The organism is Peiella sedimenti, assembly GCF_030504955.1.
GTDB lineage: Bacteria > Pseudomonadota > Alphaproteobacteria > Caulobacterales > Caulobacteraceae > Brevundimonas > Brevundimonas sedimenti.
On record NZ_JAUKTR010000001.1, the window covers coordinates 328,068 to 382,733 of the forward strand.

Annotated in this window: 55 protein-coding genes (2 of these 55 running past the window's edge); 37 read left to right on the plus strand and 18 right to left on the minus strand. The window is 69.6% G+C overall.

Translation table 11 applies throughout. The features are described 5' to 3' along the window. The 11 genes from ccmE to Q0812_RS01695 all read left to right on the plus strand — a co-directional run. On the plus strand, positions 1-251 hold the 3' portion of the coding sequence (gene ccmE / locus Q0812_RS01645) for a cytochrome c maturation protein CcmE (RefSeq protein WP_302108553.1). Its footprint begins 211 nt before the window's first position; 251 of the gene's 462 nt are visible here — the last part of the coding sequence; its start codon lies beyond the left edge, outside the window; it ends in the stop codon at positions 249-251. Next, positions 248-2,191, plus strand: coding sequence for a heme lyase CcmF/NrfE family subunit (locus tag Q0812_RS01650; protein ID WP_302108554.1), 1,944 nt, complete (start codon positions 248-250; stop codon positions 2,189-2,191). Before ccmE ends, Q0812_RS01650 begins: the two co-directional genes overlap by 4 nt. Continuing rightward, positions 2,188-2,649, plus strand: a complete 462-nt coding sequence (locus tag Q0812_RS01655) for a cytochrome c-type biogenesis protein (protein WP_302108555.1) — start codon at positions 2,188-2,190, stop codon at positions 2,647-2,649. Before Q0812_RS01650 ends, Q0812_RS01655 begins: the two co-directional genes overlap by 4 nt. Before the next feature lie 107 nt (positions 2,650-2,756). Continuing rightward, positions 2,757-4,295 (plus strand): Do family serine endopeptidase, encoded by a 1,539-nt coding sequence (locus Q0812_RS01660; RefSeq protein WP_302108556.1) that lies wholly within the window; start codon positions 2,757-2,759, stop codon positions 4,293-4,295. Between the two features lie 23 nt (positions 4,296-4,318). Beyond that, complete coding sequence (locus tag Q0812_RS01665) at positions 4,319-4,990, plus strand: response regulator transcription factor (protein WP_302108557.1); 672 nt, start codon at positions 4,319-4,321, stop codon at positions 4,988-4,990. Positions 4,991-5,031: 41 nt separating this feature from the next. Then, positions 5,032-6,432, plus strand: coding sequence for a sensor histidine kinase (locus Q0812_RS01670; RefSeq protein ID WP_302108558.1), 1,401 nt, complete (start codon positions 5,032-5,034; stop codon positions 6,430-6,432). Further along, positions 6,429-9,314, plus strand: a complete 2,886-nt coding sequence (locus tag Q0812_RS01675; RefSeq protein ID WP_302108559.1) for a bifunctional [glutamine synthetase] adenylyltransferase/[glutamine synthetase]-adenylyl-L-tyrosine phosphorylase — start codon at positions 6,429-6,431, stop codon at positions 9,312-9,314. The genes Q0812_RS01670 and Q0812_RS01675 overlap by 4 nt, the downstream gene beginning before the upstream one ends. Positions 9,315-9,395: 81 nt before the next feature. Further along, a complete protein-coding gene (locus Q0812_RS01680) occupies positions 9,396-9,941 on the plus strand; it encodes an EF-hand domain-containing protein (RefSeq protein ID WP_302108560.1) in 546 nt (181 codons plus the stop codon). A 73-nt stretch (positions 9,942-10,014) separates the two neighbouring features. Next, positions 10,015-10,575 carry an RNA polymerase sigma factor gene (locus tag Q0812_RS01685; RefSeq protein WP_302108561.1) on the plus strand — a complete coding sequence of 187 codons (561 nt, stop codon included), beginning with the start codon at positions 10,015-10,017 and terminating at the stop codon, positions 10,573-10,575. Further along, on the plus strand, positions 10,572-10,988 hold the full coding sequence (locus Q0812_RS01690) for a hypothetical protein (protein WP_302108562.1): 417 nt from the start codon (positions 10,572-10,574) through the stop codon (positions 10,986-10,988). Before Q0812_RS01685 ends, Q0812_RS01690 begins: the two co-directional genes overlap by 4 nt. After that, on the plus strand, positions 10,985-11,491 hold the full coding sequence (locus Q0812_RS01695) for a periplasmic heavy metal sensor (RefSeq protein ID WP_302108563.1): 507 nt from the start codon (positions 10,985-10,987) through the stop codon (positions 11,489-11,491). Before Q0812_RS01690 ends, Q0812_RS01695 begins: the two co-directional genes overlap by 4 nt. On the opposite strand, the gene Q0812_RS01700 is transcribed toward Q0812_RS01695, so the two are convergent. From Q0812_RS01700 to Q0812_RS01715, 4 genes are all read right to left on the minus strand, one after another. Next, entirely contained in the window at positions 11,473-13,845 is a 2,373-nt protein-coding gene (locus Q0812_RS01700) for a PAS domain-containing sensor histidine kinase (RefSeq protein ID WP_302108564.1), read from the minus strand. The genes Q0812_RS01695 and Q0812_RS01700 overlap by 19 nt on opposite strands. Before the next feature lie 144 nt (positions 13,846-13,989). Next, on the minus strand, positions 13,990-16,629 hold the full coding sequence (gene pepN, locus Q0812_RS01705) for an aminopeptidase N (protein ID WP_302108565.1): 2,640 nt from the start codon (positions 16,627-16,629) through the stop codon (positions 13,990-13,992). Between the two features lie 61 nt (positions 16,630-16,690). Next, positions 16,691-17,263, minus strand: a complete 573-nt coding sequence (locus Q0812_RS01710) for a hypothetical protein (protein ID WP_302108566.1) — start codon at positions 17,261-17,263, stop codon at positions 16,691-16,693. A gap of 87 nt (positions 17,264-17,350) precedes the next feature. Continuing rightward, the gene (locus Q0812_RS01715; protein ID WP_302108567.1) at positions 17,351-17,773 is read right to left on the minus strand and encodes a CBS domain-containing protein; all 423 of its coding nucleotides are present in this window, start codon (positions 17,771-17,773) and stop codon (positions 17,351-17,353) included. 151 nt (positions 17,774-17,924) lie between these two features. Here Q0812_RS01715 and Q0812_RS01720 point away from each other — a divergent pair, with 151 nt between their 5' ends. Next, positions 17,925-18,719 carry a response regulator gene (locus Q0812_RS01720; protein WP_302108568.1) on the plus strand — a complete coding sequence of 265 codons (795 nt, stop codon included), beginning with the start codon at positions 17,925-17,927 and terminating at the stop codon, positions 18,717-18,719. Positions 18,720-18,792: 73 nt separating this feature from the next. Next, positions 18,793-20,295, plus strand: a complete 1,503-nt coding sequence (amaB, locus tag Q0812_RS01725; protein WP_302108569.1) for an L-piperidine-6-carboxylate dehydrogenase — start codon at positions 18,793-18,795, stop codon at positions 20,293-20,295. Here the strand turns inward: amaB and Q0812_RS01730 are convergent. Both Q0812_RS01730 and Q0812_RS01735 read right to left on the minus strand, forming a co-directional pair. Next, positions 20,292-20,645: a hypothetical protein gene (locus Q0812_RS01730; protein ID WP_302108570.1), complete on the minus strand. Its 354-nt coding sequence runs from the start codon at positions 20,643-20,645 to the stop codon at positions 20,292-20,294. The genes amaB and Q0812_RS01730 overlap by 4 nt on opposite strands. Positions 20,646-20,691: 46 nt before the next feature. Next, positions 20,692-21,066 carry a hypothetical protein gene (locus Q0812_RS01735; protein WP_302108571.1) on the minus strand — a complete coding sequence of 125 codons (375 nt, stop codon included), beginning with the start codon at positions 21,064-21,066 and terminating at the stop codon, positions 20,692-20,694. A 116-nt stretch (positions 21,067-21,182) separates the two neighbouring features. Here Q0812_RS01735 and dusA point away from each other — a divergent pair, with 116 nt between their 5' ends. Beyond that, positions 21,183-22,196 carry a tRNA dihydrouridine(20/20a) synthase DusA gene (gene dusA, locus Q0812_RS01740; RefSeq protein WP_302108572.1) on the plus strand — a complete coding sequence of 338 codons (1,014 nt, stop codon included), beginning with the start codon at positions 21,183-21,185 and terminating at the stop codon, positions 22,194-22,196. On the opposite strand, the gene Q0812_RS01745 is transcribed toward dusA, so the two are convergent. Beyond that, on the minus strand, positions 22,193-22,642 hold the full coding sequence (locus tag Q0812_RS01745) for a retropepsin-like aspartic protease family protein (protein ID WP_302108573.1): 450 nt from the start codon (positions 22,640-22,642) through the stop codon (positions 22,193-22,195). The genes dusA and Q0812_RS01745 overlap by 4 nt on opposite strands. Before the next feature lie 286 nt (positions 22,643-22,928). Here Q0812_RS01745 and Q0812_RS01750 point away from each other — a divergent pair, with 286 nt between their 5' ends. The 4 genes from Q0812_RS01750 (at position 22,929) to Q0812_RS01765 (ending at position 26,443) form a co-directional block, all read left to right on the plus strand. Beyond that, positions 22,929-23,246, plus strand: coding sequence for a hypothetical protein (locus Q0812_RS01750; protein WP_302108574.1), 318 nt, complete (start codon positions 22,929-22,931; stop codon positions 23,244-23,246). A gap of 155 nt (positions 23,247-23,401) precedes the next feature. Beyond that, positions 23,402-25,237 carry a vWA domain-containing protein gene (locus Q0812_RS01755; protein WP_302108575.1) on the plus strand — a complete coding sequence of 612 codons (1,836 nt, stop codon included), beginning with the start codon at positions 23,402-23,404 and terminating at the stop codon, positions 25,235-25,237. Between the two features lie 176 nt (positions 25,238-25,413). Continuing rightward, on the plus strand, positions 25,414-25,563 hold the full coding sequence (locus Q0812_RS01760; RefSeq protein WP_302108576.1) for a hypothetical protein: 150 nt from the start codon (positions 25,414-25,416) through the stop codon (positions 25,561-25,563). Between the two features lie 82 nt (positions 25,564-25,645). Beyond that, on the plus strand, positions 25,646-26,443 hold the full coding sequence (locus tag Q0812_RS01765; RefSeq protein WP_302108577.1) for a crotonase/enoyl-CoA hydratase family protein: 798 nt from the start codon (positions 25,646-25,648) through the stop codon (positions 26,441-26,443). Here Q0812_RS01765 and Q0812_RS01770 read toward each other — a convergent pair. From Q0812_RS01770 to Q0812_RS01780, 3 genes are read right to left on the minus strand one after another with little or no spacing between them, the layout of a single operon-like run. Further along, positions 26,440-27,450 carry an HlyD family secretion protein gene (locus Q0812_RS01770; RefSeq protein WP_302108578.1) on the minus strand — a complete coding sequence of 337 codons (1,011 nt, stop codon included), beginning with the start codon at positions 27,448-27,450 and terminating at the stop codon, positions 26,440-26,442. The two genes, Q0812_RS01765 and Q0812_RS01770, sit on opposite strands and share 4 nt — an antisense overlap. A gap of 12 nt (positions 27,451-27,462) precedes the next feature. After that, the gene (locus Q0812_RS01775) at positions 27,463-28,215 is read right to left on the minus strand and encodes an ABC transporter ATP-binding protein (RefSeq protein WP_302108579.1); all 753 of its coding nucleotides are present in this window, start codon (positions 28,213-28,215) and stop codon (positions 27,463-27,465) included. Then, on the minus strand, positions 28,212-29,423 hold the full coding sequence (locus Q0812_RS01780) for an ABC transporter permease (RefSeq protein ID WP_302108580.1): 1,212 nt from the start codon (positions 29,421-29,423) through the stop codon (positions 28,212-28,214). Before Q0812_RS01780 ends, Q0812_RS01775 begins: the two co-directional genes overlap by 4 nt. A 151-nt stretch (positions 29,424-29,574) precedes the next feature. Here Q0812_RS01780 and Q0812_RS01785 point away from each other — a divergent pair, with 151 nt between their 5' ends. Beyond that, on the plus strand, positions 29,575-31,659 hold the full coding sequence (locus tag Q0812_RS01785; protein ID WP_302108581.1) for a S46 family peptidase: 2,085 nt from the start codon (positions 29,575-29,577) through the stop codon (positions 31,657-31,659). A 26-nt stretch (positions 31,660-31,685) separates the two neighbouring features. Here the strand turns inward: Q0812_RS01785 and pgsA are convergent, their stop codons facing one another. The 5 genes from pgsA to Q0812_RS01810 form a co-directional block, all read right to left on the minus strand. Beyond that, positions 31,686-32,312, minus strand: a complete 627-nt coding sequence (pgsA, locus tag Q0812_RS01790; RefSeq protein WP_302108582.1) for a CDP-diacylglycerol--glycerol-3-phosphate 3-phosphatidyltransferase — start codon at positions 32,310-32,312, stop codon at positions 31,686-31,688. 92 nt (positions 32,313-32,404) lie between these two features. Beyond that, on the minus strand, positions 32,405-33,520 hold the full coding sequence (locus Q0812_RS01795; RefSeq protein ID WP_302108583.1) for a serine hydrolase domain-containing protein: 1,116 nt from the start codon (positions 33,518-33,520) through the stop codon (positions 32,405-32,407). Positions 33,521-33,571: 51 nt separating this feature from the next. Beyond that, positions 33,572-34,642 carry a helix-turn-helix domain-containing protein gene (locus Q0812_RS01800; protein WP_302108584.1) on the minus strand — a complete coding sequence of 357 codons (1,071 nt, stop codon included), beginning with the start codon at positions 34,640-34,642 and terminating at the stop codon, positions 33,572-33,574. A gap of 43 nt (positions 34,643-34,685) precedes the next feature. Then, positions 34,686-36,569: an excinuclease ABC subunit UvrC gene (uvrC, locus tag Q0812_RS01805; RefSeq protein WP_302108585.1), complete on the minus strand. Its 1,884-nt coding sequence runs from the start codon at positions 36,567-36,569 to the stop codon at positions 34,686-34,688. A gap of 26 nt (positions 36,570-36,595) precedes the next feature. Further along, positions 36,596-37,051, minus strand: coding sequence for a DMT family transporter (locus tag Q0812_RS01810; RefSeq protein WP_302108586.1), 456 nt, complete (start codon positions 37,049-37,051; stop codon positions 36,596-36,598). An 86-nt stretch (positions 37,052-37,137) separates the two neighbouring features. On the opposite strand from Q0812_RS01810, the gene Q0812_RS01815 reads away from it, so the two are divergent. Beyond that, positions 37,138-37,566: a hypothetical protein gene (locus Q0812_RS01815; protein WP_302108587.1), complete on the plus strand. Its 429-nt coding sequence runs from the start codon at positions 37,138-37,140 to the stop codon at positions 37,564-37,566. A gap of 6 nt (positions 37,567-37,572) precedes the next feature. On the opposite strand, the gene Q0812_RS01820 is transcribed toward Q0812_RS01815, so the two are convergent. Both Q0812_RS01820 and Q0812_RS01825 read right to left on the minus strand, forming a co-directional pair. Further along, positions 37,573-38,436, minus strand: a complete 864-nt coding sequence (locus Q0812_RS01820) for an alpha/beta hydrolase (protein WP_302108588.1) — start codon at positions 38,434-38,436, stop codon at positions 37,573-37,575. Between the two features lie 56 nt (positions 38,437-38,492). Further along, positions 38,493-38,963: an NUDIX domain-containing protein gene (locus Q0812_RS01825; protein ID WP_302108589.1), complete on the minus strand. Its 471-nt coding sequence runs from the start codon at positions 38,961-38,963 to the stop codon at positions 38,493-38,495. Positions 38,964-39,143: 180 nt separating this feature from the next. Between Q0812_RS01825 and Q0812_RS01830 the strand changes: the two genes are divergently transcribed. The 4 genes from Q0812_RS01830 to Q0812_RS01845 are packed head-to-tail and all read left to right on the plus strand — an operon-like array spanning position 39,144 to position 41,446. Then, positions 39,144-39,893 (plus strand): SDR family oxidoreductase, encoded by a 750-nt coding sequence (locus tag Q0812_RS01830; RefSeq protein WP_302108590.1) that lies wholly within the window; start codon positions 39,144-39,146, stop codon positions 39,891-39,893. Then, the gene (gene folB / locus Q0812_RS01835) at positions 39,890-40,255 is read left to right on the plus strand and encodes a dihydroneopterin aldolase (RefSeq protein ID WP_302108591.1); all 366 of its coding nucleotides are present in this window, start codon (positions 39,890-39,892) and stop codon (positions 40,253-40,255) included. Before Q0812_RS01830 ends, folB begins: the two co-directional genes overlap by 4 nt. 12 nt (positions 40,256-40,267) lie before the next feature. Further along, positions 40,268-41,041: a hypothetical protein gene (locus Q0812_RS01840; RefSeq protein ID WP_302108592.1), complete on the plus strand. Its 774-nt coding sequence runs from the start codon at positions 40,268-40,270 to the stop codon at positions 41,039-41,041. Between the two features lie 18 nt (positions 41,042-41,059). Continuing rightward, positions 41,060-41,446: a hypothetical protein gene (locus tag Q0812_RS01845; RefSeq protein WP_302108593.1), complete on the plus strand. Its 387-nt coding sequence runs from the start codon at positions 41,060-41,062 to the stop codon at positions 41,444-41,446. A 12-nt stretch (positions 41,447-41,458) separates the two neighbouring features. Here the strand turns inward: Q0812_RS01845 and Q0812_RS01850 are convergent, their stop codons facing one another. Further along, positions 41,459-41,893 carry a PaaI family thioesterase gene (locus Q0812_RS01850; RefSeq protein ID WP_302108594.1) on the minus strand — a complete coding sequence of 145 codons (435 nt, stop codon included), beginning with the start codon at positions 41,891-41,893 and terminating at the stop codon, positions 41,459-41,461. Between the two features lie 43 nt (positions 41,894-41,936). Between Q0812_RS01850 and Q0812_RS01855 the strand changes: the two genes are divergently transcribed. The 13 genes from Q0812_RS01855 to Q0812_RS01915 form a co-directional block, all read left to right on the plus strand. Next, positions 41,937-42,176, plus strand: coding sequence for a DUF3253 domain-containing protein (locus Q0812_RS01855; protein ID WP_302108595.1), 240 nt, complete (start codon positions 41,937-41,939; stop codon positions 42,174-42,176). Next, positions 42,173-43,153, plus strand: coding sequence for an alpha/beta fold hydrolase (locus Q0812_RS01860; RefSeq protein WP_302108596.1), 981 nt, complete (start codon positions 42,173-42,175; stop codon positions 43,151-43,153). The genes Q0812_RS01855 and Q0812_RS01860 overlap by 4 nt, the downstream gene beginning before the upstream one ends. A gap of 78 nt (positions 43,154-43,231) precedes the next feature. Beyond that, a complete protein-coding gene (locus Q0812_RS01865) occupies positions 43,232-44,326 on the plus strand; it encodes a Glu/Leu/Phe/Val family dehydrogenase (protein ID WP_302108597.1) in 1,095 nt (364 codons plus the stop codon). Positions 44,327-44,406: 80 nt separating this feature from the next. Next, positions 44,407-44,796 carry a VOC family protein gene (locus Q0812_RS01870; RefSeq protein WP_302108598.1) on the plus strand — a complete coding sequence of 130 codons (390 nt, stop codon included), beginning with the start codon at positions 44,407-44,409 and terminating at the stop codon, positions 44,794-44,796. 124 nt (positions 44,797-44,920) lie between these two features. After that, positions 44,921-46,567, plus strand: a complete 1,647-nt coding sequence (gene fliF / locus Q0812_RS01875) for a flagellar basal-body MS-ring/collar protein FliF (protein ID WP_302108599.1) — start codon at positions 44,921-44,923, stop codon at positions 46,565-46,567. Continuing rightward, entirely contained in the window at positions 46,567-47,601 is a 1,035-nt protein-coding gene (gene fliG / locus Q0812_RS01880) for a flagellar motor switch protein FliG (RefSeq protein WP_302108600.1), read from the plus strand. The genes fliF and fliG overlap by 1 nt, the downstream gene beginning before the upstream one ends. After that, positions 47,585-48,217: a FliH/SctL family protein gene (locus tag Q0812_RS01885; protein ID WP_302108601.1), complete on the plus strand. Its 633-nt coding sequence runs from the start codon at positions 47,585-47,587 to the stop codon at positions 48,215-48,217. Before fliG ends, Q0812_RS01885 begins: the two co-directional genes overlap by 17 nt. Further along, positions 48,217-48,561, plus strand: a complete 345-nt coding sequence (gene fliN, locus Q0812_RS01890; protein WP_302108602.1) for a flagellar motor switch protein FliN — start codon at positions 48,217-48,219, stop codon at positions 48,559-48,561. The genes Q0812_RS01885 and fliN overlap by 1 nt, the downstream gene beginning before the upstream one ends. A 32-nt stretch (positions 48,562-48,593) precedes the next feature. Next, a complete protein-coding gene (flbD, locus tag Q0812_RS01895) occupies positions 48,594-49,961 on the plus strand; it encodes a sigma-54-dependent transcriptional regulator FlbD (protein WP_302108603.1) in 1,368 nt (455 codons plus the stop codon). 6 nt (positions 49,962-49,967) lie between these two features. Beyond that, positions 49,968-50,852, plus strand: coding sequence for a class A beta-lactamase (gene bla / locus Q0812_RS01900; protein ID WP_302108604.1), 885 nt, complete (start codon positions 49,968-49,970; stop codon positions 50,850-50,852). Next, entirely contained in the window at positions 50,845-52,938 is a 2,094-nt protein-coding gene (flhA, locus tag Q0812_RS01905; protein WP_302108605.1) for a flagellar biosynthesis protein FlhA, read from the plus strand. The genes bla and flhA overlap by 8 nt, the downstream gene beginning before the upstream one ends. A gap of 62 nt (positions 52,939-53,000) precedes the next feature. Next, on the plus strand, positions 53,001-54,521 hold the full coding sequence (locus tag Q0812_RS01910; protein WP_302108606.1) for a sensor histidine kinase: 1,521 nt from the start codon (positions 53,001-53,003) through the stop codon (positions 54,519-54,521). Beyond that, positions 54,518-54,666, plus strand: partial view of a response regulator gene (locus Q0812_RS01915; protein WP_302108607.1) — the 5' end (the start) only. Its footprint extends 274 nt past the window's final position; the window shows 149 of its 423 coding nt (coding positions 1-149); its start codon is at positions 54,518-54,520; the stop codon falls past the right edge of the window. Before Q0812_RS01910 ends, Q0812_RS01915 begins: the two co-directional genes overlap by 4 nt.

The following is a 54,666-nucleotide window of genomic DNA, read 5'->3' on the forward strand; positions in this document are numbered from 1 at the left end:
CGCGCGATGCGGCCGGCCACATCCTGTTCGGGGTGACGGACGGCGCCGCCGAGGTGCAGGTGGTCTATGACGGCGCGCTGCCGGACCTGTTCCGCGAGGGTCAGGGCGTGGTCGTCGAGGGCCGCCTGGAGACCTCCGGCCGCTTTCGCGCCGATCAGGTGCTGGCCAAGCACGACGAGACCTACATGCCCCGCGAGGTGGCGGACGCTCTGAAGAAACAGGGCGTCTGGCGCGAAGGCGAGGCGTCGTGATCGCGGAGTTCGGCGCCTTCCTGCTGGCGCTGGCGTTCGCGGCCACCCTCTTGCAGGTGGGGCTGTCGACGGCGGCGCGGTGGCGCGGCTCGGACGCCCTGGGCGGGGCGGCGCAGGGCGCGGCGACGGCGGCCGCCGTCCTGCTGGCGCTGGCTTTCGCCATGCTGATCCAGGCGTTCGTCGCCTCAGACTTCTCCGTCGAGAACGTCGCGGCCAACTCGCACACCGACAAACCCCTGTTTTACAAGGTGACAGCCGCCTGGGGCAGCCATGAGGGCTCCATGCTGCTGTGGTGCCTGACGGGAGCCCTGTTCAGCGCCGCCATGGCCTGGACACGGGGCCCGGAAAAGACGTTCAGGGCCTCGGCCCTGGCGGTGCACGGCGGGCTGAACGCCCTGTTCCTGGCGTTCCTGGCGTTCACATCCTCGCCCTTTGCGCGCCTGGCTGAGCCGCCGGTGGAAGGCGCCTCGCTGAATCCCCTGCTGCAGGACCCGGCGCTCGCGATCCATCCGCCCATGCTCTACCTGGGATATGTGGGCTTTTCGGCCGTGTTCGCCCTGGCCGTCGCGGCGCTGATCGAAGGACGCCGGGCGGGCGAGTGGGCCCGATGGATGCGGCCCTGGGTGCTGGCGTCCTGGGCGCTGCTGACCCTCGGCATCACGCTGGGCTCGTTCTGGGCCTATTACGAACTGGGCTGGGGCGGCTGGTGGTTCTGGGATCCGGTCGAGAATGCGTCGTTCCTGCCCTGGCTGGCGGGCGCGGCGCTGCTGCACTCGGTGATCGTGACCCAGCGACGCGGCGCTCTGGCGGCCTGGACCGTCTTTCTGGCCATACTGTCCTTCTCGCTCTCGATGCTCGGCGCCTTCCTGGTGCGCTCAGGCGTGCTGACGTCGGTGCACGCCTTTGCGGTGGACCCCAGCCGGGGCGTGCTGCTGCTGGCGATCCTGGGCGTCTCGGCGGGCGTGGCCTTCAGCCTTTTCGCTTTCCGGGCCAAGCTGCTGGTCAGGGAGGACGCCAACTTCGCCCCCGTCAGCCGCGAAGGCGCGCTGGTGCTGAACAACCTGTTCCTGACGGTCAGCGTGGGCGTGGTCCTGATCGGCACGCTCTATCCACTGATGCTTGAGGCCGTCACCGGCGAAGCGGTTTCGGTGGGGCCGCCTTATTACAACCTGACCTTCGCGCCTCTGCTGGGGCTGGGTCTGACCGCCCTGCCGGTCGGCGCCATGCTGGCCTGGCGGCGGGGCCGGATCGCACCGGCCCTGAAGGAGCTGAAATGGGCGGGCCTCGCGGCGCTGGGCGCCCTGGTCTGGGCGGCGGCGGTTCTGGGCCTGGGCGAAATCGGCGCCTGGCTGGGCGCCACCCTGGCCGTCTGGCTGATGGCGGGGGCCCTTTGGGAGCCGTGGTCTCGAGCCGCGCGAGGCGCGGACAGGGCGGGCCGCTGGCGCCGGCTGAAGGCCACGCCCGTGGCGGTATGGGCGATGACCCTGGCGCACCTGGGTCTTGGCGTCTTCCTGCTGGGCGCGGTGGTGGAGACGACGGCCAAGGCCCAGACCTCGGACATCCTGATGCCGGGCGGGCGCACGCAGGTGGCGGGCGTAGAACTGACGCTGGACAGCGTCGGCGTCAGGGAAGGGCCCAACTATCTGGCGGAGCAGGCGGTGATCACCGCGCGACGGGACGGCCGCATCGTGTGCCGCGTGGAGCCGGAACGGCGGCTGTTTCCGCACAACGGCCAGATGACGACCGAGGTGGGCCTGTGCTTCCAGGGTCTGGATGACCTGTATGTGGTGCTGGGCGAGCGGCGCGACGACGGCGCCGGGCGCGGCTGGACGGTGCGGGCGCACTGGAATCCTCTGGCGAGGCTGATCTTCCTGGGTCCGCTGCTGATGGCGCTGGGTGGTATTCTGGCCATTGCCGCCTGGTTTCGGAGGCGGGGATGAGAGGCGCCGCGCTGATCCTGGCCGCGGCGCTGCTGGCCGGGCCGGTTGCGGCCCAGGAGCCGCCGCCGCCGCCCGAGCGGTCGCTGTCCGATCCGGCGCAGGAAGCGCGGGCGCAGGCCCTGTTCCGCGACATCCGCTGCGTCGTTTGCCAGAACGAGTCCATCGCCGATTCCCAGGCGGGCATCGCCGGCGATCTGCGCCGCCGCATCCGGGAGGAGGTCGCTGCGGGCCGCAGCGACCAGACCATCAAGGCGGATCTCCAGCGCCTGTACGGCGACTTCGTGCTGCTGAAGCCGCCGGTCGGCCCCCGAACCTGGCTGCTGTGGGGCGCGCCCTTTCTCCTGATCGTGATCGGCGGGGCCGCCATCCTGATGCGCCTGCGGCGTTCGCCCGCAGGGCCGGAACCGACGGGCGACGGCCTCATTTCGGCCCAGGACGAGGGGCCGGATGCGGCTTAATTCCGGCGTCAGGTGACGGAAGGGTAAGTTGAGATCGCGGCGCGAATGCCCCATCTATTCACTTCCATGACCCCGTTCCCCGGACACATCAGGATTTCTGCCCCATCATGCTGAAGCGCAAAGAGTTCATCGTCGGCGCAGCCGCCGGCCTGTTGATCGCGGCCGGAGCCACCGCCGGCGGCGCCCTCACCTGGCCGGGGGCGGACGCACAGTCCCGCGCCGATGTGGTGGATCCGCGGGGCGTGGTGCGGGCGTCGAACAACGTGGTGTTCTCGCCGCCGCCTGGCGCGCCCCTGTCGTTCGCCGACATCGTCGATACGGTCTCGCCGGCCGTGGTCTCCATCGATGTGGCGGGCCGCGCTCCGTCCCGGCAGCTGAACATCCCCGGCTTTGGCGTGGTCCCCGTGCCGCCCGGCGCCGGCGGCGAAGAAGGCGCTGACCCGAACGCCGAGCCGCAGCAGTACGGTTCGGGTTCGGGCTTCTTCATTTCGGCCGACGGCTATGTGGTCACCAACAACCACGTCATCGCAGGCGCCGAGGAGATCACCGTCCGGCTGAACGATGAACGCAGCTTCCCCGCGCGGGTGGTCGGACGCGACGAGGGCACCGACCTGGCGGTGCTGAAGGTCGACGGCCAGAACCTGCCGTTCGTCACCTTCGAGACGGACGCCCGTCCGCGCGTCGGCGACTGGGTCATCGCGGTGGGCAATCCGCTGGGCCTGGGCGGCACGGTGACGGCCGGGATCGTCTCGGCCTATGGCCGTCAGCTGCAGGAAAACTACGTCGACTACATCCAGATCGACGCCCCGATTAACCGGGGCAATTCGGGCGGGCCGACCTTCGACATCTACGGCCGCGTCATTGGCGTGAACTCGGCCATCTACAGCCCCAGCGGCTATTCGGTGGGCATCGGCTTCGCCATTCCGGCCGACGTCGCCAACCGGGTTACGCGCCAACTGATCGAGAACGGCCGCGTCGAGCGGGGCTATCTGGGCGTCACCGTGGGCGTGGTCACCGAGGACACGCAGCGGGCTCTGGGGCTGCCGAACACCGAAGGCGCGCTGGTGGTCGAGGTTACGCCGGGCGGCCCGGCCGACCGGGCGGGCGTTCAGGCCAGCGACGTGGTCGTTTCGCTGAACGGCGAGGCCATCGAGGACAGCGTCGAGCTGACGCGCCGCGTGGGCGACGCCCGGCCGGGCGACAATCTGCGACTGGAAGTGCTGCGCGGCGGTCGCCGCATGACCCTGAACGCGCGCTCTGCGTCTCGTCCGGAAGAATCGGTTCTGAACGGCGGTGATCAGGCGCAGCCGGGCCAAGGCCCGCGCGATGAGGCGCCGGCGACCCCGCAAGGCGCCTCCATCCTCGGCCTGCAGGTGGCGCCGCTGACGCCGCAGCTGCGCGAACAGTACGGCATCGACGCCGGCGCGCGCGGTCTCGTCGTGCTGGCGGTCGAAGCCAACTCTGACGCCGGCCGCAAGGGTTTCCGCCCCGGCATGGTCATCACCCGCGCCGACACGGTCGCGCTGGACAGCGTGGCGGCGTTCCGCGACGTGGTCGCCCGCGTGCGCCAGGCCGGCCGCCCAGGCGTGTTCCTGCTGGTCAACGTGGGTGGACGCCAGCGCCCGGTTGTGGTCGATCTGGACTGATCGCCGCGCAAAGGGGGCCAGGCATGCGGATTTTGATCGTCGAGGATGACGTGGAGGCGGCCGAAGCCATGTGCCGCGGGCTGGTGGCTTCGGGCCACCAGTGCGTGGTGGCGGCTGACGGCGCCTATGGCTTGAAGGAGGCGGGCGACAGCGACTTCGACGTCTATGTCGTGGACCGCATGATGCCGCGGCTGGACGGTCTGGCCATGGTGGAGACCCTGCGCCGCACGGGGGACCAGACCCCGGTGCTGTTCCTGTCGGCCCTGGGCGAGGTGGACGACCGCGTGGCGGGCCTGAAGGCCGGCGGCGACGACTATCTCGTCAAGCCGTACGCGCTGTCCGAGCTGGTGGCGCGGGTCGAGGCCCTGGCGCGGCGGCGCGAGACGGGTTCGGTTCAGACCGTGCTGAAGGTCGGCGACCTGGAGATGGACCTGATCGCCCGATCGGTCCACCGGGCCGGGCAGGAGATCGACCTGCAGCCACGCGAGTTCCAGCTGCTTGAGTTTCTGATGCGTCACGCGGGCCAGTCGGTGACGCGGACCATGCTGCTGGAGAAGGTGTGGGAGTACCACTTCGACCCCCAGACCAACGTCATCGACGTGCACATCAGCCGCCTGCGCTCCAAGATCGACAAGGGCTTCGACCGGGCCATGCTGCAGACCGTGCGCGGGGCCGGCTACCGGCTCGAAGCCTGACGGCGGCCGTGCCGGCCATGGCGGGGGCGAGGAGCTAGGGCATGCGCATCGCCTCGCTGTTCCGTCGCACGCCCTTCCGCCTGACCGTGCTGTTCCTGGCGCTGTTCACAACGGCGGCGGCGTCCGTCCTGACCTATGTCTATCTGGCCTCGGCGCATGAGGCCCGCGTGCAGGCGGAACAGGCCGTGGACGCCAAGCTTCAGGCGCTGAGGGCCATCTACGCCTCGCGCGGCGTGGCGGGGCTGAACCAGGCGCTGATCGAGCGGGCGACCGGCGGCGACGACGGGCTGTTCCTGCTGAGGTCGGCCAGCGGCGAGCGGGTCACCGGCAACCTGGAGGCCAGCCCCATCGAGGGGCTGCCGGACGGGGAGGCCTCGACCAGCTTTACCCTGACCGAGGCCAACGACGCCGGGCGCCTGGTCAAGATCACGGCCTGGGGCCGGGAGGTGCGACTGTCAGGGGGCGAGCGCCTGTTCGTCGGCGAGGACATGGCGTCCGGCCAGGCTTTCCTCGCCCGGTTGTCCGAGGGCCTGTGGGGCGCGGCGGCGCTGGTGTTCCTGCTGGGACTTTCCGGCGGCCTGATCCTGAGCCGCCAGGTCGAGCGCGGCATGGCCGCCCTGAACACCGCCGTCGAGGCGGTGCGGGCCGGCGATCTGAACGCGCGCATCCCGCTTCGGAAGTCGGGCGACGAGCTGGACGAGCTGGCGCAGGGCCTGAACCTGATGCTGGATCGCCTGCAGCAGAGCATGGCCAATCTGCGCCATGTGGGCGACGCCATCGCCCACGACCTGCGCACCCCGCTGACCCGCCTGCGAGCCCGGCTGGAATCCGCCCTCATCGAGGTCGAGGCTGGGCGCGGCGATCCGGTCCAGGCGCTGAGCACGGCCCTTTCCGAGACCGACAGCCTGCTCAAGACGTTCAACACAGTGCTTGCCATCGCCCGCCTGCAGGCCGCGCGCGAGACGCCGGACAAGACCGTGTTCGACGCCGCGGAACTGGCCGCCGACATGGCCGAACTGTACGAGCCCGCCGCCGAGGACAAGGGCCTGGAGTTCGCCGCCGAGGTGGAGAAGGGCCTGATGATCCAGGGCGACCGCGCCTTCCTGGCCCAGGCCCTGGCCAATATCCTGGACAACGCCATCAAATATACGCCGGCGGGCGGCGCCGTGATGCTGCGGGCGCGCCGCCGCTCGACCGGCGAGGTGGAATTCTCGGCCACAGACACCGGACCCGGCGTGCCGCGTGACGAGCGGGCGCGCGTTCTGCAGCGTTTCGTTCGCCTGGAGAACAGCCGTTCGGAGCCAGGGTCCGGGCTGGGGCTTTCCCTGGTGCAGGCGGTGGCCGAGGCGCACGGCGGCACGATCCGACTGGATGAGGGACCAGGCGCCTTCGGCGGCTATGGACCCGGTCTGCGGGTGGCGATCCTGCTGCCGCCGGCATGAGGGCGCTGGCCGAACGGCTGAGCCCCTGCGGGCCCGTCGTCGATGCCGGACGGGCGGCGCGCACGCTTGAGCTCCTTCAAGGGGTTGCGGACGCGAGCGGCTGGGTCGAGGCGCTGGAGGCGGGCTGGCCAGCCTTGTCGCCGATCTTCGCCGCGTCACCCTATCTGCGCCGAATGGTGGAGCGGCGGCCCGAACTGCTGGGTGAGACGCTGATCGCTGAGCCTCAGGCGAGGCTGGACGCCCTGCTGGCTGCGGCGGCGAACGCGTCGCTGGACCAGGAAGGCGCCGAAGGCCTGTTGCGGCGGGGCAAGGCGGGTCTGCATCTGCTGACGGCCCTTTGCGATCTGGGTGGAGTCTGGAGCCTCGATCAGGTGACCGGCGCTCTGACGGCCTACGCCGATGCGGCCTGTCAGACGGCGATGGCGGTGATCGCGGCCGAAGCGATCGCCAGGGGCAAGCTGAAGCCGCCGGACGATCCAACCGTTCCGATCCCGGGGCTGTTCGGTCTGGCCATGGGCAAGATGGGCGCCGGCGAGCTCAACTACTCCAGCGACATCGACGTCTCGATCTTCTTTGACCCCGAGACACTGGGCGCGGCGCTGAACGACCCGCTGGACGCCCAGCCCTTCGCCAATCGCGTGGCGCACCGGCTGGCCGGGCTGCTGACCGAACGCACCGAGGCGGGCTATGTCTTCCGCGTCGATCTGCGTCTGCGCCCGGACCCGGCTTCGACGCCGCCGGCCGTGGCCGTGCCCGCGGCGCTGACCTATTACGAATCCGTGGGCCAGAACTGGGAGCGCGCCGCCTTCATCAAGGCGCGGCCCGCGTGCGGCGACCTGGCGGCGGGCGCGGCGTTCCTGGAGGAACTGTCCGGGTTCATCTGGCGGCGCAGTCTGGACTTCGAGGCCATCGCAGACATCCATTCCATCAAACGTCAGATCCATGTGCACAAGGCCTTGGCGGACGCGCCGGTGGCGGGCGCGAACCTCAAGCTGGGCCACGGCGGCATCCGCGAGATCGAGTTCTACGTCCAGACGCTGCAGCTGATCCTGGGGGGACGGGACCCGGGACTGCGCAGCCCACGCACGATCGACGCGCTGAAGGCCCTGACCGATGCGGGGCACGTGAAGGCCGATGACGCGGCGTTGCTGAGCGAGGCCTATGGGCGCCTGCGCGGCTGGGAGCACCGGGTCCAGATGCTGGAGGACGAGCAAACCCATCGGCTGCCCGAGGAGGCCGGGACGCGCCGGGCCGTGGCGGCCCTCTCAGGCGAGGCGGAGCTCGACCGGTTCGACGCCGAGGTCCAGAAGACCATGGCGGCCGTCAACGCCGCCTATGGCCGCCTGTTCGCCGAGGATGAACCGCTGTCCGCCGAGGCGGGAAGCCTGGTCTTCACCGGCGTCGAAGACGACCCCGAGACGCTGTTGACCCTCGCCCGCATGGGCTTCGCCCGCCCGGAACTGGCGTCGCAGACCGTGCGCGGCTGGCACCACGGCCGCATTCCCGCGACCCGGACGGCCAGGGGGCGCGCCCTGTTCACGCGCCTTGGGCCGCGTCTGCTGCAGGCCTGCGCCGCGACCGAAGCGGCTGACGCGGCCTTCACGCGATTTTCCGCCTTCTTCTCCGGCCTGACCGCCGGGGTGCAGGTGCAGTCCTTGCTGTTGGCGCAGCCACGCCTTCTGGAGCTGATCGTCCAGGCCTGCGCCTTCGCGCCAAATCTGGCGACGACCCTGGCGAGGCGGCCTGCCGCGCTGCACGCGCTTCTGGACGCCGCCTTCTTCGCCCCCATCAGGGATGACAGCGGGGTGGTGGCCGAGATTCAGCGCGAAGCCCGTGAGGCCCCGGACTTTGAGGTCGCCATGGATGCGGTGCGGCGCATCCACCGCGAGCAGATGTTTCGCATCGGCGTGCATCTGGTGACCGGGGCCGCGACGCCGCGCGATGCAGCCGAGGCCTATTCGGATCTGGCCGACGCCGTTCTTCGCGCCATGGCGCCGGCCGCCCTGGCCGAGGCCGAGCGGCTGGGCGGCGCGTTCGAGGGCGAAGCGGCGGTGATTGCGCTGGGCAAGTGCGGCTCGCGCGAGATGACGGCCGCCTCGGATCTCGACCTCATCGTGGTCTACGAGGCCTCTCCGGAGACGGTCTCGGCCACGCGCGGCTGGGACGCGGGGGTCTTCTATGTGCGCTTCACCCAGAGGCTGATCGCCGGCCTGTCGGCCCACACGGCCGAGGGCGCGCTCTACCCGGTGGACATGCGGCTGCGTCCTTCGGGACAGAAGGGGCCGGTGGCGGTCAGCCTGAACGCCTGGGTCGACTATTACGCCGCCGAGGCGGATGTCTGGGAGTTCCTGGCCCTGTCCAGGGGGCGGGTGGCCTGGGCCACCTCGCGCGGCTTTGAAGCCCGCGCCGCTTCGGCTCTGGCCCAGGCGCTGTCCCACGCGAGACGGCACAAGTCCCTGGCCCAGGACGTGCGGACCATGCGTGAGCTCATGGAGGCCCAGGACAGGCCCCGGGGTTTCTGGGACCTGAAGCGCGCGCCCGGAGGCCTGGTGGATGCGGAGTTCGCCGCCCAGTTCCTTCGCCTGACGAGCGGCGCGGCATCAGGGGCGCCAGGGGTGGGCGACATGCTGCGGGCGGCCGGCGCGGTTGACGGCGGCGACGAGCCGGTCAGCCGCCTCTTGTCGGCCTGGCGGCTGCAGCGCGATCTGGACCAGCTGATCAAGGCCTCGCTGGGTGAGGCGGGCGATCCTGTGGCGGAGCCGCCCGGCTTTCGTCAGCTGCTGGCGCGACAGACAGCGCACCCTGACTTCGACAGCCTCGAGGCGGAGCTGAGACGGCTGCGGCCGCTCGCCCGGGACGCCCTGTGGGAAATTCTCGGCTGACCGCGACGGAGTCGCGGCGCATCTCCGTTGAAGCCATGTCGGGCGGCGCGACGCGCGCGGCCCTCTTGTGGAGATCACAGCATGAAAGCCACCTTCCTTCTTCTTGCCGCCGCGCTCTCCGCCTTGGCCGGCGCAGCCGCCGCTCAGCATCATCAGGGCCACGGCGGCGGTCAGGCCCGCTGGGCCGAAGCCGATGCGAACAGCGACGGCCGCATCAGCCGCGACGAGTTCGTCGAGGCCCGCCTGACGCGAATGACGGCCATGGACACCGACCGGAACGGCGTCGTCACGCGCGAGGAGATGCAGGCGGCGATGGCCCAGCGCCGGGCCCAGACTGCGGAACGGCGCTTTGATCGCCTCGACGCGAACGACGACGGGGCCGTTTCTCGTGACGAGTTCCAGGCCCAGCGGGCCCACGGCGCGCCCCGCCCCCGAGCCGGCCACCGGCGCCGCGGTGGTGGTCATCACCCCGAGCAGGTCACGCTGGACCAGGTCCGCGCCAACGCCGGCGCCATGTTCGCGCGCATGGACGTGGACAACGACGGCTTCCTGACCGAGGCTGATCGCGCCGCCATCCGGGCGGTCCACGGCGAGGGTGGTGAGGCGGCCGGCACGGCTGAGCACTAAGCGTGAACCCATGGCCGCGGTTCTGATCCAATCATGCGGGGCCGCGGCCCCCGCCCGGCGTGAAGGATGGGGCTTGAGTCCAGGCCGCGATCCCGATGAGGACCTGGTCCGCCGCGCGGGCCGGGGCGACCCCGCCGCCGTCCAAGCGCTGGTGGCGCGCAAGCTGCCGCGCGTCCTGAACCTGGCCGGTCGCATGCTGGGCGATCCGGCTGAGGCCGAGGATGTGGCCCAGGAGGCTCTGCTGCGCGCCTGGAAACAGGCGCCCGGCTGGAAGAGCGGCAAGGCCCGCTTCGACACCTGGCTGCACCGGGTGACCTTGAACCTGTGCTATGATCGCTTGAGGCGGCGCGAGATCACGGGCGTCCAGCTGCCGGACCGCGCCGACCCCGCGCCCGGCGCCCATGAGGAGATGCAGGCGCGCCAGCTCGGCGTCCGGGTCCAGGCGGCGCTGGCGGCGTTGCCGGAACGGCAGCGCTCCGCCCTGGCCCTGTGCCATTTCCAGGAGATCGGAGCGATGGAGGCGGCGGATATTATGGGCGTCAGCATTGAGGCGCTGGAAAGTCTGCTGGCGCGCGGCCGGCGCCGCCTGCGAGAACTGCTGCTGGAGACCGCGCGCGAGGAGGGTCTGGCATGAGTAAGCCCATGACGTTGGAGAGGTTCGCCGCCCTGGCCGAGGCCTTCGGTGGGAGGGTTTCTCAGTGGCCCCATGCTGAGCGCGCAGACGCTGAATGCCTTATGGCGGCTGATCCCAAGGTCGCCGAACGCCTGCTGTTCGAGGCCCGGCAACTGGACGCGGCCCTCATGGAAGCCCCGACCTTCCCCGTGCCGAATGCGCTGCGTGAGGCGGTGATCGCCGCCGCGCCCAAGGCCGGCGCCCGCGCCGGAGGGGCGGCGTGGTGGGTGTTCGGCGCGGGATGGGCGACGGCCGCTGTCGCCGGCGTCGCCCTGGGCCTGGCCGGCGCCGCGCAGCTGACCAATGACATGAAGGTGGCGGCGGCGTGGAGCGAGTACGGCCCCGCCTACGAGATCCCGGAGCTGACCGGATGAGTTCACGGACCCTGAAGATCGTGATCGCCGTGTCGGTGGGCCTGAACCTGTTTCTGCTGGGGGTCCTGGCGGCGGGGGCCGTGATGGGCCTGCGTCTGGCGCGGGAGCCGGCAGGGCCCCCGCGGCGTCCGGCGGCGGTCATGGAAATTCTGAGCACGCTTCCCGAGGCGGATCAGGAGCGAGTGCGCGAGGCCTTTCATGGAGCGCTGCTTCGCGCCCGGCCCCAGTTCGTGGAGGCGCGCCGCGCCCACCGCCGCGCCGTCGAGGCCGCCCAGGCCGAGCCTTACGACAGGGCCGCCGTCCTGACGGAGCTGGCCACGGCGCACAGGCACGAGATGGCCGCGCGGGAGGGCATTGAGCAGGACATGACCCAGGTGCTGGGCGAGCTCTCGCCGGAGGGCCGGCGGGTTATTGCGCCGGTTCTGCTGCGCGATCCGCGCCGGAACCATCGCCCTCATATGATGCGGCGCCACGGGTCGGACGATCAGGCGGCCTCGTCCTGATCCTCAGCCTGCACCCGGCGCAGGGGGATCGAGACCGTGACGGTGGTGCCGTGGCCCGGCTCGCTTTCCAGAACCAGCGTTCCGCCGTGCATCTGCACCAGCGACTTGCTGAGTGCGAGGCCGAGGCCTGAGCCCTGCGTTGTCTTGGAGTGCTGGCCCTCGACCTGCTCGAAGGGCTGGGCCAGGCGTTCCAGGTCTTCGGCGGCGATGCCGATGCCCGTGTCGCTGACCGCCAGCCGCAGCCAGTCGCGCGAAGCGGTGGCCTTGATCCGGACTTCGCCGCCCTTCGGGGTGAACTTCACGGCGTTGGACAACAGGTTCAGCAGCACCTGTTTCACGGCGCGGTAATCGGCCTCGACCTCCAGCCCCGACTCCACGTCCGACGTCAGGATCAGGCCCGCACGTTCGGCCCGGTCGCGCAGCAGGCGCAGGGCGTCCTCGCAGGCCTCGGCCACATCCAGCGTCTCGTAGTGCAGGGTCATCTTGCCCGCCTCGATCTTGGCCATGTCGAGGATGTCGTTGATGAGCGCCAGCAGGTGCTGGCCCGAGTTGAGGATGTCGCCCGCGTATTCGACATAGCGGGGGTGCCCCAGCGGTCCGAACATCTGGTTGGCCATGATCTCGGAGAAGCCGTTGATGGCGTTCAGCGGCGTGCGCAGCTCGTGGCTCATATTGGCCAGGAACTCGCTCTTGGCGCGGTTGGCGGCCTCGGCGCGGGTCTTGGCCACCTCGTACTTGCGGGCCAGGCTGGACAGGTCGTCCTGGCTGATCTCCAGGCGGCGGACCATGCGCTGCAGCTCTTCCTCGTTGCGGCGGCGCGCCGCCTCCTGCAGCTTGATGGCGGTGATGTCGGCGGCCGTGACGACCGAGCCGCCCTCGGCCGTGCGCCGCTCTGAGACCAGCAGCCAGCGCCCCTCGTGCAGCTCGGCTTCACGCACCCCGGCCCGGCCGTCGGTGGCCGGAGCCTCGGACTTCACGGCTAGGCGCGAGATTTTCTGCACGGTCTCGCGCGGCAGACCGGGGCGCAGCACGCCGGTCTCGAAACCGAAGGCGTCCTGGAAGGCCATGTTCCACATCAGCAACCGGCCGTGCCGGTCGAACAGGACGAAGCCTTCCGAGACGCTCTCGATGGCGTCGCGCAGGCGGCCTTCGGCCCGCTGCGCCTTGGCCTGGGCGAAGCGCTCGCTAGTCACGTCCAGCGTGACGCCGATCAGATAGGTGAAGACGCCGTCCCTGCGCTCGCCCAAGGCCCGCCCGCGCGCCTGGATAAAGCGCAGCTGTCCGCCCGGCCCAGCGACGCGAAAGACGGTGTCGAACTCGCCATAGGCCGCCGCGTGCCTCAGGGCGTGGGTGAGCGCCTCACGCTCGCGGTCGGCCAGCCGTCCCAGCAGGTCGTCGCCCTTGACCTGTCCAGCCTTGGACCAGCCCAGCGTCGTGGCCAGCAATTCGGAGATCTGCACCTGGTCGCTTTCGAGATCCCACTCAAGCACGCCGCAGCCCGCCGCCTCGACGGCAAGCCGGAACCTCTGCTCGGTCGCCGCCCAGGCCCTGGACGTGCGCGCCGTCCGGCGTCCTAGCAGGATCAGCAGGCCGGTCATCATCGCACCCAGCAGCACGGGCGAGGCGGCCAGCCACAGATCGATGTCGCGGATGAGCGTGGCGAAGGGCGTCGAGACGGCTGAACTGCCGGCGCTCAGAATCAGACCGTCGGGGCCTGCCCGGGCCACGAGCCTTGCGGGAGCGCCATCGGGCCCGGCGATCCGCTGGACCTCTGGAGCCGGCTCGGGCGGCGAGGCCAGCCGCCGGCCGACCTGCGCCGAGTCGGACGCCGCCAGCACGACGCCCTGGTTAGTGAGGAGGCTCCAGCTATCCAGTCCCGCCAGCGGGCCGGCGACGTCCACCACCAGCGCCAATCGCGCCTGACCATCCAGCGGGCCCACCACCATGACGGCGCCGCCGGGCGTGGCCTTGTAGCCCCTCTCGGCGTCCGGAACGGTTGCCGCGATCCGCCAAGCCTCAGGGTTCTGGCCGCCTCGCCGCGCCAGCACGCGCCCGTCCGCGGCGATGACCGCCAAGGCGGCGGGCGCTTCGGGAAGGGCGTCGGCGGCGCCTTCCAGGGTGTCGAGCGGGCGCGCGGCGTTGACCTCGGCGGTCCCAGCGACGGCCCAGGCGGCGCCCAGACGCGACTGCAGCTGCGCCGCGGCGAGGGCTGTGCGGCTCTCGGCCATGCGTGCGGCGTCGGTCTGAGCCTGGTGTGGGGCCTGGCTGAGGGTGCGGACCGCGAGACCCGTAACGATGGCCAGCAGCAGCGCCGCGGTAAGCACGCCAATGCGCAGCAGCGGAGGCAGTCCCACACCGGCTTTCGCCGATGCATCGCCGTCCGTCGCCCGCCTGCCCGGATTACGGCTCCGCCGCTCCTGGCCCCGCACCGCCGCTCCTTTCGAATCTATGGCGCAAGGGTAGGCTGCGTCGCAGATTCGTGTCGAGCGAAGCGGTGATCAGGCGGCAGGATCACCCAGGGCCTTGGCGGCCAACTCCTGGACGTTCTTGGACAGGTTGGGCGTCGCCAACACCTGTTCCAGCGCGCGCCGCATGGGTTCGGCCAGCCGCGGCGTCATGCGCCGCCATTGGCCCAGCGGCTCCACCAGCCGCGCCGCGACCATGGGATTAAGCGGATCAAGCGCCGCGATCTGCCGGGCCAGGAAGGCGTAGCCTTCGCCGCTGGGGTGGTGGAAGGCGGGCGAGCCGCTCTGGCTGAAGGTTCCCACCAACGCCCGGACGCGGTTCGGATTGCGCAGGTCGAATGCCGGACTGGCCGCCAGCGCCTCGATGCGCGCCAGGTTTTCGGGCCGCAGATCCAGCGCCTGCATGGTGAACCACTTGTCCAGCACCAGCGGCTCGTCCTTCCAGCGATCATGGAAGTCGGCCAGGGCCGCCTCCGCCGCCTGGCCGCCGATGACGATCAGGGCCGCAAGACCGCCCAGCGCCGTGGTCATGTCCTCGGCCGCCGCGAAGTGGGCCTGGGCGCGGGCCACATCGGCCTCGCCGCCTCGCCACGCCAGCAGATCAAGCGCCGCGTTGCGAAGCGCCCGGCGGCCGGCCTGGGCCGCGTCGGGGGAAAAGCGGAGCGTCGGCGCCAGACTGTCATGCAGCGCCTCAAGCCGCTCGCCGAGCACGTCGGTCATGGCCCGGATCAGGGCTGCGCGGGCGTCGGCCAGGGCCGACGGGTCGGCGGGCGTTTGGGCCTGGATCAGCGTCGGCAGGCCGGGCGGCGCCAGCAGCAGAGCCTTGAAGGCGTCTTCGGCGTTCGCGTCCTCCAGCGCCCGCCCGACGGCCTCGGCGTAGCGGCGCTCGCCCACCTCGTCCGGCTTGCCCTCGGCGCGGCCGACGATCAGCCGCTTGGCCAGGCTCTGCGCCGCATCCCAGCGGTTGTAGAGGTCCGGATCTCCGGCGAGGCGCGCATAGGCGTTGTCCGCCGGCTCTTCGATCATCAGGTCCACCGGCGCCGACAGCCCACGAAGGGCTGAGATCACCGGCGTCTCGGCCACCGCCTCCAGAGTGACCGAGGTCCGCTCTTCAGCCAGGACGACGAGGGCTTCATCCGTGCCTTCGCCCTGGAAGCGGAACGTCTGCGGCTGACCGCTCTGGCTCAGAAGACCAAGCCGAACCGGGATCGGCGGTTGGCGCCAGTCGGACCCGGCGACGGCAGGCGGCTCGACCGCGAAGTCGAGCGTCAGCGTCCGCGCCGCGGCGTCATAGCTGGAGCTCAGGCGCACAGCGGGCCTGCCGGCCTGCTCATACCAGCGCAACTCAGCGGCCATGTCGCGCCCGGCCGCCTCGGCGAAGCAGGCGACGAACTGCTCCACCGTCACCGCCTCGCCGTCATGGCGGTCAAAGTAGAGGTCCATGGCGCGGCGGAAGCTCTGGCCGCCCACCAGCGTCTTGAGCACGCCCACGATCTCGGCGCCCTTCTCGTAGACGGTCGCTGTGTAGAAGTTGTCGATCTTCACATAGCTGGACGGCCGAGGCGGATGCGCCAGCGGGCCCGAATCCTCCGGAAACTGGCGGGCCTTCAGCGCCTTGACGGCCTTGATGCGCTCGACCCCGGCGCCGCGCATGTCAGCCGAGAAGCCTCGGTCGCGGAAGACGGTCAGCCCCTCCTTCACGCAGAGCTGGAACCAGTCGCGGCAGGTGATCCGGTTGCCCGTCCAGTTGTGGAAGTACTCGTGGGCGACCACGGCCTCGATCCGCTCGTAGTCCAGGTCCGTGGCGGTGCGCGGATCGGCCAGCAGGAGCGAGCTGTTGAAGATGTTCAGCCCCTTGTTCTCCATGGCGCCGAAGTTGAAGTCGCGCACGGCCACGATCATGAACAGGTCGAGGTCGTACTCGCGGCCATAGGCCTCCTCGTCCCAGCGCATGGAGCGCTTCAGCGCGTCCATCGCGTAGGTCGCCCGGTCCGCCTGGCCGGGATCGACGTAGATGCACAGGGCGACCTCGCGCCCGCTCATGGTGGTGAAGCTGTCGGCCAGCTCATCCAGCTCGCCGGCAACCAGGGCGAACAGATAACTGGGCTTGGGGAAGGGGTCCGACCAGACGGCGAAGTGGCGCCCGCCCGGCAGATCGCCAGCATCCTCCAGATTGCCGTTCGAAAGCAGGCGCGGATAGCGCGCCTTGTCCGCCGTCATGCGCACACGATAGCGGGCCAGCACGTCCGGGCGGTCCGGGAACCAGGTGATCCGGCGGAAGCCCTCGGCCTCGCACTGGGTGCAGAAGCGTCCGCCCGACATGTACAGCCCCGCCAGGGCCGTGTTGCCCTCCGGGTCGATCTCCACCTCGGTCTGGAGCGTGAAGGCGTCCGGTACCTGGGGGATCGTCAGACTCTCGGACGTGAGGGTGTATTCGTCCGGCGCCAGCGCCCGCCCGTCGACGGAGACGCTGATGGGCGTCAGTCGATCGCCGTCCAGCACCAGGGGCTCGGCGTGATCGCCGTTGCGGCGCACGGCCAGCCGGGCCTTCACCCGCGTCGTGCGCGGCTCGAGCGCGAAATCCAGTTCGACCGTGTCGATCAGGAAGGCCGGCGGGCGATAATCCTCCAGGCGGATCGGCTCGGGCGAAGGGGGAGGCGTTTCGGTGCGCATGGGTCGGAACTAGGCCCTCGCGCCCCTCGGGAAAAGAGGCAGAAGCGGCTCAATCCGACGGTCAGGCGACTTCCGCCTGCGCGTCCTCAGCCTCCGCCGGCGGGGCCAGCACGTTGTCCACCTGCTCCAGCACGGTGCGGGCCGCCTTGGCCAGGCGGCGCATTTCCGGTGGGGCGTCGTCCGGCGCCTCGTCCACGGCCTGGATCATCTCCAACGCCAGGGCGCGCAGCCTGGGCGCGGCGGTGATCAGTCGGGCCTGATACTCGACCCGGTCGGGATCGCGGTCGTACTCGGCCCCGGGGGTGCGCCAGCCGCCCCAGTCCTTGGCGTCCGTCACCACCACGGGATAGGTGCCCGGGAAGGGGTGATGGGGGCAGTCCTCGGCCGCCTGCCACTTGTTGCGGGCTCGCAAAAGGCGCCATTCGTCCCCCAGGGCGTCCTTGGCGACCTCGTCAGCCTCGGGCGTCATCAACTCCGCCGCCAGGAACTCGCGTCCCAGGCCCACGTCATAGGTGACGCGCACCGGCTCGCTGAAGCCCTTGGCCCAGACGGGATTGACGGCTTCGATGTGAGCCCAGGCGCCCACGCACTCGACCCAGACCTTCTGGCCTTTCTGGAACTGCGCGCGCGCCATGAGCCCTCCGGAATCCCGCGATCTGACCCGCAGCATCGCCGTTGCGGGTTAGCGTCAGGTCAAGCCGCAGGGTTTCCGCATCGTTAGTCAGTTGGTGGCGGGCTGGCGCGAGATGTCCTCCAGCGCCTCGCCGGCGAAACGCTCCTTCACCTTCTTCGACAGGTCCCCGATGGAAACGACGCCGACCAGATTGCGCTCGTCATCCACGATAGGCAGGCGGCGGATGGCCTGGGAGCCCATGACGTCCAGCAGGTCGCGGGCGTCGTCGTCGGCCGTGCGCCATTCGATATCGCGCGTCATGACCTCGGCGACGGGGGTCTGGGGCGGCAGGCCCTTGGCCAGGGCGCGCACGGCCAGATCGCGGTCGGTGACGGCGCCTTGCAGTTTGCGGCCGTCGCAGACGGGCATGAAGCCGAAGTCGCCAGACGACATGCGTTCGGCGACGGACTGAATGGTTTCGTCGGGGCGTGCGACCTCGACGTCGGTGGTCATGATGTCCCGGACCTTCATGGGCGGGTCTCCTCCTGATTGTGGGTAGGCGCTCGCGGACAGAACGACCGCCCGCCGCCGCCGTTCCCGAAAGGGCCGGTTAACCGCGCCTACTAACCGCATTTCAAACGGCCACGCTTAGAGTCCTGCTCGTCATTTGGGGGAGCGGCGCATGCTGGGCAGGCGCTTAGGCGATCCGGAGTTCGGCCGTGGCGGCACGCCCGGCTCGGTCCGGGTTCTGCTGGTGGAGGACAACGACAACGCCCGGCGCTTGATCGCCGAGGTGTTGCGGGCGGCGGGATACGAGGGGCTCTACATCGCCCCTTCGGCGGAAGAGGCCCTGGCGGTGCTGCCGGTGGTGGAGCCGGACCTGATCGTCTGCGACTGGCACCTGCCGGGCATGAGCGGGGTCGAGCTGGTGCGGCAGGTGCGCACGGCTGAAGTACGGCTCGACACGTCCATCCCCAATGTCGAGGTGGCCGTGGTGATGCTGACCGGTCGCCGCACCAAAAGCGCGGTCGACGCAGCACGCGACGCGGGCGTGGATGAGTTCGTCATCAAGCCGTTCTCGACTGCTTCGCTGATCGAACGGGTGGAGGCCGCCTTCCGGCGCCGCAGGCCCTTCGTGCGCAGCCAGCAGTATCTGGGCCCGGACAGGCGCCGCCGAGGGAGCCGCGCCTATTCCGGCCTGCTCAAGCGGGCCTGCGACGTGATCGCCGCGGCGCCTGAGCCGCTGCTCATCGCCGAACAGCGAGCCCAGTTGATCCGAGAGGCGTCTGCGTCGCTGTCCAGCTACCTCGCGGCGGCCGGCTCGGAGCCGGATACGGAGGTGGTCTGCGCCCATTCCGACGCCATCGCGAGCCTGATGCGGCTTGCGCCTGAGGACCTGGCGACGGGCGAGGCGGTCATCGCCCATCTCGGCGCGCTGGTGCGCAAGCGCGCGCCCATGTGGCTGGAGGCGAGCTAGACGTCGCAAGCCGAGCCGCTCGACGCCACCGCCTTCACGGCGTAATCGGGGCCCCGCTGAAGCGGAGGGCGGAATGAGCAAAATCGCAAACCTGCTAGAGCGGCTGGAGATCGGCCGGGCCGCTTCGACCGGCCAAGGGCTGGAGTCGCGCTCGCCCATCGATGGCCAGGTGCTCGGCCACGCGCCCCTGCACGACGCCGCCGAGGCTTCCGCCGCCGCGGCGCGGGCCCAATCAGCGTTCCAGGCCTGGCGCCGCGTGCCGGCCCCCAGGCGGGGCGAGCTGGTGCGTCTGCTCGGCGAGGAGCTGCGCCGCATCAAGGATGACCTGGGCCTGCTGGTGACCCTGGAAGCCGGCAAGATCCGATCCGAGGGCCTGGGCGAGGTCCAGGAGGTGATCGACATCTGCGACTTCGCCGTCGGCCTGTCGCGCCAGCTGTACGGCCTGACGCTGGCTTCCGAACGGCCCGAGCATCACATGCGCGAGACCTGGCAGCCTCTGGGGCCGGTGCTGGTCATTTCGGCCTTCAACTTCCCCGTGGCGGTGTGGTCGTGGAACGCGGCCCTGGCGCTGGTCTGCGGCGACCCCGCGGTCTGGAAGCCGTCGGAAAAGACCCCGCTGACGGCCCTGGCGACCCAGGCGGCGTTCGAGCGCGCGGCGGCACGGTTCGGCGCTGAGGCTCCGGCCCATCTGTCGCAAGTGATCTTCGGTCGCGCCGATGTGGGTGAAGCCTTGGCGGCTGACGCCCGCATTCCGCTGGTGTCGGCCACGGGCTCCACCCGCATGGGACGCGCGGTGGCCCAGACAGTGGCGGCTCGGCTGGGCCGCTCGCTGCTGGAGTTGGGCGGCAACAACGCCATGATCGTCACGCCCAGCGCCGATCTCGAGCTGACCGTGCGCGGCGTCGCCTTCTCGGCGGTCGGCACCTGCGGCCAGAGGTGCACGTCCCTTCGCCGCCTGATCGTCCATGAGAGCCTCGCCGACAATCTGCTGGACCGGCTGATCAAGGCCTATGAAAGCCTGCCGGTCGGCGACCCGCGTCAGGACGGCGTACTCGTCGGGCCGCTGATCGATGAGGGCGCGGCGCAGGCGTTCGATGACGCGCTGGCGCAGGCCAGGTCCGAGGGCGGCCAGGTGCTGACCGGCGGGGACCGCGCCGAAGGCGTGCCCGGCGGCGCCTATGTCCGCCCGGCGATCGTGCGCATGCCGGGCCAGTCCGATGTGGTCATGCGCGAGACCTTCGCGCCGATCCTCTATGTGCTGACGTACCGCGATCTGGATGAAGCCATCGCGCTCAACAACGCCGCGCCGCAGGGCCTGTCGTCCTGCATCTTCACCGACAGCGCGCGCGAGGCGGAGACCTTCCTGTCAGGGTGGGGATCGGACTGCGGCATCGCCAACGTGAACCTGGGCCCGTCGGGCGCCGAGATCGGCGGCGCCTTCGGGGGCGAAAAGGAGACCGGCGGCGGGCGCGAAAGCGGATCAGACGCCTGGAAAGCCTATATGCGCCGTCAGACTCAGACGGTGAACTTCGGCCGCGGCCTGCCTCTGGCCCAGGGCGTCAGGTTCGACGTCTAGCCGTCCCGGCGCCGGCTCTGACGGACGGGCTCTTCGATCTGGACGCGAGAATCGCTCCTCAACCGCGCCAGCTGCTCGCGGGTGATGCACCGGGTCGTCGTCTCGGTTCTGGCCGTTTCCAGGAGGGCGGACGGCGCGACGAAGGAGACGCGTCCGAACTCCCTGTTCCAGGCGCCCCGGTTGAAGGGGCCCTCGTCGCACACGTGCAGCTGCACGGCGTAGCGCCCGTCCGCCGTCTGGCGGACAGCTGCGTCGTCCGGGCCGTCCGCCGCTCTGGGGCCGGCGGCGGCGGCGAAGCCGAACAGGCTCGCAGCCGCGAGAGTCGGGAGAAGAGTGGTCAGGTTACGCATCGATACCTCCGCTATCTGGTGGAAACTGGGGGCACTGTTTCGATGGTCAACGGCGCGGCGTCTGCCCTTGTGAGCTGCTGCTGTTGTTGCTGGATCCAGGCTGGGTGACCTGGACCCGGGAATCGCGGGTCAGCCGCTCCAATTGCCGCCGCGTGATGCAGCGGAGGCGAGGCTGGACACGTCCGCCGCTGGGAAAGAGCGCGTCGGGCGCGACGAAGTCCACTCGCGCATAGTCGCGCATGTTGAACTGCCCCGGCGGACACAGAGGCAGGGTTACGGCATAGCGGCCGTCGGGCAGCCGCCGGACCGGAGGGCCCTGCTCGTTAGGTTCATCGGCTGCGGCCGGCAGGCCCAGGCCAAGCGCGATCGCCGCGGCGATGGCGGGCAGTAGGAACTTGGCTGAGGCGACGAGACTAGGCATGATCTTGGCAGTAAGAATGGGCGCTGCGTCCGGACGGCGCAACGGGTCGATTCCGCGCACATCGGCGGCGGATGGTCTATTACTCGCACCCAGTTTCCGTCATTTGAAGCCGCCCCGTGCCCTCTTCACCGCCATATCGACTCTCTGTCGCGCCCATGATGGACTGGACCGACCGGCATTGCCGGGCGTTCCACCGCAGTCTCACGCGCCGCGCGCTGCTCTATACCGAGATGGTGACGGCGCCCGCGGTGATCCACGGCGACCGCGAACGCCTGCTCGGCTTCAGCGGAATAGAGCATCCGGTGGCGCTTCAGATCGGCGGGTCTGACCCGGGCCAGCTGGCCGAGGCCGCGCGGATCGGCGAAGCCATGGGCTATGACGAGATCAACCTCAATGTCGGGTGCCCCTCTGATCGGGTGCAGTCGGGGCGCTTCGGTGCCTGCCTGATGCGCGAGCCGCAACTGGTCGCCGAGTGCATGGCCGCCATTTCCGAGGCCGTGAACGTGCCCGCCACGGTCAAATGCCGCATCGGCGTCGACGATCAGGACCCCGATGAGAGTCTCTTCAGCCTTGTGGAGGCCTGCGCGGCCCAAGGCGTGTCGACCTTCATCGTCCATGCCCGCAAGGCCTGGCTGAAGGGGCTCAGCCCCAAGGAGAACCGGGACATCCCGCCGCTCGACTACGGCATCGTGCGCCGCTTGAAGGCCGCCCGACCCGACCTGACGGTCGTCATCAACGGCGGCGTCGCCGATCTGGATCAGGCGTTGGGCTTTCTTGAGCCCCCGGACCAGGGGCCGGCCCTGGACGGCGTCATGCTTGGCCGCGCGGCCTATCATGAGCCGGCGCTTCTGGGGGGCGCGGACCGGCGCCTCTTCGGGGAGGCTGTGGATGATGTGACGCCTTTCGGGGCCGTGGCGCGGCACCGGCCCTATCTTCTTCGAAGCCTTGAGCGGGGTGTGCCTCTCGCCCCTCTGGTCCGGCCCATGCTGGGCTTGATGCATGGCCGGCCCGGCGCCCGCGCCTGGCGCCGCATTCTTACGGTGGAGGGGGTCCGGCCCGGCGCGGGCATGGCGGTGGTCGATCAGGCGCTGGCCGCCGTCGCCGAGGCCGAAGCGCGCCGCGCGGCCTAGGGCTCAAGCAGGAGCCGTTGAGGCGAAGCCTCCATCCGCGACAGTCGGCCCAGATAGCTCATGCCCAGGAGCGGGGCGGGCAGGGGGCCGTCGACCACCAGCGCCTCCACATCGGTAAGAGCCGCGCCCGCGACATTCAGGGAGTCCAGTTGGATGCGGGCGGCGGGGCGCACGCCTCCGGCGGTCACGAGCTCCTCGGAGAAGCTGGACGCAGAAACCTGGATCCCCAGTCGGGCCGCGTCCTCGCGGCTGAGCGCCACGGCTGTGGCGCCTGTATCCACCAGCATGCGCAGGGGGCGCCCATTGATGCGGCCGATGGCCCAGAAGTGCCCGTCCTCCGCACGGCTGATGACCGCTTCATCGCGGCTTGACGGCGCCTGCAGCGCTGCGCCGACCAGGACGGCTGCGACCACGGAGACGGCCATGACGATGACGTTGCGACGCATGACTTTTCAGGAACTCCACCCCGGTCGCTTCTCGACGGCCCGACGAGCTTACGCGGCCTGGGTTGTCATTCGATGAATCGCAATACCGGCCCCGCCCCATGACACCGTGGCGTCATCAACATTAAAGATCGGCAATGCTTCATCCGTTTGTGTCCGGTCCGTAATCTTGATGGCCAAAGTAGAGCGCATGTTTTCGTCGAGTTAACTTGAGGCGGCGCGGCTCTCGGGACAATTTGGCGGGGCACCGGCGCCGTTCCCGAGCGTCGGAACCTCCAGGAGCCTCCCAATGCGCAAGTTCGCCCTTATCGCCGCCGTTTCCGCCGCCGCCCTGACCGCCGCCGCCGCGGGCGCCGCCGAACGCATCACCGACGTCGAGTATCTGCAGGCCGCCCGCTGCGCCGGCCTGGCCCAGGCCGCCGGCGGCGACGCCAGCTTCTTCGAAACCAAGATGCGCCAGAACCGCCAGGGCCGCAGCGACTATGTCCGCGCCCAGGCCCGCACCGGACGCGATCAGGCCCGGTCCGACTTCCGCGCCGCGTCGGGCGAAGCCCGCGCCCAGCTGGAAGCGGAAATTCGCGCCTGCGAGCAGATGCGCAACGCCTGATCCAGTAAGCTCTTCCTCGGCCTGCAAGCCCCCTTCGCCTCGCGCGGAGGGGGCGTTTTTTATGCTCTGTCCGCGACTTACGCCTCGCGCCCTGCCCCAAAATGGCCCAGCTTGGCTGGCGCACTCGCCGTACAGAGCCGCCGAGAGGAGCCGCCATGAGCCGTCCGTCCTTCCGAATTCGCCGCGGCCTGTCCGCCGTCGGCCTGGCCGCCCTGCTTGCGCTGCCGCCGGTCGTCCCGGCCACGGCGCGGGTTCAGGACTCGCAAGTCCGCGATGGTCAAGCGACGCCTGCCGCCTGCGCGCCGTTGGGCTTTGTTCTCGATGTTCGGAGGCCGCCCGTGGCCCGCACGAGCCCTCCGCCGCCGCCCAGGCCCATCAGCCCCACGCAGAAAATGGACCGCGTCGAGTCCGCAGGGCCGCCCGTCTCCACGCCGCCACCGCCGCCTCCCCCGCCGCCTCCGCCCGCTCCCCCGCCGCCGCCCGCGTCGCCTCCGCCCGTGGCCATGGCTTCGGCGGAAGCGATCACCGTGACGGGCTCTCGCATCCAGCGCAGTGAGTTCAGCGCCCCGGCGCGGCCCGATACCGAACGCTACCCGGACGCCACGCCGAACCCGGTCCGCGTGACCGCCGAAGAGCCGGTCTCAACCCTGTCCACCGACGTCGATACGGCCAGCTACTCAAATGTGCGCCGCTTCTTGGACGAGGGCCGCCTGCCGCCCCCGGACGCGGTGCGCATCGAGGAGATGATCAACTATTTCGATTTCGGCTATCGCCGCCCGTCCGATCCGCGCACGCCCTTCGCCATCGACACCCAACTCGTGGCCTCGCCCTGGAGCGAGGGTCGTCAGATTCTTCGGGTCGGCCTTCAGGGGTACGAGCTGCCGGAGGCCCAGCGCCGTCCGCTGAACCTGACCTTCCTGGTCGACGTGTCCGGCTCGATGGGAGGTCAGGGCAAGCTGGACCTCGCCCAACAGTCGATGAACCTGATCATCGATCGCCTGCGTCCTGAGGATACCGTCGCCGTCACCTACTACGCCCATGGCGCCGGCACGCTTCTGCCGCCCACGCCCGGGACCGACAAGCTGCGCCTGCGCTGCGCCGTCGCCTCGCTGCGCGCCTATGGCTCCACTGCGGGGGCCCAGGGCATGACCAACGCCTACGCCCAGGCCGAGGCGGCCTTCGACCGGAACAGGGTCAATCGCATCCTCATGTTCACGGACGGCGACTTCAACGTCGGCGTCACCGAGAACCAGCGTCTGGAGGACTACGTGGCCGCCAAGCGCGAGACCGGCGTCTATCTGTCGGTCTACGGCTTTGGCCGCGGCAACTATCAGGATGCGCGGATGCAGGCGATTTCGCAGGCCGGCAACGGCGTGGCCGCCTATGTGGACTCCTTGCGTGAAGCCCGTCGTCTGTTCGGGCCCATGTTCGACCGCGGCGCCTTCCCCATCGCGGACGATGTGAAGATCCAGGTGGAGTTCAATCCGGCCGTGGTCGCCGAGTGGCGCCTGATCGGCTACGAGACGCGCCTGCTGAACCGCGAGGACTTCAACAACGACGCCGTCGACGCGGGCGAAGTGGGCTCGGGCGCGTCGGTCACGGCCCTCTACGAACTGACGCCGGTCGGGGGGCCGACCCAGGTCGATCCGTTGCGCTACGCCCCGCGCCCCGCCGTGGCGGGGACCGCGGACGAGGCCGCCTTCGTTCGGGTGCGTTTCAAGGACCCGGGCGGCGAGGAGTCGCGCCTGATCGAACAGCCGGTCCAGCGCGGCGCCGCTCAGGCGGACGAGGCCACGCGGTGGGCCATGGCCGTGGCGGCCTTTGGCCAGCGCCTGCGCCGCGATCCCTGGATGGCTGACGGCTTTGGCTGGGATGACATCGTCGCCCTGGCCCAGGGGGCTCGCGGCGCGGATCCTTACGGAGAGCGCGCGGAGTTCGTTCAACTGGCCCGGGCCGCCGCAGCCCTTCCCGAGCAGCCGGCCCAACCGTAGGGCGCGTCAATGCTCCTCTCCCGCCTCAAGGGGGAGGAGCCAGGGGCGCCGCCGGGCCAGCCTTGCCTTACTGTGAAGTTTGTGTGACAGTTAGGTGACGCGCTGACGACTGGGAGGGTGAGAACCCCTGAGAGCCGAAGTCGCGTCTCTTTTCGCTCGTTGGAAAGGAGACGCCCATGACCGAGCAGGAAAAGAGCCTGGGACACGCCTTGATGTCCTTCGCCCTGATGGGGCCGCTACTGGCGGCGCCGCGCGGCGGCCGGCCGCCGCGAACACGGTCACGGCCCTCCAGCTACGAGCCTCTGCCCGAGCTGAAACGACGCTGAGCCTTACGGCTTGGCGAGGCGCGTCTCCTCTGCGAGGGAGAGGGCGGCCGGGCCTCTCCGGCTGACCGTCTGAGGGCGCCTCATGCCGCTGCTTCGCCAGGAACGCCGTGGGCGCATCGCCGTCCTGACCCTGTCGCGGCCCGAGCGGCTGAACGCCCTGCCGGACCTGACAGACGGCGAGGAGTTCCGCGCCGCCTGCGAGGCCATCAACGCCGACCCGGGCGTCTCTTGCGCCATCCTGACGGGCGAGGGGCGCGCCTTCTCGGCCGGCGGCGACATCAAGGCCATGGCTGAGAATCGCGACCTGTTCGAGGGCTCGGGCGCGGCCATCCGCGAACGCTACCGCCGTGTCGTGCATCGCATCGTGCGCGCCGTCTATGAGTTGGAGGTTCCCCTGATCGCCGCCGTGAACGGCCCGGCCGTGGGCCTGGGGTGCGATCTGGCCGGCCTGGCGGACATCCGCATCGCTTCGGACGAGGCCAGGTTCGGCGTGCCCTTCCTGCGCCTCGGCCTGATCCCCGGCGACGGCGGGGCCTGGCTGCTTCCGCGCCACATTGGCCACGCCCGCGCGGCCGAGCTGCTGTTCACAGGCGAGTTGATCAACGCTGAGACCGCCGAGCGTTGGGGGCTGGTCAACCGGGTCGTGCCGCACGAACGGCTGATGGACGAAGCCTGGATCATGGCGGAGCGCATCGCCGCCCAGCCGCCGCGCGCCCTGCGCATGGCCAAGAGCCTGCTGCGACAGGGCCGCGAGGCCTCGTTCGAGCAGATCCTCGAAGCCTCAGCCGCCATGCAGGGACTGGCTCACCTGACGGCGGATCACGCCGAGGGCGTCGCCGCCGTGCTGGAGAAACGCGAGCCGGACTTCCGCGGCGATTAGCGGTTGGCGGGCTGCATCGACTGATCCGGGCCCACGCCGCGGCTGACCGGACGGGCGGCGCCGGCGCGCTGCCCGGGCTTCATGAACTTGACCAGGACGCGCTGGCCGATCAGCAGCGGCGCGTCGTCGGCGCTGACCACCACCTCAACCACGCGTTCGTCGCTGCGCTGGGACGGATCATCCGACTGCAGGCGACGGGCGCCGAAGACGTTGGCGCGGCGCAGCACCTGACCGACATAGGTCTTGGTCGGGTCGCCCTCCGGCTGGATTTCCACCGCCTGGCCGAGCGTCACATTGGGGATGTCGGCCTCGACGATCTCGGCGCGTACGATGCGCTGGGCGTCCGGCTCCAGGTCGAACATGGTCGAGACGTTCAGGGTCGAGGCGCCGGCTCCGGGCTGGGCGTAGCGTCGAGCGATCACGCCGTCGACCGGCGCCCGGATCACCGTCAGCTCCAGATTGTACTGGGCCTCGGCCAGGCGCGCCTGGGCCGTGGCCACGGCGGCCTCCTGCGAGGCCAGCCGGGCGCGGGCCTGGGCCACCGCATCGCGGGCCTGATCCAGCCGCTGGGCGGCGATGTAGTTGGTGTCGGCCAGCCGCTGCAGTCGCGCCAGCTCCCTCTCGGCGGCGGCGATGTCCACGCGGGTCAGGGCGGTCTGGGATTGGGCCTGGCGCACCTCGGCGCCGGCGCGTTGCACGGCCAGCTGGAACTCGTCGCTCTCCTGGCGCGCCAGGACCTGACCGGCGGTGACGCGCTGACCTTCCTGGACCAGCACCTCGTCCACCACGCCGCCGCGGCGCGCCGCCACCTGGATGACGCCGCCCTCCACGTCCGCCTTGCCGTTGGCGATGGCGGCGTAGGGACTTTCAGGGGCCTGGGCGGCGGCGCGGGCGGTCTCCTCGCGCTTGGCGCGGGCCTGGCCGCTCATGACGACGAAGCCGATGCCGAGAATGGCGATCAGGCCGATCAGGATCCAGAACCAGGGGCGCTTCACGAAGCGGGGCATGACGTCAGTCTCTCAGTGCGAAAGGGTCGCGTTGGGGTCGGGAGTGCGGCGCTGATCCTCCAGGATGCGGCCGTCCTCGATGCGGATGATGCGGTCGGCCCAGGCTTCGAGCCTGGGGTCGTGGGTGACGCAGACGACGGCGGCGCCATGCTCGGTGGCGGCCCGGCGGAGCAGACGCACCACCACCTGGCCGTTCTCGCCGTCCAGAGCCGAGGTGGGCTCGTCGGCGAACAGAAGCTGCGGATTCTTGGCCAGACAGCGGGCGATGGCGACGCGCTGCTTTTCGCCGCCCGACAGCTCGGAGGGGCGCTGGTTCATGCGTGGTCCGAGGCCCACCTCTTCCAGAGCGGCCTTGGCGCGCTGGCGGGCCTCCCCCTTTTCCGCGCCTTGATAACCCAGCACCGTCGTCACCTGCTGAAGCGCGGTCAGCGCCGGGAACAGGTTGAACCCCTGGAAGATGAAGCCGCAATGCTCCAGGCGGAAACGGTCGATCTTGCCGTCCGAAAGCTTCCACAGATTGGGTTGATCAAGCGCAGCGACCTTGCCTTCGTCCGGCCGCAGCAGGCCGGACAGGGCCGCGATCAGGGTCGACTTGCCCGAGCCCGAGGGGCCCATGACCATGGTCAGGTCGCCGTGGCGCGCGTCGAAATCGACGCCCTTCAGAACCTCGATGGTGGTGCGGCCCGTCTTGAAGCGCTTGATCAGGCCCTCGGCCGCGACCGCGACCTCGCCGTGACGCCCGCTGATGGTGCTTTTCGGGGTCATCGCAGCAGATCCGCCGGCTGGCTGTTCTTGAGTACGCCCAGCGACAGGAAGCCCGAGGCGATGGCGATGATCAGCAGAAGCACGGAGACCATGCCGATCCAGAAGGCCGAAAAGGCCATCGGCACGCCGTTGGCGCCCGCCAGCAGACCCACGCCCCAGGTCAGGGCGCCCGCCGCCAGAATGCCGGCGACGCCGACCCAGAAGCTGAGCTCCATGATCACCCGCCGCAGCGAGGGCATGGAGACGCCCAGGGCCCGCAGCGAGGCGAACTCCTTGATGTTGGCCATGATGGCCCCGCGCAGGGTCTGCCAGGTGATGGCGATGCCGATCAGCAGGCCCAGGAACACCGAGAAGCCGAGCATCACGCCGATGATCTGCTCCTGAAACATCAGGTTGGCGTTGGCGCGGGCAAGCTCGGTGCGCGTCCAGGCGCGGTATTGGCCGCCCGCCTGGGCGTTCAGCTGGGCCGCCACGGCGTCGGCCCGGCTGGCGTCGCGCAACTTGACCATCAGGGGCCCGACGCGCGGGCCGGTATCCGCCTCGCCCAACATGCGCAGCGTGTCGCGCGACATGATCAGGGTGGCCTGCATCATGTTCGGGTAGCCGCGCGTGACGGCCGCGATCTCGATGGTCTTGCCGTTGTAGAGAGCCTTGTCCCCGAGCTGGACGCCCAGTCGCCTCAGCGCCGTCTCGTCTACCGCCACGGCGTAGGGGCGGCGCAGAGCCTCCAGCAACTCGTCGGAATAGTCCGTCGGCACTGTCACGTAGCCGGGGATGGGATCGACCACGGTGACGTTGACGAACTCCATGCGCCTGCGCTCGCCGCCCTGTTGTCCGCCGCCCTGACCCTCGGCGCCGGTGCGCTGGTTCGGGTTTTGGGCCTCAGCCGCCTCGTCGGCGGGCACGATGTTCTGGAAGCGGCCGCCGGATCCGTCCAGCGGCGCCACCTGAACCACGTCGGGGTGACGATAGATGGTCGGCAGAATGCGGCGCGGCACGCCCGAAGGGCCGTTGCCCAGGCCCGTCGCGCCGGGCGCCAGAATCATCACGTCGGCGCGCGCACGGTCGATCTGGGCGGTGAACGCCCGGCCGATGCCCATGAACATGCCGACCTGAGCCAGGATCAGCAGGCCCGAGAAGGCGAGCGCGACCACGGCGGCCATGTAGCGCCGCCATTCATAGATGAGCGTCGAAAGAGCGAGTGACATGATGATCCCGACAGACACCCCATCTGTCCTATGTCAGCAACATCGGTCCAAGTTAAATCGGCGTTATGGGGCCGCCGCCTTTTCGCCGCGCATTGCGAGCCGCCGTCGCCGCGCGATAGGGTCCGCCCCGTTTCAGTCCTGGAGGGAATCCATGCGCGCACGCCTTTTCGCCCTGACCGGCGCTGCTTCGGCCCTGGCGCTGGCGGTTGCGGCCCAGCCGGCTGCGGCGGAGGAGGGGATGTGGACCTTCGACCAGGCGCCTTTGGCCCGGATCAATCGCGAGCTGGGCGTTGATCTGGATCAGGCCTGGCTGGACCGCGTGCGCATGGGATCGGTGAAGATTCAGGGCTGCTCGGGCTCGCTGCTGTCCGACGCCGGGCTGATCATGACCAACCAGCACTGTGTGCGCTCGTGCGTGCAGGCCAACGCCCAGCCGGGCCAGGATCTGCTGGCTCAGGGCGTGCTGGCCCAGGCTCGCGAGGAAGAGCTGCGCTGCCCCGGCCAAACCGCCGAGGTGCTGCTTGAGATCACCGACGTCACAGACCGCATCCGGGCGGCGGGCGAGGGCCTGGAGGGCGGCGCCTACACCGCCGCGCGCAGCGCCGCCCAGACCGCCATCGAGCAGGAGGCCTGCCAGGATCGCGCCGGCGAGCGCTGCCAGGTGGTCAGCCTCTATCGCGGCGGCCAGTACAAGCTGTACCGATATCGCCGGTATGACGACGTGCGGCTCGTCTATGTGCCGGAGCATCAGGCGGTGGTGTTCGGCGGCTATCCGGACAACTTCAACTTTCCCCGGTTCGGCATCGATTCGGCCTTTCTGCGCGCCTATGAGAACGGCCGCCCCGCGCACACGCCGGACCACCTGCGCTGGAATCCGCGCACGCCCGTGGCGGGCGAGCCTACCTTCGTCTCGGGCAATCCCGGCTCGACCTCGCGTCTGAAGACGACGGCCCAGCTCGAGACCGAGCGTGACTGGCAGCTGACGCCTCAGATCGACCGGCTGGCCGACCTGCGCGGGCGGGTGGTGCGCTTCTCCGAGGAGAGCGACGAGAACCGCCGCGTCACGCGCGACATCCAGCGCGGCATCGAGAACAATCAGAAGCGGGCCAACGGTATGCATCGCGCCCTGTCGGCGCCCGGCTTCCTCGACGCGCGTGAACAGGCCGAGGCTGAGTTCCTGGTCCGAGCCCGGGCCGCAGGGGCCATCCCCGCGGATCAGAATCCCTTCGCAGCCCTGGAAGGGGTTCAGGCGGCCCAGGTCGCGCTGACCGATCGTCATGACTGGCTGGAAAGCCAGGCCGGCGGCGGCTCCGTCCTGTTCGGCTGGGCCCGCAATCTGGTCCGCGCCGCGGCCGAACGCGAAAAGCCGTCGAACCAGCGTCTCAGCGAGTATTCCGACAGCCGCCTGCCCCTGCTGGAGCGGTCGCTGCTGGACCCGCGCAACCTCAGCGCCGACCTCGAGACGCTGTACCTGTCCTTCTGGCTGTCAAAGTCGCGGGAGATTCTCGGCGCCGACCATCCCGCCGTCGAACGGCTGCTGGGCCAGGATTCGCCCGAGGCCCTGGCCGCCCGGCTGGTGCGCGAGACCACTCTTTTCGACCCCGCCGCCCGTCGCGCTCTGTGGGAAGGGGGCCTCGCCGCCGTGCAGGCCAGCGAGGATCCGCTGATCCAGCTGGTTCTGGCTACGGATCAGGACGCCCGCGAAATTCGCCGCGAGTGGGCCGCTCAGGTCAGCGGACCGGCGGATCGTTATGGCCAGATGCTGGCCGAGGCGCGCTTCGCCGTGCTTGGCGACAGCGTCTATCCGGACGCCACCGGCACGCCGCGCCTGTCCTATGGCCGCATCCAGGGCTGGAGCGAGAACGGCCGCGATGTCCCGGCCATGGTCACGGTCGCCGACTTCTGGAACCGCGCCACGGGCGCCTTCCCGTACCAGGCGGCGCCGCGGCTTCAGTCCGCGCGGGATCGGCTTGATCCCTCGACAGTGTTCACCGTCTCGACCACCCACGACATCGTCGGCGGCAACTCGGGCTCGCCCCTGATCGCGGCGGACGGATCGGTCATCGGCCTGGTCTTCGACGGCAACCTGCCGTCGCTGGGCGGGGCCTATCGCTATGAAGGCGAGATCGACCGCGCCGTGGCGGTCAGCGCCCAGATGGTCGAGGCGGCCCTGGTCAACGTCTATGGCGGCGAGGCCCTGGCGCGCGAGCTGCGCACCGGCCGCGGGCAGCGTTAGTCGGACCCGGGTAGGGCGGGCCGGCGCTAGGCGGCCCGCATCGCCCGACGGGCGGTGGTGAAGTACTGCCAGCCGGTCCACAGCGTCACCACCGCCGCCAGCCAGACGAGGAAGTCGGCAAAGGCGTTGAAGATGGGAATCCACTGGTCTTCCGCGCCCAGGAACACCAGTGTCAGCAGCTGGGCGCCCAGCGCCACCAGTTGTAGCGTCGTCTTCCACTTGGCCAGCAGGGTGACGGGCAGCTCGACCCGTCCCGCGATCGTTTCGCGCAGGGCCGAGACGGCGAACTCGCGGAACAGGATGACGCCCAGTGGGATCACCACCTCGGCGCCCGTGCCCGAGGTCAGCAGCCCCACCGCGGCGCCGCAGACCAGGATCTTGTCGGCGATGGGGTCAAGGATGGCGCCCCAGCGGCTCTCGGCATTCCAGCGCCGCGCCAGCCAGCCGTCGAAGAAGTCGGTGATGGCCACGATGACGAACAGCCAGAAGCCCGTGCGATAAAGGCTGAACTGCTGGTCAGGCGACAGATAGGCCGACAGCACCGGCACCCCGCCCATGGCCCCCGCCAGGACCAGGAACATCACCACCCCGCCGAACAGACGGATGCCGGTCAGGATGTTGGGGATGGCGTTGCGATAGGGGGCGTGGGTCAAGGCGGTTCTCTGGGTGAGACGGGTTCCACCGATCCTTATGGCGATGCTGGCCGCCTTCCGGAAGCCGGAACGATGGAATCCGTACCTTCACCTTACCGATGGCCGAACACGGCCGGCAGCTCTGTGCGCGCGGCTTCAAAGAAGTAGGGCCGATAGCTCATGGCGTTGGCGTTGGTGATCACCGCCACGGTCAGCTTCTCGTCAGGATAGTAGCGCAGCGAGGCATAGGCGCCGTTGGTCTCGCCGCCGTGGCCGTACCACTCGATGGAGCCGTCTGCGCGGCGCCCGATCTGCCAGCCGAAGCTGTAGCCCACGCCTTCACCTGCGATCGTGGTCGCTTCGGTCAGCACGTCGCGCATGGAGGCTTCGGATAACCAGCTTCCGCTGAAAACGGCGTCGCCGAAACGGGCCAGGTCCTCGGCCGTCGATAACAACCCGCCCGACGGGTAGAAGTCGCTGGAATCGCGCCAGATAGTGTTGCGCACGACTCCGTCGGGAAAGCGGGTATAGAACCGGGTCCGGCCAGAGATGATCGCCAAGGGGTGGTCGATCATGGTGTTCTCAAGGCCCAGCGGGGCGGCCACTTCCCGCCCGATCAACTCACCGAACTCAGCGGCCGCCGCGCGCTCCGCCAGTATGCCCAGGATGTTGTAGCCGAGGCTGGAATAGTGATGCGCCGCCCCTGGCGCCGACACCAGGGGGTCGCCCACCGTCCTCGCCAGCGCCGCTGTCAGGTTGGGGTAGTAGAGAAAGTTGTTGGCGTCCTGGATGTCGCGGAAGTCGTACTGGCGGACGCCTGCTGTGTGGGCCGCCAGCCGGCGGGCGGTGATGATGCCGTCCGTGGGCTCCGGCAATTCGGTGACGAGCGCTCGCACATCGGCGTCCAGATCTAGCCGCCCCTGATCCCGCAGGCGCAGAGCCAGGACGGCCGTCAACGGCTTGGACACGCTGCCGATGCGCATGCGCGTCGTGGGCGTCAGGGGCGCGCGGTTCTCAATATCCGCCAGACCGGTCGCGCCAGACCAGATCAACTCGCCGTTGCGATAGACGGCGGCCATGACGCCAGGCGTCCCGTCGCGCTCCAAGATCCGGGCAAGAATGGCCTGCGCTTCGTCCGCCCGGGAGGGTTCGGCGGGCACGGCCGACGCGGCGGGCGCCGTGAGTGAGAGCGCCGCCACTGCGACGGCCAGAGTTCTTAGCCAGATCATCGAAGGAGCTCCTTGCTACCCGGGCAAGGAGGGACCGCGACGCATGCGGGCTCAACCAGATTGCTGTCCTGCTTTGCGAGACGGGACGCTTTTGCCGGTAATGGGACGCGCCTGCCTCTCGCGCCATGCCACCGGGCTCTGGCCGGTCTCCTGCTGGAACGCGGCATAGAATCTCGACCGCGAGCGAAAGCCCGACAGACCGCCTATGGCGTCCATGGAGGTTCGCGCCTCCGCCGGGCTGGTCAGCAACCGCTGCGCCTCGCGCACCCGCAACTGATTGACCACCTGTCGGAAGGGCAGTCCGGCCCCGTTGAGCAGCCGCGACAGCTGATACGCCTTCAGCCCCAACAGGCTGGCCGCCTTTGGCAGCGACAGGTCGGGATCGAGAAAGGCGCGGCTGTCCCAAAGGCGTTGAATGACTTCCTGGGCCTGCGGCGCGGCCTCGGCCGCCGGTCCGGCTCGGACCATCGCTCTGAGGGTCTGCGACCCACACACCGCATAGCCGGCGATGGTGAGCAATCCTCCGGCTCCGATCAAGGGCACCATCTCATAGAGAAGGCTGCTCTCCGGCGCCGCCAGACGGGCCAACTGGGCGACGTGCAGGCTCGTCACCCCCGCCAGCATCACAGGTAGATGCAGGTTCTCCGACCGGGCGGCCAGCGCCGGCGGGGCGGCGCGGCTCTTCAGCAGCCAGAGGGCGATGGCGGCGGCGGTCATGCCCGCCTGCGTCACGATGATGTGGCCGATCTCCTCCGGTTCGCCGAACCGCCCGCCGTTGATCAGCGCCGCCGCCGAATAAGCCGTGACCGGTGCGTAGGCCCACGTCCGTCCCCGGCTGATCCCCACAGACGTCGCCACATAATCGATCAGCAGCCCGCTGATCAGCAGGGCGCCGGCGTCCATGACCATGCCAAGCGCGTCCGTGTATCGCGCCGCGCCGGTGTCGAGAACCACGAACAACCCCAGCAACGCGGAGGTCAGCATAAGCAGAGCCGCCAGGGTCAGCCGCGACCGGGCCGGTCCAAAGCGTTCTTGAAACAGCAACGCCAATGCGACGAGGGCGCCGTTCATCACGGCGGCCAGATAGACGGCGACTAGGATCATGGCCCCCGGGTCGGTCATGCGCGAGCGTAGTTCTGCCAAGCTGGGGGCATTGTAACCCGCACTAGCCCCGCGCGCCCGGTCGGAAGTGGTCGTGGATGCGCTGGGCCAGGGCCTGGTTCACCCCCTCAACCTTGACCAGGTCGGCGACCGCGGCTCGCGCCACGCCTCGCGCCGAGCCGAAGGCGTGCAACAGGGCCGCCTTGCGCTTGCCGCCCACACCCTCGATCTCGTCCAGCGGATTGCGCTTCATGTCGATGGCGCGCCGGGTCCGGTGCGCGCCGATGGCGAAGCGGTGGGCCTCGTCCCTGAGGCGCTGCAGCCAGTACAGCGCCGGTGAGTTCTTGGGCAGCATGAAGGGCGGCTTGCCGGGCAGGAAGAACCGCTCCAGCCCCGCATCGCGGTCGGGGCCCTTGGCCACGCCGACCACGGCGATGTCGTCGACGCCCAGTTCGGCCATGACCTTCAGCGCCTCGGCGAGCTGACCCGCGCCGCCGTCGATCAGCACCAGATCGGGCCGGTTGTCGCTCTCGCCTTCTTCCTCCTCCTTGACCAGGCGCGAGAAGCGTCGGGTCAGCACCTCGCGCATCATGCCGTAGTCGTCGCCGGGCGTGAGGCTGTCGGAGCGGATGTTGAACTTGCGGTACTGGTTCTTCTGGAAGCCCTCGGGCCCCGCCACGATCATCGCCCCGACGGCGTTCGTGCCCATAATGTGGCTGTTGTCGTAGACCTCCACGCGCTCGGGCGGCTGGTCCAGGCCGAAGGCCTCGCAGACCTCGTCCAGGATCTTGGTCTGGGCCGAGCTTTCGGCGAGCTTTCGGCCCAGGGCCTCGCGCGCGTTGGTCAGGGCGTGCTGAACCAGCTCGCGCTTCTCGCCGCGTTGAGGCTGGGCGATCTCGACGCGGCGACCCGCCTTCATCGAGAAGGCCTCTTCCAGCAGCTCGGCCTCGAAGGGGACATGGCTGGTCAGAATCTGCCGCGGGACCGGCTTGTCCTCGTAGAACTGACCCAGGAACGAGCCCAGGATCACGCCCTCTCCGTCAGTCTTGTCCACCCGAGGGAAGTAGGCGCGGTTGCCCCAGTTCTGGCCGGCGCGGAAGAAGAACACCTGCACACAGGCCTGGCCGCCCTGGGCGTGAACGGCGATGACGTCGGCCTCGTCCACCGTCTCTGGATTGACCGTCTGTTCCATGGAGATGGCGGACAGGGCCCGGATGCGGTCGCGCAGGCGGGCGGCGCGTTCGAAGTCCAGATCGTCCGACGCCGCCTGCATTTCGTTGGACAGGCGCTTCATCACCGCCCGCGACTTGCCGCGCAGGAAGGCCTCGGCCTCGTTGACCAGCTCCATGTAGGCCTCGGGGCTGACCAGATCGACGCATGGGGCGGAACAGCGCTTGATCTGATGCAGCATGCAGGGGCGCGTGCGGCTTTCGAACACGCTGTCCGAGCACGAGCGCAGCAGGAACGCCTTCTGCAGGGTGTTGAGCGTCCGGTTCACGGCCCAGGTGCTGGCGAAGGGTCCGAAATAGTCGCCCTTTACGGTGTGGGCGCCGCGGTGCTTGCGCACCTGGGGCGCGCGGTGGTCGCGGCGGATCATCAGCTCGGCGAAGGACTTGTCGTCCCTCAGCACCACGTTGAAGCGCGGCTTCAGCTGTTTGATCAGGTTGGATTCCAGCAGCAGGGCTTCGGTCTCGGTCGCCGTGGTCACCAGCTCCATGGCCCGGGTCAGGCTGACCATCAGGGCGATGCGCTGGGTGTGGAAGCGCCCCTGCGCGTACTGGACGATGCGCTTCTTCAACGAGCGCGCCTTGCCCACGTAGAGGCATTCGCCGCCCTCGCCATACATGCGATAGACGCCGGGCTTGTCGGGCGCGCGCCGGGCCTCGGCCCGGATGAGGTCCGGCCCGGCCAGGGCTGCGGTTTCAGGGTTCGGCGACTCGTCGGCCATCTCGGCCAATATAGGCGTGTGCGGCCTCAGCCGCGACGCACCAGCCAGGCCCCGGCGAAGACCAGCGCTACGCCGGCGATCTTGGTGAGGGTTGCCGGGCGGGCCTCCAGCCGCAGCAGCCCGTAGTGATCCAGCACCAGGGCGAGCAGCATCTGCCCGGCGATCACCAGGGTGGCGGCCGAGGCCACGCCGATGCGCGGCGCCGCATAGGCCATTCCGGCCACGAGCACCGCCCCGTAGAGCCCGCCCAACCAGGCCCACCAGGGCAGGCCGCGCACCGCCGCCATGTCGGGCCGCTGGCCCAGCAGCGCCGAGGCGATCAGAAGGGCGACGGCTCCTACGATGAACGAGGCCAGGGCGGCGTTCACCGGCGAACCCACGGCGCGCGCGAGCACGGCGTTGGTGGGCGGCTGCAAGGCCAAGGTCGCCCCTGAAATCAGCATCAGGACGACGGCGAGCAGGGTGGCGGAAGCGGCGGGCATGGCCCTGTCTAGCACGTCCGCCCGCGAGCGGGTGTTGACGCGAACAGGCGAAGCGCGGTCAATAGCTTAGCTTGTGGAGGGATGCGATGCTTCGAGGGATTCTGCTAGGCGCGGCGCTGGCCGTGGGCGTGGCGGCGCCGGCCGCGGCCGGAGATCTGGCGGGCTACGTGCGCCATGCGCTGGAGCAGATGGAATACCAGTGGAACAACCGCACCTACAGCCGCCAGTACTTCCTGGAGCAGGGCAACCTGCAGCAGGGCGGCTCGTGGACCTATTCCTTCAACACCGCGGCCGATGAGGTGATCTTCATTGCGGGCTGCGATCAGGACTGCTCAGGCCTGTCGATGACCGCTTTCGACCGCGCCAGCGGCCGGCTCATCGATCAGCGACGCGGCTCGGGTAAGTCCATGGAGATGCGGGTCAGGCCCGGCACGGGAAGGCACGTGATCGTCAGCCTGACCATGGAACGCTGCTCGACCCAGGTCTGCTATTACGCCATCTCGGCGGTGCACTGACGCGATCTATCGCGGGCCTCTGGCGAGCATCCACGCCGCCGCCCGTTCGCCCTCGGGGTCGCCGACGAGGCCGAAATCGCGCCTGATGGTCATGTGTGTGTCGGCGGGTGCGGGGACCACCTCGGCCTCTCCGCCCGCAGCCCGCAGAGCCTCCGCCAGGCGTCGGCTTTGCTGGGCGGACTCCTCACGGCGCGCGACGTGGAAGATCAGGAACGGCGGGTAGGCGCGGCCCGGCTGCACAAGCAGCGTGGGCGAAAGCTCGGCGCGGTTTTCGCCGAAGGCCTGCGCGTACATGCGCTCAACCATTCCGCTGTAAAGACCCGCGCTGCGGGGCTGGGTGGCGTCATATCCCGCTCCATCCAGAAGTATGACGCCCGCCAGGTCCGCCGGGGCCAACCCATGCGCTCCCAGATAGCGGGGGGCCACGGCCACGAGCGCGGCCAGGTGCGCGCCGGCCGAGTGTCCGATCAGCCAGACCTGGCGTCCGGGCGCGGCGGCCCTGAGGGCGGCGATCGCCGAGGCGATATCGGCCGCCATATCCGCCGGCGTAGCCTCCGGCGCGAGGCGATAGCCGGTGGAGGCTAACACCAGCCCATGGCGCGAAGCGAACTCCGGAAGGTTGCCGACGTGGGTTCTCGAGCCTTGGCTCCAGCCGCCGCCGTGTACGAACAGCAGGACCGGCCCCGAACCTTCGCCGTGCAACTGGAGCGACTGAAGGGGGTGCGGGCCGAAGGCGATGACACGGTCTGGCGGCGGTCCTGCCAGGCCCCGGCGGTCTTGCCCGCCGCGTTGACGCGCCACGGCGGGGCCGGCGGCGGCCACGAGGCTCAGACCTGTGACAAGGGATCGACGGGTGAGGCAGGCGGGCATGGGCTCGGTCTCCTGACGTCTTCCGCTTGAACGGCCGAGCCTGATATTTCCGTCGCTCACCAGGCGGCCGAGATCGGTCGGCCCATCAGCGCCTCCTCGATGCGCTCGCGGCTGCCGCGGTTGACCGTTTCCGGCAGGGCGTCGGGCTGAAACCAGCCGATGCGGGCGATCTCGCCGGAGGGCCTGAACGGCTCGGCCTCGAAAGCGTCGATGCGAAAGACCAGCACGTGGTCGCCGGGAAAGAAGGCCTCGTTGGCGTGGACGGACAAAAGGCGGGGCGGGGCCGTCACGATCACCCCGGCCTCTTCGCGTAGTTCGCGGATCACGGCGTCCTGGGCCGTCTCGCCCCGATCGATGCCCCCGCCTGGAAGCCACCAGCCGTGCAGATAGGTGTGCTCCACCAGCAGCACGCGGCCTTCGGCGTCCACCGCAAGACCACGCACGCCCAGAGTCTTGCCCCGGCTCAGGCGAGACCAGGCGAAGAACAGAGGGCGACTGTAAGGTTCGACGGCGCGGCGCCAGGTCATGACCGCATCCTTGCGCCTTGCGCGCGCGTTGGCAAAGCGGCGGACTTGAACCCCTCCGCCCCAGGCCCTAATCCGGGCCGTCCGTTTCAGGGAAAGCGCCATGCTCGCCATCGCCACCATCGCCGTCTTCATCGCCGTCATGTTCGGCCTGAATTTCTTCGAGTTCGGCCGCCTCGACTAATGGCCCCTGCCGCCCTGGTCACTGGCGGGGCGCGCCGCATCGGCCGCGCCATATGCGAGGCCCTGGCCGCTGACGGCTGGGACGTGGCCGTCCACTATCGCGGCTCGTCCACCGAGGCCGAGGCCCTCGTGCGTCAGCTGAGCAGCCAGGGCGTGCGCGCCCGCGCGGTTCAGGCGGATCTGGCTGGCGACGACGCGCCCGAGGCCCTGGTCGCCGCCGCAACAGAGGCCCTTGGGCCGCTTGGCCTCCTGGTCAACAACGTGTCGGTATTCGAGGACGACCGCTTCGGCGCCCTCGATCCTGCCGCCTGGGACCGGCATTTCGCCGTCAATCTGAAGGTGCCTGTGTTTCTTGCCCAGGCTTTCGCCGCTCAGGCCCTACCGGGCGCCAGCATCGTCAACGTGCTGGACCAGAGGGTTCTGCGGCCCAACCCCCAGTTCTTCTCCTACAGCCTGACCAAGGCCGCCCTCTGGCAGGCGACCCGCACCATGGCCCAGGCCCTGGCCCCCAGGGGTGTGCGGGTGAACGGCGTCGGGCCGGGACCGACCCTGCAATCCATCCACCAGGACGCCGCCGATTTCGCCCGTGAGGCCCAGGGCACGCTGTTGGGCCGCGCCGTAGAGCCGCGCCAGATCGCCGAGGCGGTCCTCTATCTCGCCGCCGCCGACGCCGTGACCGGGCAGATGATCGCCATCGATTCGGGCCAGCATCTGGGCTGGAAGACGCCCGACATCATCGAGGACGCATGAACACGCCTGACCGCATGACCGTCTTCGTGCGCGGCCTGACCCTGGCCGTCGGCATCGGCGTCTATGATCACGAGCGCGGCCGCGCCCAGCCGGTGGTCGTGGACGTGGAGCTGACGGTCGAGCCCCGCCTCGTCGACCGCCTGGCCGATACGCTGAACTATGAAACGGTCGTCCAGGCGGCGCGCCGCATCGCCGACGCGGGGCATGTGGATCTGGTCGAACAGTTCGCCCAGCGCCTCGGCGAGGCCTGTCTGGCCGATGGGCGGGTGATCTCGGCGCGCATCCGGGTCGAGAAGCCCGAGGCCCTGGCCGGCGCCGCCGCCTGTGGCTGCGAGATGGTCTTCAACCGCGGCGCGGTGTGATAGACCTTGGCCATGCGACCCGACCTCGATCCTGATCCGGCGGTGGATGACCAGCTGGAGCCTGACGCGGCTCTGGCCGAGGCCGTTGGCGATGATCAGGGGCCCGATCCGGATCCGGATCCGGAGCCCGTGCCCGAACCCGAGCAGATCCCCCAGCCGGCCGACCCGCTGCCCGAGCCTGAGCCGGCGCCCGATCTGGAGCCGGAGCCTATTGCTGACCCCGCGCCGGTCGAAGTGCCCACGCCCATGATCGAGGAGGGGGGCGACCCCTTCGACGATCATCTGATAGGGTTTTGCACGCCCGACAGCCTGGCCGGGCGGGCGATCAGCGCGCCGTTGCGGGAAGCGGAGCCCGCACCGGGCCCTGAGCCAGAGCCGACCCCGGAGGCCGTCCCGGTCCCGGCGATGATCGAAAGGCTGGAGGAGCGCGACATGGCCGCCATTCGCCTTGAGGACCACGAGCGCATCTGGCCGGCCCTGACCGTCTATGCCTGCATCATCGGCGCGCCCATGACCGTGGGCGCGAGCGCCCTGATCGGCCTCTATCTGGCCCACGTGAACCGGGGCGACGCGCCCGACTGGCTGGCCAGCCATATGCTGTTTCAGGTGCGCACCATCTGGATCGCGGTCGCCGTGGCCGTGATCGGCGGCGTCACGATCCTGATCGGCCTGGGCGTCTTCGTGCTGGCGGCCCTCGTGGTGTGGATGCTGCTGCGCGGCGTGACCGGAATCTGGCGCCTGCTGAGGGGCCAAAGCATCGTCAATCCGAACACCTTGCTCGTCTGACCCAAGGAGGCGTCCGCCATGACCCATGAGCCCTCTCGCAACGACCTTTTGGACGGCGCCGAGGAGCGGCCGCTGGCGACGGTGGTGTGGCTGCTCTATCTGCTGGCCATCCCCAGCGTGAACGTCCTGGCAGTGGTGGGCGTGATCCTGGCCTACACCCAGCGCAACCGGGCCACGGGCTGGGTGCGCACGCACCTTGACGCCCAGGTCGCCCTGTTCTGGAAGTGCCTGATCTGGATGATCGCCCTGACCATCCTGATCGCGCTCTCAGCCATCTTCTCGGTGATCCTGATCGGCATCCCGTTCCTGATCGTGTTCGCCATCGCCTGGGTGATCCTGCACGTCTATTTCACGGTGGTCAGCCTGCTGGGGCTGCTTCGCATCGTGCAGGGGCGTGCGGCCTGAGGCGGAGGCTGATCAGCCCTTGGGCCGGAACTTCTTGATGATGCCCGAGAAGGTCAGAAGCGTGCGGTCCTCGCAGGTGATCTGACCCCGGGCGAAAATCAGGCTGCCCCCCGCGCGCACGACCTGGCCCGAGGCCTCGATTAGGTCGCCCACGCGCCCGGCGTCGACGAAGGTGGAGTCGAGCTGCACCGTCACCCCGCGCATGCCCTCCATCTCCTGGTAGGCGATCTGGAACAGGGCGATGTCGGCGAAGGTCATCAGGCAGCCGCCGTGCATGCGGCCGCCCATGTTCATGTGCTTCTGCTGGGCGCGGAAGGCGCCGCGCGTAGAGCCGTCCTCCATCTGCTTGAAATAGAAGGGGCCGATCAGGGCGTCGAAGGTGTCGGTGGTGTCGAAACGGCGCCAGCCGGCGAACTCGCCTTCGGTCTCGACAACAATCCCAGGCATTTGGCGGCTCCAATTTCGCGCTGCGATGCAGCATATAGGCCCGATGACCGATCCAATCGAGAGCGCCATTCTTGAGCTGCTGGAGGCGCGAGAGCCCGGCAAGAGCATCTGCCCCACCGACGCGGCCAAGCGTCTGGAGCCGGACAACTGGCGGCGCATGATCCCCCGTGTGCGGGCCACCGCCGTGGGCATGATGCGTCAGGGCCGCCTGGTGATCCTGAAGAAGGGAAAGCCCGTCGATCCGGACGCCTTCAAGGGCGTGATCCGCCTGCGCCTCCCGTGAGGACCTTGGCGGCGGCCCTGCTGGCGCTCTGGCTGACGGCCTGTGCCGCTCCGGCCATACAGGCGCCCCTGAGCCCGCCGCCCGGCTTTACTGGACCCCGTCTGGGAGACCGGACGCTCGTCATGGACGACGGCGCGCGCCTGCCGCTGCAGACCTGGCTGCCGCCTGAGGGGCAGGAGCCCAGGGCCGTGATCGTCGCCCTGCACGGCATGAACGATCATGCGACGGCGTTTCACATGGCCGGCCCCGCCTGGGCCGAGCAGGGCGTGGCCGTCTTCGCCTATGATCAGCGGGGCTTCGGCGGCGCGCCGGGCCGTGGCGTCTGGGCCGGCGAGGCGCGCATGACCCATGACCTTCGCCTGGCCGTGGACCTGGCGCGCACCCGCTATCCCAATGCGCTGGTGGCGGTGGCCGGCGAGAGCATGGGCGGGGCGGTGGCCATTTCCGCCTTCGCCTCAGAGCGGCCGCCCGCCGCCGACGGCTTGATCTTGCTGGGGCCGGCCGTGTGGGGCTGGTCCAGCCAGCCGCCCTGGAACCGCGCCGCCCTGTGGGCCGCCGCCCGCCTGCTGGGACCCCGCGCGGTGGAGCCGCCCGAGGCGTTGGTCCGGGATATCCGCGCGACCGACAACCTGACCGAGCTGTACCGCATGGGCCGCGACCCGCAGATGATCTTCAGCACGCGGTTCGACACCCTTTATGGCCTGGTCTCGCTGATGGAGAGCGCCAGCGAGGGGCTCGCCCGGCTTCAGACGCCCACCCTCTACCTGTGGGGCGAGAACGACCAGATCATCACGCGCGAGCCGACCGAGCGCGCCCTGGCCGCCGCCAGCGGTTGCGTGCGGCTGATCCGCTATCGTGAAGGTTGGCACCTGCTGAACCGGGATCATCAGGCGAGCCGCGTGCACGCCGATGTCGTCGCCTACCTGCGCGCCCTAGACGATGGTGGAAAAGCGGCGCTCTGCGACGAAGGGCCTTAATCCCGCCCTTGCCCCGGCGTCAGGTCCGGCCTAAGTGGCGCCCACCAAAATCCGCCCCAGGGAGGCGATGCGTCCGACATGACCCTTTTCGATTCCCCCTCGTTCAAGAACCACGAGGGCGTGTTTTCCTTTTTTGACGAGAAGACGGGCCTGAAGGCGATCATCGCCGTTCACTCCACCTCGCGCGGTCCCGCCGTGGGCGGCTGCCGCATGTGGAACTACGGATCGTCGGCCGAGGCGCTGGAGGACGTCCTGCGTCTGTCGCGCGGCATGTCCTACAAGAACGCGGTCGCGGACCTGGAGATGGGCGGCGGCAAGTCGGTCATCATCGGCGACGCCCGCACCCAGAAGTCGCCGGAGCTGTTCCGCGCCTTCGGCCGCGCCATCGATACGCTGGGCGGCATCTATTACAGCGCCGAGGATGTGGGCGTGTCCGTCGAGGACATCATGTACGCCCGCGAGGAGACCGAATACGTGGTCGGCCTGTCCGGCGGCAAGGAAGCCTCGGGCGATCCCAGCCCCGTCACCGCCGAGGGCGTGTTCCGCTCGACCCTCGTGGCCGCCAAGCGCCTGTGGAAGCAGGACGACCTGAACGGCCTGACCATCGCTGTCCAGGGCTCTGCCGGGCACGTGGGCGCCTACCTGTCGGAAAAGCTGCACAAGGCCGGCGCCAGGCTGGTCATGACCGACATCAACGAGGCGGCACTGCGCCAGATCGCGGAGAAGACCAACGCCGAGGTGGTCGCGCCTGACGCCATCTATGACGTCCAGGCCGACATCTACGCTCCTTGCGCGCTGGGCGCGACGCTGAACGAGCAGACCCTGCCGCGCCTGAAGTGCAAGGCCGTGGTCGGCGCCGCCAACAACCAGCTGGCCACCCCCGAGATCGGCGAGCGCCTGTTCAAGGCCGGCGTGCTCTACGCGCCGGACTACGTGGTCAACGCCGGCGGCATCATCAACGTGGCCTCCGAAATGAAGGCCCGCCAGACGGGCGGCGCCTATGATCCGCAGTGGGTCGAGGGCAAGCTGGTCGGCCTGATGCAGACGGTGGACGAAATCTTCGCCCGCTCCGAGGCCGAGGGCCGCCCGACCCACGAGATCGCCGACTCCATCGCCGAGGCCCGCATCGCCGAAGGCCAGTGCCGGATCGGCCTGCGCCGCGAAGCCGCCTGAGCTGAATACGAACGGCCTTGGCGCCTTGCGCGCCGCTGTGACTAGATGGCCTCCGCTGATCGCCGGCGGAGGCCATTTTCATGCCCAGACCCATCCATTTCGAGATTCACGCGGGCGACCCGCAGCGGGCCATCGCCTTCTACGAGGCCGTGTTCGGATGGTCGTTCCAGAAGTGGGGAGATTTTCCCTACTGGCTGGTCAAGACCGGCGAGGGGGAGCCCGGCATTGACGGCGGTCTGGTCCAGCGCCAGGGACCGAACCCCGACCCAGCCGAGCCCCTGCCCGTGATCGGCTGCGTCTTCACGGTGGCCGTGGACGAGGTGGACCCCTTCGTGGAAAGGGCCCTGGCGGCGGGCGGCTCGGTCGCGCTGCCCAAGATGGCCATCAAGGGGGTGGGCTGGCTGGCCTACTGCAAGGACACCGAGGCCAACATCTTCGGCCTGATGGACGAGGACCCTAACGCGGCGTGAGCGCGGCTCCAGATCCTCCCCCCGAACGATGCAGCGCCGCCTCTTAAGTCCCCGTTTACCATGAGCCCGGCACTTTCTGCCTAGCGGGGCGGCGAGCCCCAAGTGTTTGCAGGGGCGGGCGTTCGTGGGTTCCTTCGGGGCGGCGTTGCAAAGGTTCGGCATCGGTCGCCTGGCGGCCCTGGCTGGGGTCGCGGCGGGTGTGGCCGCGGTGTTGGCGGCGGTCATGCTGCGCATGGGCGAGGAGCCCAACGCGCTGCTCTATGCCAATCTCGACCTGCGCGAGGCGGCGGACATCACCGCGGCCCTGGACCAGGGCGGAGTCAAGTACGAGAGCCGGGGCGACGGCTCGACCATCTTCGTGCCGCGCGATCAGGTGGGCACGGCCCGCCTCATGCTGGCCAGCCGGGGCCTCGTGACCTCGGGCAGCGTGGGCTACGAGATTTTCGACAACCAGTCGGTGCTGGGGCAGACCGAGTTCCAGCAGAACCTGAACGAGAAGCGCGCGCTCGAGGGCGAGCTGGCGCGCACCATCCTGTCCATGCGGGGCATCACGTCGGCCCGGGTGCACCTGGCGCTGCCGCAGCGGCGCGCGTTCCAGCAGGAGGCAGGCGAGCCCACCGCTTCGGTCGTGGTGGGCACCGGCGGCCGGGACCTGGGCGCCGACCAGGTGCGGGCCCTGCGCAACCTGATCGCCAGCGCCGTGCCGAACCTGCGCCCCGACAAGGTGACGGTGGTCGACGAAAACAACCGCACCCTGGCCGCCGGGTCCGAGGACGACAGCTTCGGCGCCGCCATGGCCGCCGACCGAAAGGCCGAGATCGAGGCCCAGCTGACCCAGCGCGTGCAGAGCATCGTCGAGGGCGTGGTGGGGGCCGGCAACGCCCGCGTCACCGTCACCGCCGACATCGACATGAGCCGCTCCACCCGCCAGGAGCAACGCTTCGATCCAGACGGCCAGGTGGTGCGCTCGACCTCCACCTCGGAGTCCACCTCGGAGGACAGCGAGTCCGGGACCCAGGGCGCGGCCACGGCCACGGCCAACATTCCCGGCGGCACCCAGGAGCAGGCCGGGTTCCTGGGCCCGTCCTCGCGCAGCGGCGACACGAACGAGATCACCAACTACGAAATCTCGAACACCACCACCACGACCGTCACCGAGCCGGGCCAGGTGCGCAAGCTGGCCGTGGCCGTGGCCGTCGACGGGGTCACCGCGCCCGGCCAGAACGGCCAGCCGGGCCAGTATCAGCCGCGATCCGAAGAGGACATGCAGCGCATCCGCGAGCTGGTGCAGGCCGCCGTCGGCATCGATGCGGAGCGCGGCGACCAGCTGCAGGTGCTGAACGTGCGCTTCGACCGCCAGACCGACGCGGTGGGCGGGACCGAGGCCACGTCCTCCATGTTCGATTTCGACAAGAACGACATCATGCGTGGCGTCGAGATGCTGGTGCTGGCGATCGTCGGCCTCTTGATGCTGTTCTTCTTCCTGCGCCCGATGCTGAAGGCCGTGACGACGCCCGGTTCGGGCGCGCCGATGCTGACGGCCGAGGGCCTGGCCCTGCCGGCGGCGGGCGGGGGCGCGGTCCAGGCCCTGCCCGGCGCGACGCAGCCCGGTCAGCTGGCCCTGCCGCCGTCGGAGGTGGAGCAGCGCCTCGACATCGCCCGCATCGAAGGGCAGGTGAAGGCCTCGTCCGTGCGCAAGGTGGCCGACTTCGTCGAAAGCCATCCGGAGGAGTCGGTCTCCATCCTGCGCGGCTGGGTGCATGAAAGCTGATGGCCCGGCTGGTTGGTAAAAAGCAGACGATCGACGACCCGAAGCGGCTGACCGGGCCGGAGAAGGCCGCCGTCATCCTGCTGGCGCTGGGCGAGGATCACGCCAAGCTGTGGGCCTCGCTGGACGAGGACGAGGTCAAGGAGATCTCCCAGGCCATGGCCAGCCTGGGCAGCGTCCAGGCCAGCGTGGTCGAGCAGCTGATGATCGAGTTCGTCTCGGGCGTCGGCGGCTCGGGTTCGGTCATGGGCAGTTTCGAGCAGACCCAGCGTCTGCTCACGGCCTTCATGCCGCAGGAACGCGTCGAAGCCCTGATGGAGGAGATCCGGGGTCCGGCCGGCCGCACCATGTGGGACAAGCTGGGCAACGTGAACGAGGCGGTGCTCGCCAACTACCTGAAGAACGAATATCCCCAGACGGTCGCGGTGGTCCTGTCCAAGATCAAGCCGGACCACGCCAGCCGGGTGCTGTCGGCCCTGCCCGAGGACTTCGCCCTGGAGTGCGTGCAGCGCATGCTGCGCATGGAGCCGGTGCAGCGCGAAATCCTCGACAAGATCGAGCAGACCCTGCGCACCGAATTCATGTCGAACCTGGCGCGCACGTCCAAGCGCGACAGCCACGAGATGATGGCGGAGATCTTCAACAACTTCGACCGCCAGACCGAGAGCCGCTTCATCGCCGCCCTGGAGGAGCGCAATCGCGAGTCCGCCGAGCGCATCCGCGCCCTGATGTTCGTCTTCGAGGACCTGTCCAAGCTGGACCCCGGCGGGGTGCAGACCCTGTTGCGGGCGGTGGAGAAGGACCAGTTGGCCCTGGCGCTGAAGGGCGCCTCGGACAGCCTTCGCGAGATGTTCTTCTCCAACATGAGCGAGCGCGCCTCGAAGATCATGCGCGAGGACATGGAGAGCATGGGCCCGGTCCGCCTGAAGGACGTGGATCAGGCCCAGATGGCCATGGTCCAGGTGGCCAAGGACCTGGCCGCCAAGGGCGAGATCATGCTGGCCGGGCAGGGGGGCGATGATGAACTCATCTACTGAAGCCGTCCGCCCGTTCGCGTTTACCGAGGACTTCGGCGAGAGCGCCGGTCCGACCCGCATCCGCCGCGCCTACACCGCCGCCGAGGCCGAAAGCCTGATCGCCCAGGCCGCCGCCGAGGCCGAGCGGCGCCAGCGCGCCTCGGACGAGGGGCGCGCCGCCCAGGCCCTGGCCGACATCGCCGCCGCCACGCAGGCGGGGCTGGCCCGGATGGATCAGGCGCTGGACGCCCTTCGCCGCGAGGCCGCCGAGCTGGCGGTCGAGGCCGGGCGGGTGCTGTCAGGCGGGGCCCTGGAGCAGTTTCCCGAAGCGCCCGTCAAGGCGGCGCTGGACGCCCTGCACGACGAGTTGACGGCCATGCCGCGCCTGATCGTCCATGTCTCCGCCGACGCACTGGAGCGGACCGCCCCGGTGATCGAGCAGGCGGCTGACGAGGCGGGCCTTTCCGGCCGCATCGTGGTGCGGCCCGACGCCGGTCTGGCCGGGGCCGCCTTCACCTTTGAGTGGCCGGACGGCCGCGCCGCCTTCGACCCGGCCGAGGCCGCCGAGAGGGTGCGCGAGGCCGTGGCCGCCGCCCTGGCCGTCAAGGCCGGACCGATTACCCATGGAGACGCCTGATGGCTTCCGACAGCGACATCCCCCTGGAGGAGTTCGAGCCCGGCACCGCTCTGGCGCCGCTGGACGACGCGTCGGAGGCCGCCGAGAAGACGGCCGCCGATCTGCAGCCCGTGTTCGACGTGCCGGTGAACATCTCCGCCGTGCTGGGCAAGTCTCACATCTCGGTGGCCCAACTGCTCAAGCTGGGGCGCGGCAGCGTGCTGGAGCTGGACCGCAAGGTCGGCGAGGCCATCGACATCTTCGTGAACAACCGGCTGGTGGCCCGCGGCGAGGTGGTCGTCGTCGAGGACCGGCTGGGCGTGACCATGACTGAAATCATCAAGACCGAGGACACGGCGGCCTGAGGGCGGCCCTGTAACGAATAGGGAGTTCAACCATGCGGCTTCTGGTCGTCGGACGTCTGAGCGGACAGCTCGCCGTCGCCGTGAAGATGGCGATGAGCCAGGGCGCCAAGGTCCAGCACGTGGAGCGCGAGGAGCAGGCCACCGAGGCCCTGCGGCGCGGCCAGGGGGCTGACCTGCTGCTGGTGGACTGCGGGCTCGACATTGCCGGGCTGATCGCCGCCAACAAGGCCGAGCGCATCCACGTGCCGGTGGTCGCCTGCGGGGTCGACGTCGGGCCGGACGAGGCCGCCGCCGCGATCCGGGCCGGGGCCAAGGAGTTCATCCCCCTGCCGCCTGAGGCGGACCTGATCGCCGCCGTGCTGGCCGCCGTCGCCGACGACGAGCGGCCCATGGTGACCAAGGATCCGGCCATGCAGGGCGTGCTGCGCCTGGCCGACCAGGTGGCGCGCTCGGAAGCCTCGATCCTGATCACCGGCGAAAGCGGCGTCGGCAAGGAGGTGATGGCGCGCTACGTTCACGCCAAGTCGCGCCGCGCCGACCGGCCCTTCATCAGCGTCAACTGCGCCGCCATTCCCGAGAACCTGCTGGAGAGCGAGCTGTTCGGCCACGAGAAGGGCGCCTTCACCGGCGCCGTGGCCCGCCGCATCGGCAAGTTCGAGGAGGCCGACGGCGGCACCCTGCTGCTGGACGAAATCTCGGAGATGGACGCCCGGCTGCAGGCCAAGCTGCTGCGCGCCCTGCAGGAGCGGGTCATCGACCGGGTCGGCGGCGCCAAGCCGGTCAAGGTGGACATCCGCGTCATCGCCACCTCGAACCGCGACCTGGCCCAGGCCGTGCGCGAGGGCGTGTTCCGCGAGGACCTGCTCTACCGCCTGAACGTCGTGAACCTGCGCCTGCCGTCCTTGCGCGAGCGCCCGGCGGACGTCGCGGTGCTGGCCGAACACTTCGCCAAGAAATACGCGGCCGCCAACGGGGTGCCGGAGCGGCCCTTCTCGGCCGAGGCCTCGGCCCTGCTGCGCACCTACGCCTGGCCGGGCAATGTGCGCGAACTGGAGAACGCCATCCACCGCGCCGTGCTGCTGGCGGACGGGCCCGAGATCGGCGTCGAGGCCGTGCGCATGCCCGACGGGCGCACCCTGTCGCCCAGCCTGGACCAGGGCGCCGCGGCCCGCGCCGTGCAGGCGGCGGACGCGGTGACGCGCAACTTCGTCGGTCAGACCGTGGCCCAGATGGAGCAGGCGCTGATCCTCGACACGCTGGGACACTGCTTCGGCAACCGCACCCATGCGGCCAACATCCTGGGCATCTCGATCCGGACGCTGCGCAACAAGCTGAACGAGTACGCGGCCCAGGGCGTGGCCATCCCCGCGCCCCAGTCCGGCGCCGCCACGGCGGCCTGACGAATCATGGCCGGGCTCGACCGCAGAAGCGTCCTGACCGCGCTGGGCACCGTAGGTTTGCTAGGCTGTTCGCGGCGCGAGAGCCCGGTGGCGGCTCCGACGGTCCAGGTCTTCGACCTGTCGGATATGGAGGCGGCGCACGGCGGCCGGCTCGGCTTCGCGGCGCGCGACACCGCCACGGGTCGGACCCTGGTGTGGAGAGGCGAGGAGCGGTTCGTCTACTGTTCCACTTTCAAGGCCTATCTGGCGGCCGCGACTCTGATACCCATCCAGAATGGACTGGAACGCCTGGACCGCCGCATCCCCATCAGCGCTGAGGACCTGGTCTATCACGCGCCGGTCACCGGACCGGCGGTCGGCTCCAGCCTGAGCGTCGAAGATCTGATGAAGGGGACGGTCGAGGTCAGCGACAATCCGGCGGCGAACCTGCTGCTGAACGCCATGGGCGGGCTTGAGCCCATGCGGGCCTTCTACCGGTCGCTCGGCGACGAGACGACGCGGGTGGACCGCTTCGAGCCCCAGATGAACCGGCTGGACGGGGACAAGGACACCATCCTGCCGCTCCAGTCGCTGGAGAACCTGCAGCGCCTGTTCGTCTCGGACGAGACCCCGCTCTCGCCGCAGTCCAAGGATCTGCTGCTGCAGTGGATGTTCGACAGCCCCACGGGCGCGGGCCGCCTCAAGGCCGGCGTCCCCGACGGCTGGCGCGTGGCGCACAAGACCGGCACCGGCGGCTATGGTCCGACCAACGACATCGGCCTGCTCTACCCGCCTGCCGGCGCGCCCATAGTGGCGGCGGCCTACTACCACGCGGAGACCGACGCCCCGGCCAACGATGCGGTGATCGCCGAAGCGACCCGCCGGGCGCTGGAGGCTTTGGGGCATGGCTGACGCGGGCGCGCGCAATCCGGCCCAGCCCATGCCCACCGCCCGCGAGATGTGGGGCTGGCTGGCCCGGGGCGAGGTGGCCCTGGCGCTGGGCGTCATCCTCATCGTCCTGTTGCTGGTGGTGCCCATACCCAAGGCGCTGCTGGACCTGCTGCTGGCGGTGTCGATCACCAGCTCGGTGCTGATCCTGATGACGGCCCTGCTGATCAAACGGCCGCTCGATTTCGCCGTCTTCCCCACCGTGCTGCTGGTGGCGACCCTGTTCCGGCTGGGCCTGAACCTGGCCTCGACGCGCCTGATCCTCAGCCACGGTCAGGAGGGCCCGGAAAGCGCCGGCCAGATCATCCAGGCCTTCGGCGAGCTGATGATGGGCGGCAGCTTCATCATCGGGGTGATCGTCTTCATCATCCTGCTGGTGGTGAACTTCGTGGTCATCACCAAGGGCTCGACCCGCATCGCCGAGGTCAGCGCCCGCTTCAGCCTGGACTCCATGCCGGGCAAGCAGATGGCCATCGACGCGGACCTGTCCGCCGGCCTGATCGACGAGGACACCGCCAAGCGCCGCCGCAAGGAGCTGGAGCAGGAGAGCACCTTCTTCGGCGCCATGGACGGCGCCTCCAAGTTCGTGCGCGGCGACGCCGTAGCGGGCCTGATCATCACCGCCATCAACGCCATCGGCGGCATCATCATCGGGGTGGTCCAGCACGATCTGGCCATGTCCGAGGCGGCCAACAACTACGTGCTGCTGACCATCGGCGACGGCCTGGTGACCCAGGTGCCGGCCCTGGTCGTCTCGATCGCCGCGGGCTTCCTGGTGTCGAAGGCGGGCGTCGACGGCTCTGCGGACAAGGCGCTGGTGGCGCAGCTGGCGGGCAATCCGGTCAGCCTGGGCATGGTCTCGGCGGCCTCGGGCCTGATCGGCCTGGCGCCCGGCATGCCGCTGTTGCCCTTCGCCGCCATCTCGCTGGGCGCGGGGGTGCTGGCCTGGAAGCTGGGGCGCAAGCGCAACGAGCCCGAGCCGGTCATCGACGCCCACCCGCAGGGCGAGCCCAGCGAGGAGCCCATCTCGACCGCCCTGGCCATCGACGACGTGAAGATCGAGCTGGGCATCGGCCTTCTGGGCCTGATCAATGACCTGGAGGGGCGGCGCCTGACGGATCAGATCCGCGCCCTGCGCCGTTCGCTGGCCCAGGAGTTCGGCTTCGTCATGCCGCCGGTGCGCATCCTCGACAACATGCGCCTGCCCAGCCAGGGCTATGCCGTGCGCGTCAAGGAGATGGAGGCCGGTCAGGGCGAGGTGCGCCTGGGCGCCCTCATGGCCATGGACCCCATGGGCCGGCAGGTGGAGCTGCCCGGCGAGCACATGAAAGAGCCGGCCTTCGGGCTTCCGGCCACCTGGATCGACGAGTCCCTGCGCGAGGAGGCGGCCTTCCGCGGCTACACCATCGTCGATCCCGCCACGGTCCTGACCACGCACCTGACCGAGATCCTCAAGGACAACATGGCCGACCTGCTGTCCTACGCCGAGGTGCAGAAGCTGCTGAAGGAGCTTCAGGGCGAGCAGAAGAAGCTGGTCGACGAGCTGATCCCGACGGTGGTCAGCGCCACGACCCTGCAACGCGTGCTGCAGGCCCTGCTACGCGAGCGGGTGTCGATCCGCGACCTGCCGACCATCCTTGAGGGCCTTGCCGAGGCGGCGCCGCACACCACCAGCGTGGTGCAGCTGGTCGAACACGCCCGCGCGCGCCTGGCCAAGCAGCTGTGCTGGCAGCACCGCGCCCCCGACGGCGCCCTGCCCATCGTCACCCTGTCGCCGGAGTGGGAGCAGGCCTTCGCCGACGCCCTGGTCGGCCAGGGCGAAGACAAGCAGCTGGCCATGCCGCCCTCGCGCCTGCAGGAGTTCATCCGCTCGGTGCGCGACACCTTCGAGCGCGTCGCCCAGTCGGGCGAGGCGGCGGTGTTGCTGACCGGCCCGGCGACGCGGCCCTATGTGCGCTCCATCATCGAGCGTTTCCGCGGTCAGACCGTGGTGATGAGCCAGAACGAGATCCACGCCCGCGCCCACCTGCGGACAGTCGGCTCCATCTAGATTTTCGTGCAAGCTGAACCATTCGGGGCTCGGCGCGTTCAGGGCGCGGCGGAGGGGAAAGCTTGAGCCGACTGTCAGAGACCTTGGGATTCCTGAGGACGCCCACCTTCGGGCGGACTGTGTTCATCCTGCTGTCCTCGGCCTTCAGCCTGCTGGCGCTGACGGGGCTGATGTCGCTGTGGATCAGCGGCCGCATCAATGAGCTGAACGAGCGGGTCGAGCACACCTTCGAGGTGCGCGCCGAGGTCCAGGGGATGGTAGGCGCGCTCGCCGACGCCGAGACCTATCAGCGCGGCCACCTTCTGACCGGCCAGCTGGATGCCGTGCGCGACTATGAGGCGGCGCGCCGCGAGGCCCTGGAACGCTTTGAACGCCTCGAGCGGCTGGTGGCCGACAATCCGGAGCAGCAGGCGCGGCTGTCCGAACTGGAGCCGGTGCTCCAACTGAGGTTCTCCATCCTCGACCGGACCCTGGCGGCGGCGCGGGCGGGCCGGGGTGATGAAGCCATTCGCATCATCCGGGGCGGCGAGGGTCTGCGCGCCATGGAGCGGCTGCGCTCCGACCTGGCTCTCGTGGATGAGACGGAGGCCGAACTGCTGGGGGACCGGCGGGCGCTGACACGCGAGTCGGATCTGCTGAACCTGGCGGTGAATCTCATCGGCACGGCTCTGATCTTCGCCCTGGGCTTCGCCAGCCTGTGGCTGCTGCGCCGCTATCTGATCGAGTTGCAGAACTCCCGCGCCGAGATCGCAGAGATCAACCGGGGGCTGGAGGCCACGGTCAAGGAACGCACGGCGGACCTCATCGCCGCCAACGAAGAGGTGCAGAAGTTCGCCTACATCGTCAGCCACGACCTGCGCGCGCCGCTGGTGAACGTCACTGGCTACACCAGCGAACTGGCCACGGCCGCCAAGGCGCTGACCCGCCAGATGGATACGGTGAAGGACAAGGCGCCCGAGTTGCTGGACGCTGACGCCGTCCTGGCCATCGAGGAGGATGTGCCCGAGGCCCTGGGCTTCATCCGCACCTCCACCGAAAAGATGGACCGGCTGATCAACGCCATCCTCAAGCTATCGCGCGAGGGGCGGCGCACGCCCCAGCCCCAGTGGCTGGACATGACCGAGCTGCTGCGCGGCATCGCCGACAGCGTGCAGCATCAGGTGTCTGAGGCCGAGGGGGAGATCGCCGTCGATCGTCTGCCCCGGCTGGAGAGCGACCGGCTCTTCATCGAGCAGATCTTCGGCAATCTGGTCGACAACGCCCTGAAGTACCGCGATCCCCAAAGGCCGCCGCGCATCTCGATCCGCGGCCGCGACGAGCCGGGCGGCTGGACCGTCTACGAGGTGGAGGACAACGGGCGCGGCGTCTCCGAGGCCGACCGCGAGCGGGTGTTCGAGCTGTTCCGCCGGGCCGGCAAGCAGGACAAACCCGGCGAGGGGCTGGGCCTGGCCTTCGTGCGTCAGAGCGTGCGGCGCCTGGGCGGCTCCATCGAACTGGATTCAGAACTTGGAAAGGGCTCGACTTTCAGGCTCAAATTTCCGAAACGCCTGAGCGCCGTCACGTCCGAGGAGGACAGCCGATGACCCATCCCGTGACCATCGTCATGGTCGAGGACGACCACGGCCACGCCAATCTGATCGAAAAGAACATCCGGCGCGCCAACATCAACAACGAGATCCGCCACTTCGCCGACGGATCGTCTGCGCTGGAGTATTTCGAGTCCGAGGA

Excerpts from the sequence above, each read along its gene's own strand:
- Q0812_RS01655 (WP_302108555.1), top strand. The coding sequence starts at position 2,188 with ATGAGAGGCGCCGCGCTGATCCTGGCCGCGGCGCTGCTGGCCGGGCCG.
- Q0812_RS01660 (WP_302108556.1), top strand. The coding sequence starts at position 2,757 with ATGCTGAAGCGCAAAGAGTTCATCGTCGGCGCAGCCGCCGGCCTGTTG.
- Q0812_RS01665 (WP_302108557.1), top strand. The coding sequence starts at position 4,319 with ATGCGGATTTTGATCGTCGAGGATGACGTGGAGGCGGCCGAAGCCATG.
- Q0812_RS01670 (WP_302108558.1), top strand. The coding sequence starts at position 5,032 with ATGCGCATCGCCTCGCTGTTCCGTCGCACGCCCTTCCGCCTGACCGTG.
- Q0812_RS01675 (WP_302108559.1), top strand. The coding sequence starts at position 6,429 with ATGAGGGCGCTGGCCGAACGGCTGAGCCCCTGCGGGCCCGTCGTCGAT.
- Q0812_RS01680 (WP_302108560.1), top strand. The coding sequence starts at position 9,396 with ATGAAAGCCACCTTCCTTCTTCTTGCCGCCGCGCTCTCCGCCTTGGCC.
- Q0812_RS01690 (WP_302108562.1), top strand. The coding sequence starts at position 10,572 with ATGAGTAAGCCCATGACGTTGGAGAGGTTCGCCGCCCTGGCCGAGGCC.
- Q0812_RS01695 (WP_302108563.1), top strand. The coding sequence starts at position 10,985 with ATGAGTTCACGGACCCTGAAGATCGTGATCGCCGTGTCGGTGGGCCTG.
- pepN (WP_302108565.1), bottom strand. The coding sequence starts at position 16,629 with ATGCGCACCGAAACGCCTCCCCCTTCGCCCGAGCCGATCCGCCTGGAG.
- Q0812_RS01710 (WP_302108566.1), bottom strand. The coding sequence starts at position 17,263 with ATGGCGCGCGCGCAGTTCCAGAAAGGCCAGAAGGTCTGGGTCGAGTGC.
- Q0812_RS01715 (WP_302108567.1), bottom strand. The coding sequence starts at position 17,773 with ATGAAGGTCCGGGACATCATGACCACCGACGTCGAGGTCGCACGCCCC.
- Q0812_RS01720 (WP_302108568.1), top strand. The coding sequence starts at position 17,925 with ATGCTGGGCAGGCGCTTAGGCGATCCGGAGTTCGGCCGTGGCGGCACG.
- amaB (WP_302108569.1), top strand. The coding sequence starts at position 18,793 with ATGAGCAAAATCGCAAACCTGCTAGAGCGGCTGGAGATCGGCCGGGCC.
- Q0812_RS01730 (WP_302108570.1), bottom strand. The coding sequence starts at position 20,645 with ATGCGTAACCTGACCACTCTTCTCCCGACTCTCGCGGCTGCGAGCCTG.
- Q0812_RS01735 (WP_302108571.1), bottom strand. The coding sequence starts at position 21,066 with ATGCCTAGTCTCGTCGCCTCAGCCAAGTTCCTACTGCCCGCCATCGCC.
- Q0812_RS01745 (WP_302108573.1), bottom strand. The coding sequence starts at position 22,642 with ATGCGTCGCAACGTCATCGTCATGGCCGTCTCCGTGGTCGCAGCCGTC.
- Q0812_RS01750 (WP_302108574.1), top strand. The coding sequence starts at position 22,929 with ATGCGCAAGTTCGCCCTTATCGCCGCCGTTTCCGCCGCCGCCCTGACC.
- Q0812_RS01755 (WP_302108575.1), top strand. The coding sequence starts at position 23,402 with ATGAGCCGTCCGTCCTTCCGAATTCGCCGCGGCCTGTCCGCCGTCGGC.
- Q0812_RS01760 (WP_302108576.1), top strand. The coding sequence starts at position 25,414 with ATGACCGAGCAGGAAAAGAGCCTGGGACACGCCTTGATGTCCTTCGCC.
- Q0812_RS01765 (WP_302108577.1), top strand. The coding sequence starts at position 25,646 with ATGCCGCTGCTTCGCCAGGAACGCCGTGGGCGCATCGCCGTCCTGACC.
- Q0812_RS01770 (WP_302108578.1), bottom strand. The coding sequence starts at position 27,450 with ATGCCCCGCTTCGTGAAGCGCCCCTGGTTCTGGATCCTGATCGGCCTG.
- Q0812_RS01775 (WP_302108579.1), bottom strand. The coding sequence starts at position 28,215 with ATGACCCCGAAAAGCACCATCAGCGGGCGTCACGGCGAGGTCGCGGTC.
- Q0812_RS01780 (WP_302108580.1), bottom strand. The coding sequence starts at position 29,423 with ATGTCACTCGCTCTTTCGACGCTCATCTATGAATGGCGGCGCTACATG.
- Q0812_RS01785 (WP_302108581.1), top strand. The coding sequence starts at position 29,575 with ATGCGCGCACGCCTTTTCGCCCTGACCGGCGCTGCTTCGGCCCTGGCG.
- Q0812_RS01795 (WP_302108583.1), bottom strand. The coding sequence starts at position 33,520 with ATGATCTGGCTAAGAACTCTGGCCGTCGCAGTGGCGGCGCTCTCACTC.
- Q0812_RS01800 (WP_302108584.1), bottom strand. The coding sequence starts at position 34,642 with ATGACCGACCCGGGGGCCATGATCCTAGTCGCCGTCTATCTGGCCGCC.
- uvrC (WP_302108585.1), bottom strand. The coding sequence starts at position 36,569 with ATGGCCGACGAGTCGCCGAACCCTGAAACCGCAGCCCTGGCCGGGCCG.
- Q0812_RS01810 (WP_302108586.1), bottom strand. The coding sequence starts at position 37,051 with ATGCCCGCCGCTTCCGCCACCCTGCTCGCCGTCGTCCTGATGCTGATT.
- Q0812_RS01815 (WP_302108587.1), top strand. The coding sequence starts at position 37,138 with ATGCTTCGAGGGATTCTGCTAGGCGCGGCGCTGGCCGTGGGCGTGGCG.
- Q0812_RS01820 (WP_302108588.1), bottom strand. The coding sequence starts at position 38,436 with ATGCCCGCCTGCCTCACCCGTCGATCCCTTGTCACAGGTCTGAGCCTC.
- Q0812_RS01825 (WP_302108589.1), bottom strand. The coding sequence starts at position 38,963 with ATGACCTGGCGCCGCGCCGTCGAACCTTACAGTCGCCCTCTGTTCTTC.
- Q0812_RS01830 (WP_302108590.1), top strand. The coding sequence starts at position 39,144 with ATGGCCCCTGCCGCCCTGGTCACTGGCGGGGCGCGCCGCATCGGCCGC.
- folB (WP_302108591.1), top strand. The coding sequence starts at position 39,890 with ATGAACACGCCTGACCGCATGACCGTCTTCGTGCGCGGCCTGACCCTG.
- Q0812_RS01840 (WP_302108592.1), top strand. The coding sequence starts at position 40,268 with ATGCGACCCGACCTCGATCCTGATCCGGCGGTGGATGACCAGCTGGAG.
- Q0812_RS01845 (WP_302108593.1), top strand. The coding sequence starts at position 41,060 with ATGACCCATGAGCCCTCTCGCAACGACCTTTTGGACGGCGCCGAGGAG.
- Q0812_RS01850 (WP_302108594.1), bottom strand. The coding sequence starts at position 41,893 with ATGCCTGGGATTGTTGTCGAGACCGAAGGCGAGTTCGCCGGCTGGCGC.
- Q0812_RS01855 (WP_302108595.1), top strand. The coding sequence starts at position 41,937 with ATGACCGATCCAATCGAGAGCGCCATTCTTGAGCTGCTGGAGGCGCGA.
- Q0812_RS01865 (WP_302108597.1), top strand. The coding sequence starts at position 43,232 with ATGACCCTTTTCGATTCCCCCTCGTTCAAGAACCACGAGGGCGTGTTT.
- Q0812_RS01870 (WP_302108598.1), top strand. The coding sequence starts at position 44,407 with ATGCCCAGACCCATCCATTTCGAGATTCACGCGGGCGACCCGCAGCGG.
- fliG (WP_302108600.1), top strand. The coding sequence starts at position 46,567 with ATGGCCCGGCTGGTTGGTAAAAAGCAGACGATCGACGACCCGAAGCGG.
- Q0812_RS01885 (WP_302108601.1), top strand. The coding sequence starts at position 47,585 with ATGAACTCATCTACTGAAGCCGTCCGCCCGTTCGCGTTTACCGAGGAC.
- fliN (WP_302108602.1), top strand. The coding sequence starts at position 48,217 with ATGGCTTCCGACAGCGACATCCCCCTGGAGGAGTTCGAGCCCGGCACC.
- flbD (WP_302108603.1), top strand. The coding sequence starts at position 48,594 with ATGCGGCTTCTGGTCGTCGGACGTCTGAGCGGACAGCTCGCCGTCGCC.
- bla (WP_302108604.1), top strand. The coding sequence starts at position 49,968 with ATGGCCGGGCTCGACCGCAGAAGCGTCCTGACCGCGCTGGGCACCGTA.
- flhA (WP_302108605.1), top strand. The coding sequence starts at position 50,845 with ATGGCTGACGCGGGCGCGCGCAATCCGGCCCAGCCCATGCCCACCGCC.